This window comes from Amycolatopsis lexingtonensis, from assembly GCF_014873755.1.
GTDB classification, from domain to species: domain Bacteria; phylum Actinomycetota; class Actinomycetes; order Mycobacteriales; family Pseudonocardiaceae; genus Amycolatopsis; species Amycolatopsis lexingtonensis.
On sequence record NZ_JADBEG010000001.1, the window covers coordinates 6728290 to 6785960 of the forward strand.

The 57671-nt window shown below is 69.8% G+C and carries 52 protein-coding genes (2 of these 52 only partly in view); 25 read left to right on the top strand and 27 right to left on the bottom strand.

Features of this window, described 5'->3' with window-relative positions; all coding sequences use genetic code 11:
- Both H4696_RS30635 and rfbA read left to right on the top strand, forming a co-directional pair.
- Positions 1-616, top strand: partial view of a sialidase family protein gene (locus H4696_RS30635; protein ID WP_192782624.1) — the 3' portion only. It extends 521 nt beyond the left edge of the window; 616 of the gene's 1137 nt are visible here — the last part of the coding sequence; the start codon falls outside the window, past its left edge; its stop codon occupies positions 614-616.
- Positions 617-691: 75 nt separating this feature from the next.
- Positions 692-1573: a glucose-1-phosphate thymidylyltransferase RfbA gene (rfbA, locus tag H4696_RS30640; protein ID WP_086860736.1), complete on the top strand. Its 882-nt coding sequence runs from the start codon at positions 692-694 to the stop codon at positions 1571-1573.
- On the opposite strand, the gene htpX is transcribed toward rfbA, so the two are convergent.
- Positions 1570-2430 (bottom strand): zinc metalloprotease HtpX, encoded by an 861-nt coding sequence (gene htpX / locus H4696_RS30645; protein WP_086860738.1) that lies wholly within the window; start codon positions 2428-2430, stop codon positions 1570-1572. The genes rfbA and htpX overlap by 4 nt on opposite strands.
- Before the next feature lie 134 nt (positions 2431-2564).
- On the opposite strand from htpX, the gene H4696_RS30650 reads away from it, so the two are divergent.
- Both H4696_RS30650 and H4696_RS30655 read left to right on the top strand, forming a co-directional pair.
- Positions 2565-3533, top strand: a complete 969-nt coding sequence (locus H4696_RS30650) for a YncE family protein (protein ID WP_086860741.1) — start codon at positions 2565-2567, stop codon at positions 3531-3533.
- 41 nt (positions 3534-3574) lie between these two features.
- Positions 3575-4447, top strand: coding sequence for an LLM class F420-dependent oxidoreductase (locus H4696_RS30655; RefSeq protein ID WP_086860743.1), 873 nt, complete (start codon positions 3575-3577; stop codon positions 4445-4447).
- Positions 4448-4505: 58 nt separating this feature from the next.
- Here H4696_RS30655 and H4696_RS30660 read toward each other — a convergent pair whose 3' ends face one another.
- The 3 genes from H4696_RS30660 to H4696_RS30670 form a co-directional block, all read right to left on the bottom strand.
- A complete protein-coding gene (locus tag H4696_RS30660; protein ID WP_158104319.1) occupies positions 4506-4745 on the bottom strand; it encodes a colicin immunity domain-containing protein in 240 nt (79 codons plus the stop codon).
- Positions 4746-4753: 8 nt separating this feature from the next.
- The gene (locus H4696_RS30665) at positions 4754-4975 is read right to left on the bottom strand and encodes a hypothetical protein (protein WP_143265109.1); all 222 of its coding nucleotides are present in this window, start codon (positions 4973-4975) and stop codon (positions 4754-4756) included.
- A gap of 318 nt (positions 4976-5293) precedes the next feature.
- Entirely contained in the window at positions 5294-5662 is a 369-nt protein-coding gene (locus H4696_RS30670) for a YrdB family protein (protein ID WP_169734999.1), read from the bottom strand.
- 197 nt (positions 5663-5859) lie between these two features.
- On the opposite strand from H4696_RS30670, the gene H4696_RS30675 reads away from it, so the two are divergent.
- The 12 genes from H4696_RS30675 (at position 5860) to H4696_RS30730 (ending at position 18538) form a co-directional block, all read left to right on the top strand.
- The gene (locus tag H4696_RS30675) at positions 5860-7092 is read left to right on the top strand and encodes a class I SAM-dependent methyltransferase (RefSeq protein ID WP_086860747.1); all 1233 of its coding nucleotides are present in this window, start codon (positions 5860-5862) and stop codon (positions 7090-7092) included.
- 1 nt (position 7093) lies between these two features.
- Positions 7094-7885, top strand: a complete 792-nt coding sequence (locus tag H4696_RS30680; RefSeq protein WP_086860749.1) for a sugar phosphate nucleotidyltransferase — start codon at positions 7094-7096, stop codon at positions 7883-7885.
- The gene (locus H4696_RS30685; RefSeq protein ID WP_086860751.1) at positions 7882-8529 is read left to right on the top strand and encodes a PIG-L deacetylase family protein; all 648 of its coding nucleotides are present in this window, start codon (positions 7882-7884) and stop codon (positions 8527-8529) included. Before H4696_RS30680 ends, H4696_RS30685 begins: the two co-directional genes overlap by 4 nt.
- Before the next feature lie 5 nt (positions 8530-8534).
- The gene (locus H4696_RS30690; protein WP_086860753.1) at positions 8535-9554 is read left to right on the top strand and encodes an NAD-dependent epimerase/dehydratase family protein; all 1020 of its coding nucleotides are present in this window, start codon (positions 8535-8537) and stop codon (positions 9552-9554) included.
- A complete protein-coding gene (locus H4696_RS30695) occupies positions 9554-10834 on the top strand; it encodes a DUF4910 domain-containing protein (protein ID WP_086860754.1) in 1281 nt (426 codons plus the stop codon). Before H4696_RS30690 ends, H4696_RS30695 begins: the two co-directional genes overlap by 1 nt.
- Before the next feature lie 5 nt (positions 10835-10839).
- A complete protein-coding gene (locus H4696_RS30700; protein WP_086860756.1) occupies positions 10840-12165 on the top strand; it encodes an MATE family efflux transporter in 1326 nt (441 codons plus the stop codon).
- A 7-nt stretch (positions 12166-12172) separates the two neighbouring features.
- Complete coding sequence (locus H4696_RS30705; RefSeq protein ID WP_086860758.1) at positions 12173-13117, top strand: glycosyltransferase family 2 protein; 945 nt, start codon at positions 12173-12175, stop codon at positions 13115-13117.
- Complete coding sequence (locus tag H4696_RS30710) at positions 13114-14298, top strand: polysaccharide pyruvyl transferase family protein (RefSeq protein WP_086860760.1); 1185 nt, start codon at positions 13114-13116, stop codon at positions 14296-14298. Before H4696_RS30705 ends, H4696_RS30710 begins: the two co-directional genes overlap by 4 nt.
- Positions 14295-14843: a dTDP-4-dehydrorhamnose 3,5-epimerase family protein gene (locus H4696_RS30715; RefSeq protein ID WP_086860762.1), complete on the top strand. Its 549-nt coding sequence runs from the start codon at positions 14295-14297 to the stop codon at positions 14841-14843. The genes H4696_RS30710 and H4696_RS30715 overlap by 4 nt, the downstream gene beginning before the upstream one ends.
- A gap of 5 nt (positions 14844-14848) precedes the next feature.
- The gene (locus tag H4696_RS30720) at positions 14849-16165 is read left to right on the top strand and encodes a glutamate-1-semialdehyde 2,1-aminomutase (protein ID WP_086860764.1); all 1317 of its coding nucleotides are present in this window, start codon (positions 14849-14851) and stop codon (positions 16163-16165) included.
- A gap of 99 nt (positions 16166-16264) precedes the next feature.
- Positions 16265-17746 (top strand): right-handed parallel beta-helix repeat-containing protein, encoded by a 1482-nt coding sequence (locus H4696_RS30725; protein WP_192782625.1) that lies wholly within the window; start codon positions 16265-16267, stop codon positions 17744-17746.
- A 168-nt stretch (positions 17747-17914) separates the two neighbouring features.
- Entirely contained in the window at positions 17915-18538 is a 624-nt protein-coding gene (locus H4696_RS30730; RefSeq protein ID WP_143265110.1) for an HAD family hydrolase, read from the top strand.
- On the opposite strand, the gene H4696_RS30735 is transcribed toward H4696_RS30730, so the two are convergent.
- The 15 genes from H4696_RS30735 to ddaH form a co-directional block, all read right to left on the bottom strand.
- Positions 18525-19139, bottom strand: coding sequence for a maleylpyruvate isomerase family mycothiol-dependent enzyme (locus H4696_RS30735; RefSeq protein ID WP_086860791.1), 615 nt, complete (start codon positions 19137-19139; stop codon positions 18525-18527). The genes H4696_RS30730 and H4696_RS30735 overlap by 14 nt on opposite strands.
- A gap of 421 nt (positions 19140-19560) precedes the next feature.
- Positions 19561-20208, bottom strand: a complete 648-nt coding sequence (locus tag H4696_RS30740) for a phosphatase PAP2 family protein (protein WP_086860768.1) — start codon at positions 20206-20208, stop codon at positions 19561-19563.
- The gene (locus tag H4696_RS30745) at positions 20205-21374 is read right to left on the bottom strand and encodes a glycosyltransferase family 4 protein (protein ID WP_086860770.1); all 1170 of its coding nucleotides are present in this window, start codon (positions 21372-21374) and stop codon (positions 20205-20207) included. The genes H4696_RS30740 and H4696_RS30745 overlap by 4 nt, the downstream gene beginning before the upstream one ends.
- Positions 21371-22621 carry an O-antigen ligase domain-containing protein gene (locus H4696_RS30750; protein ID WP_225955848.1) on the bottom strand — a complete coding sequence of 417 codons (1251 nt, stop codon included), beginning with the start codon at positions 22619-22621 and terminating at the stop codon, positions 21371-21373. The genes H4696_RS30745 and H4696_RS30750 overlap by 4 nt, the downstream gene beginning before the upstream one ends.
- 1 nt (position 22622) lies before the next feature.
- Positions 22623-24149 carry a right-handed parallel beta-helix repeat-containing protein gene (locus H4696_RS30755; RefSeq protein ID WP_086860772.1) on the bottom strand — a complete coding sequence of 509 codons (1527 nt, stop codon included), beginning with the start codon at positions 24147-24149 and terminating at the stop codon, positions 22623-22625.
- Positions 24150-24158: 9 nt separating this feature from the next.
- On the bottom strand, positions 24159-26192 hold the full coding sequence (locus tag H4696_RS30760; protein ID WP_086860774.1) for a heparinase II/III family protein: 2034 nt from the start codon (positions 26190-26192) through the stop codon (positions 24159-24161).
- Positions 26193-26316: 124 nt separating this feature from the next.
- Positions 26317-28494, bottom strand: coding sequence for a bi-domain-containing oxidoreductase (locus H4696_RS30765; protein ID WP_086860776.1), 2178 nt, complete (start codon positions 28492-28494; stop codon positions 26317-26319).
- Positions 28491-30401 (bottom strand): asparagine synthase (glutamine-hydrolyzing), encoded by a 1911-nt coding sequence (gene asnB / locus H4696_RS30770; RefSeq protein ID WP_086860778.1) that lies wholly within the window; start codon positions 30399-30401, stop codon positions 28491-28493. The genes H4696_RS30765 and asnB overlap by 4 nt, the downstream gene beginning before the upstream one ends.
- Positions 30402-30432: 31 nt before the next feature.
- Positions 30433-32199, bottom strand: a complete 1767-nt coding sequence (locus tag H4696_RS30775) for a Wzz/FepE/Etk N-terminal domain-containing protein (protein WP_192782626.1) — start codon at positions 32197-32199, stop codon at positions 30433-30435.
- Positions 32196-33557 carry a GumC domain-containing protein gene (locus H4696_RS30780; protein ID WP_169735215.1) on the bottom strand — a complete coding sequence of 454 codons (1362 nt, stop codon included), beginning with the start codon at positions 33555-33557 and terminating at the stop codon, positions 32196-32198. The genes H4696_RS30775 and H4696_RS30780 overlap by 4 nt, the downstream gene beginning before the upstream one ends.
- Positions 33558-33666: 109 nt before the next feature.
- Positions 33667-34857, bottom strand: coding sequence for a glycosyltransferase family 4 protein (locus tag H4696_RS30785; protein ID WP_086865182.1), 1191 nt, complete (start codon positions 34855-34857; stop codon positions 33667-33669).
- Positions 34838-36154, bottom strand: coding sequence for a nucleotide sugar dehydrogenase (locus H4696_RS30790; protein WP_086865181.1), 1317 nt, complete (start codon positions 36152-36154; stop codon positions 34838-34840). Before H4696_RS30790 ends, H4696_RS30785 begins: the two co-directional genes overlap by 20 nt.
- Before the next feature lie 259 nt (positions 36155-36413).
- Positions 36414-37109 carry a glycoside hydrolase family 75 protein gene (locus H4696_RS30795; RefSeq protein ID WP_086865180.1) on the bottom strand — a complete coding sequence of 232 codons (696 nt, stop codon included), beginning with the start codon at positions 37107-37109 and terminating at the stop codon, positions 36414-36416.
- A 196-nt stretch (positions 37110-37305) separates the two neighbouring features.
- Entirely contained in the window at positions 37306-37947 is a 642-nt protein-coding gene (locus tag H4696_RS30800) for a polysaccharide deacetylase family protein (protein ID WP_169735214.1), read from the bottom strand.
- An 86-nt stretch (positions 37948-38033) separates the two neighbouring features.
- Positions 38034-38861: a dimethylargininase gene (ddaH, locus tag H4696_RS30805; RefSeq protein ID WP_338064966.1), complete on the bottom strand. Its 828-nt coding sequence runs from the start codon at positions 38859-38861 to the stop codon at positions 38034-38036.
- Between the two features lie 83 nt (positions 38862-38944).
- Between ddaH and H4696_RS30810 the strand changes: the two genes are divergently transcribed.
- Complete coding sequence (locus H4696_RS30810) at positions 38945-39391, top strand: Lrp/AsnC family transcriptional regulator (RefSeq protein WP_026468878.1); 447 nt, start codon at positions 38945-38947, stop codon at positions 39389-39391.
- A gap of 54 nt (positions 39392-39445) precedes the next feature.
- Here H4696_RS30810 and H4696_RS30815 read toward each other — a convergent pair whose 3' ends face one another.
- Positions 39446-39814: a hypothetical protein gene (locus H4696_RS30815; RefSeq protein ID WP_086865177.1), complete on the bottom strand. Its 369-nt coding sequence runs from the start codon at positions 39812-39814 to the stop codon at positions 39446-39448.
- 23 nt (positions 39815-39837) lie between these two features.
- On the opposite strand from H4696_RS30815, the gene H4696_RS30820 reads away from it, so the two are divergent.
- The 3 genes from H4696_RS30820 (at position 39838) to H4696_RS30830 (ending at position 43851) form a co-directional block, all read left to right on the top strand.
- On the top strand, positions 39838-40602 hold the full coding sequence (locus tag H4696_RS30820; RefSeq protein ID WP_086865176.1) for an enoyl-CoA hydratase: 765 nt from the start codon (positions 39838-39840) through the stop codon (positions 40600-40602).
- Positions 40603-40864: 262 nt separating this feature from the next.
- Positions 40865-42790, top strand: coding sequence for a 2-oxoacid:acceptor oxidoreductase subunit alpha (locus H4696_RS30825; RefSeq protein WP_086865175.1), 1926 nt, complete (start codon positions 40865-40867; stop codon positions 42788-42790).
- Positions 42787-43851 carry a 2-oxoacid:ferredoxin oxidoreductase subunit beta gene (locus tag H4696_RS30830; RefSeq protein ID WP_086865174.1) on the top strand — a complete coding sequence of 355 codons (1065 nt, stop codon included), beginning with the start codon at positions 42787-42789 and terminating at the stop codon, positions 43849-43851. Before H4696_RS30825 ends, H4696_RS30830 begins: the two co-directional genes overlap by 4 nt.
- Positions 43852-43918: 67 nt before the next feature.
- Here the strand turns inward: H4696_RS30830 and H4696_RS30835 are convergent, their stop codons facing one another.
- Both H4696_RS30835 and H4696_RS30840 read right to left on the bottom strand, forming a co-directional pair.
- On the bottom strand, positions 43919-45163 hold the full coding sequence (locus H4696_RS30835) for a sunset domain-containing protein (protein WP_086865173.1): 1245 nt from the start codon (positions 45161-45163) through the stop codon (positions 43919-43921).
- 18 nt (positions 45164-45181) lie between these two features.
- Entirely contained in the window at positions 45182-46234 is a 1053-nt protein-coding gene (locus H4696_RS30840; protein ID WP_086865172.1) for a polyprenyl synthetase family protein, read from the bottom strand.
- Between the two features lie 254 nt (positions 46235-46488).
- Here H4696_RS30840 and H4696_RS30845 point away from each other — a divergent pair, with 254 nt between their 5' ends.
- Positions 46489-47133 (top strand): hypothetical protein, encoded by a 645-nt coding sequence (locus H4696_RS30845; protein WP_169735213.1) that lies wholly within the window; start codon positions 46489-46491, stop codon positions 47131-47133.
- Between the two features lie 102 nt (positions 47134-47235).
- Here H4696_RS30845 and H4696_RS30850 read toward each other — a convergent pair whose 3' ends face one another.
- Complete coding sequence (locus tag H4696_RS30850) at positions 47236-48393, bottom strand: hypothetical protein (protein WP_192782627.1); 1158 nt, start codon at positions 48391-48393, stop codon at positions 47236-47238.
- 306 nt (positions 48394-48699) lie between these two features.
- Here H4696_RS30850 and H4696_RS30855 point away from each other — a divergent pair, with 306 nt between their 5' ends.
- From H4696_RS30855 to H4696_RS30870, 4 genes are all read left to right on the top strand, one after another.
- On the top strand, positions 48700-49125 hold the full coding sequence (locus H4696_RS30855; protein ID WP_086864515.1) for a hypothetical protein: 426 nt from the start codon (positions 48700-48702) through the stop codon (positions 49123-49125).
- Positions 49126-49133: 8 nt separating this feature from the next.
- Positions 49134-49751, top strand: a complete 618-nt coding sequence (locus H4696_RS30860; protein ID WP_158104416.1) for a DUF3558 domain-containing protein — start codon at positions 49134-49136, stop codon at positions 49749-49751.
- On the top strand, positions 49751-51028 hold the full coding sequence (locus tag H4696_RS30865; RefSeq protein WP_086864513.1) for a PPE domain-containing protein: 1278 nt from the start codon (positions 49751-49753) through the stop codon (positions 51026-51028). The genes H4696_RS30860 and H4696_RS30865 overlap by 1 nt, the downstream gene beginning before the upstream one ends.
- A 73-nt stretch (positions 51029-51101) precedes the next feature.
- Positions 51102-51809 (top strand): ESX secretion-associated protein EspG, encoded by a 708-nt coding sequence (locus H4696_RS30870; RefSeq protein WP_249027216.1) that lies wholly within the window; start codon positions 51102-51104, stop codon positions 51807-51809.
- Here H4696_RS30870 and H4696_RS30875 read toward each other — a convergent pair.
- The 4 genes from H4696_RS30875 to nuoL all read right to left on the bottom strand — a co-directional run.
- The gene (locus tag H4696_RS30875) at positions 51717-52607 is read right to left on the bottom strand and encodes a helix-turn-helix domain-containing protein (RefSeq protein ID WP_086864517.1); all 891 of its coding nucleotides are present in this window, start codon (positions 52605-52607) and stop codon (positions 51717-51719) included. The two genes, H4696_RS30870 and H4696_RS30875, sit on opposite strands and share 93 nt — an antisense overlap.
- 111 nt (positions 52608-52718) lie before the next feature.
- Complete coding sequence (gene nuoN, locus H4696_RS30880; RefSeq protein ID WP_086864511.1) at positions 52719-54287, bottom strand: NADH-quinone oxidoreductase subunit NuoN; 1569 nt, start codon at positions 54285-54287, stop codon at positions 52719-52721.
- A 3-nt stretch (positions 54288-54290) separates the two neighbouring features.
- On the bottom strand, positions 54291-55841 hold the full coding sequence (locus tag H4696_RS30885; protein WP_192782628.1) for an NADH-quinone oxidoreductase subunit M: 1551 nt from the start codon (positions 55839-55841) through the stop codon (positions 54291-54293).
- Positions 55841-57671, bottom strand: partial view of an NADH-quinone oxidoreductase subunit L gene (gene nuoL, locus H4696_RS30890; RefSeq protein WP_086863137.1) — the 3' portion only. 71 nt of this gene lie beyond the right edge of the window; 1831 of the gene's 1902 nt are visible here — the last part of the coding sequence; the start codon falls outside the window, past its right edge; it ends in the stop codon at positions 55841-55843. Before nuoL ends, H4696_RS30885 begins: the two co-directional genes overlap by 1 nt.

The following is a 57671-nucleotide window of genomic DNA, read 5'->3' on the forward strand; positions in this document are numbered from 1 at the left end:
CTACGCCGACGAGACGCAGGCGCCGAAGTACGCGCAGGTGCTCAACCGGGTCGCCTCGACCGACGGCGTGACCTGGGGCACCAAGCAGCTCACCATGGCGATCCCGCCCGACCGCGTCCGGCCCGGCATGCCGATCATCCGGCGGCTGCCCGACGGCCGGTACTACTTCGCCTACGAGATCTGCAACTACCGCGACCGCTACTGCGACCCGTACTTCAAGATCTCGGCCGACGGCGCCAACTGGGGCGACCCCGCCGACCCCGGCACCCGGGTGAACACCGCCAACGGCAACTACTTCCAGCACGCGCAGACGATCACGCTCTTCCCCGGCGGCCCGAACGGCGTGCGGATCGTCATGGTCGGGCAGATCTACACCAGCGCCAAGGGCAAGCCGCAGCCGAACAACGGCCAGGTCCTGCTGGCGAACGACGACTTCGGGGCCGGTCACTGGTACGAACTGCCCGCTCCCGTGCACATCACCGGCATCTACAACAACTTCTGCCCCAATTACTCCTCGACGCTCCTGCCGGTCGACGACGGCAGGAACGTGCTGGAAATCGCCACCGAGTACAACTCGGGCTGCAAGGCCTACTTCGGCAAAGGACCGGCCTTCTAGCGCTTCTCGATCGGCCGCGCCGGCCCAGCCCGTAGGGTGGGGACGCAGTCGTGGCCGAAGAGAGGGAGGCAGTTCATGAAGGGCATCGTGCTGGCCGGAGGCAGCGGGACCCGCCTGCACCCGATCACCCAGGCGGTGTCGAAGCAGCTGCTGCCGGTCTACGACAAGCCGATGGTCTACTACCCGATCTCGGTGCTGATGCTGGCCGGGATCCGCGAGATCCTCATCATCTCCACCCCCACCGACCTGCCGATGTTCCGGCGGCTGCTGGGCAGTGGCGACCAGTTCGGCGTCTCGTTCTCCTACGCCGAGCAGCCCAGCCCCAACGGGCTCGCCGAGGCGTTCGTGATCGGCGCGGACTTCATCGGCGACGACGACGTGGCGCTGGTGCTCGGCGACAACATCTTCTACGGCCAGGGCTTCTCCAGCCGCCTCCAGCAGGCCGTGCGCGAGCTCGACGGCTGCGTCCTGTTCGGCTACCCGGTGAAGGACCCCGAGCGCTACGGCGTCGGCGAGGTCGGCCCCGACGGCAAGCTGCGCACGATCGAAGAAAAGCCCGAGAAGCCGCGTTCGAACAAGGCGATCACCGGGCTGTACTTCTACGACAACGACGTCGTCGGCATCGCGCGCTCGCTGAAGCCGTCGCGGCGCGGCGAGCTGGAGATCACCGACGTCAACCTGACCTACCTGCGGCAGGACCGGGCCACACTGGTCGAGCTCAGCCGCGGGTTCGCATGGCTCGACACCGGCACGCACGACTCGCTGCTCGAAGCCGGCCAGTTCGTGCAGGTGCTGGAGCACCGCACCGGCGTGCGCATCGCCTGCCTGGAGGAGATCGCGCTGCGGATGGGCTTCATCGACGCCGACGAGTGCTACGCGCTGGGCGCGAAGCTGGCGAAGTCCGGCTACGGCGACTACGTCAAGGCGGTCGCCGTCGCGGCGGGGGCGTCGGCCTAGAAGCCGCCCGGCGCGCGGCGGGCCATTTCCTCGAGCCGCCGGATCCGGTCGGCGATCGGCGGGTGCGTCGAGAAGAGCTTGCTCAGGCCCTCGCCGGGCCGGAACGGGTTCGCGATCATCAGGTGCGACTGCGACACCAGCTGCGGCTCGGCGACCAGCGGGCGCGCCCGCGTGCCCGCGTCGAGCTTCCGCAACGCCGACGCCAGACCCAGCGGGTCGCCGGTGAGCTCCGCGCCGGACGCGTCGGCCTGGTACTCCCGCGACCGGCTCACGCCCATCCGGATCACCGCGGCCGCGATCGGCCCGACGAAGATCAGCATCAGGCTGACCAGGGGGCTGCCGTCGCGGTTGTTGCCGCCGAAGAACAGCGCGATGTTCGCGAGCACGCTGATCACGCTGGCCAGCGCACCGGCGACGCACGAGATCAGGATGTCGCGGTTGTAGACGTGGGACAGCTCGTGCCCGAGCACGGCCCGCAGCTCGCGCTCGTCGAGCAGGTCGAGGATGCCGGTGGTGCAGCAGACGGCGGCGTGCCGCGGGCTGCGGCCGGTCGCGAACGCGTTCGGCGCGACCGTCGGGCTCAGGTAGAGCTGCGGCATCGGCTGGCGGGCGACCTGCGCCAGCTCGCGCACGATCCGGTACATCGCGGGCTGCTCCACCTCGGAGACCGGCCGGGCCCGCATCGCGCGCAGCGCCAGTTTGTCCGAATTGAAGTAGGCGTACGCGTTCATCCCGAGCGCGATGAACAGGCCGATGACCAGGGCGCCGCGCCCGAAGAGCCCGCTGATCGCGACGATGATCGCCGACAGCAGGCCGAGCAGCAACGCCGTCTTGAGTCCGTTCTGGTGCCCGTGCACGCGCGCTCGCCTCCGTCCGCTCTGGAAGTGGGTTACCCATCGGAAACAACGCGATCGGGCGACGCGAAGTTCCTTCACGTGAGGATCGCGCGGGTTACGCTCGGGAAGCGAGTTGATCACGAGCGGAGGCGCCGATGCGAGGTCGCCCGATAGGCCGGAGGACCCTGTTCGCCCTGGTCACGGCCGGTGCCGGGGCCCTGGTCCTGCCTGGGGTGGCGCGCGCGGAGGAGGTCCGCTCGATCGACGTCGGCGGCACGCCGTCCGGCCTGGCGGTGAATCCGGTCACCGGGCTCGCCTACGTCGCCGATCCCGAGTCTGGCGCGGTGTCCGTGGTCGACCCGAGGAGCGCCTCGGTGGTCGCGCTGGTCCACGTCGGCGGCGAGCCGGGCGACGTCGCCGTCGACCCGAAGGCCGGCCGGATCTACGTCGCGAACCCGCCGTCGGGCACCGTGGTGGTGCTCGACGGCCGCACGCACGACCTGGTGAGCGTGATCGGCGCCGGCACGGGCGCGTCCGCGCTGGCGGTGGACGAGCAGGCCAACCGCGTCTACGCGGCGAGCGCCGCCACCGGCTCGCTCGCGGTGCTCGACGGCGTCAGCTGCACGCTGGCGACCCTCGTGCCGGGGCCGAAGCCGAGCCTCGCCGGGATCGCCGTCGACCCCGGCCGCAAGCTGGCCTACTGCGCCAGCACGGCGACGGATTCGGTCGAGGTGTTCTCGATCGACAGCGGCAAGTTCGTGGCCAGCGTGAAGGTCGGGGCGCGGCCGACGGCGGTCGCGGTGCACGCGGCGAGCGGCACGGTGTACGTCGCCAACTCCGGCATCCACCACATGTCCATTGTGGACGCGGCCACCCACACCGAGCGCAAGACCGTGTTGCTGCGCAGCGAATCCTCCGCGCTCGCCGTGCACCAGGGCACGAACACGGTGTACACCAACGGCGGCCAGAACGGCCTCAGCCGGGTCGACGGCGCGACCGGCACGCTGACCGGCGAGCTCTCGCTGGGCGTGAACCCCGGCGACGTCGCGGTCGACCAGCGCACGCGCGCGGTGTGGGTCACCGATCCCCTGAACGGGCGGGTTTCGGTCGTCGGCGATTTCTGAACCCCGCGGCTGGGGCAACTCCAGGTATACGGTCGGAAAGCATGAAACTCGGACTGCAGATCCCCGACTTCACCTGGCCGAACGGGGCGTCCGCGCGGGGCGCCGACCTGGCCGCCGTCGTCCGCACCGCCGACAGCGCGGGCTTCGACTCCATCGCCGTGATGGACCACTTCTTCCAGATCGGCGGGGTCGGCCCCGTCGAGAACGACATGCTCGAGGCGTACACGACCCTCGGCTTCATCGCGGCGCACACTTCGCGGGCGAAGCTCCTGACGGTCGTCACGGGTGTCCTCTACCGCCACCCTGGCCTGCTGGCCAAGGCGATCACGACCCTGGACGTCCTGTCGGGCGGCCGCGCGATCCTCGGCATCGGCGCGGGCTGGAACGAGGACGAATCCCGCGGCCTCGGCTTCCCGTTCCCGCCGGTCGCGGAGCGCTTCGAGCTGCTGGAGGAGAACCTCCAGTACGTGCTGCAGATGTGGGCGGACGGCGACGAGCCGTTCAAGAGCAAGCACTTCGACGCGACGAGGCTGCTGAACGTGCCGCAGGCGCTGTCGGACCCGCGCCCGCCGATCATGATCGGTGGCGGGGGCGAAAAGAAGACGCTGCGGCTGGTGGCCAAGTACGCCGACCAGTGCAATCTGTTCAACGGCCCGGAGCTGGAGCACAAGCTCGACGTCCTCAAGCAGCACTGCGAGAACGAGGGCCGCGACTACGACTCGATCACCAAGACCGTTTACCACATCCTCGACATCGGCGAGGACGGTTCGAAGTCCGGCGAGCTGCTGGCGGAGCTGGAGCGCCTGCACGGGCTGGGCATCGACGTGGCGCTGGGAATGGTCCCGCACGTCCACAACCCGGCGGTGCTGGAGAAGTTCGGCACCGACGTGATCCCGGCCGCGGAAAAGATCTGAGCCGAGGGGTTCGCTGAGGCCTCCGCGTTGCGGCGCGGGGACCTCGGCGCGTTCTGCTTCAGAACCGGATCAGTTCGGCGAGCGCGTCCTGCGCCTGTCCGCGGTCGAAGTATTCGTCGACGTCACCGAAAAGCCGCTGGAGGACGTCGTAGGCGGCTTGGTCCCGAATCGTTTCATCCGCTTTGGCGAGGGCCAGATAACGCGACTCGAACTCGGGAGCGCCGATGGCACCGGAAACGAAGAGGTCGATCACCTCGACGTACCGCCGCAGATCGGCCCGGACCTTCGCCGGATCCACGTGCTGCGTCATTCAGAGCGACCCCCGTTCCGGAAGCGGACCATGAACGGGTGGCTGCCGAACGGCATGTCGTCGTCATCGTCGTAGCCGTGCCCGGCGAACAGCTCCACGACGGTGTCGCCGCGAACACCCGCGTAGGCCACGTCGTCGTACCCGGTGACGAGCGTCAGCGGCACAGCGGTCGCAGCCGACACCTCGGCGACGACAGCGTCCGCGGTCTGGGCAGCCAACGGGCGCAGGAAGATTTGGAGGAACGGTGGACCCTCTTGAATTCGCGGGCATGCCGTCGACAGTTCCCGAGGAACTGCGGAAGCACCGCGTCCCAATGGTTTAGACCAGCCTGATCGATCCCGCAGCGACCTGACCTGCCGCGCCGGCGGTTGCGTCAGCACTGCGAACAGTTCCGGCCGGGCCCGGATTGGCCCACAACGCGGTGCCACTCACCGAGCGTGTCTCCCGCAGCGTGCCCACTCCACCCTCCCCGGTGACTGACCGCTCCCGCAATGTCACGCTAACGATCAGGGCACGAGTAATCGAGCGGTAAAGCCTCAGCCGTCCTTCGCGAAGACCCGGGTCAGCGCGGCGACGCCGATGCCCGCCACCGCCAGCGCGATCCCCGTGACCACCCACCCCACCAGTACGAGGACCACGCCCGTACCCGCGAACAGGGCGAACTCCACCAGGAAGCGGGCTGGTTCCGGGAGCCGGCGGCGGGCGCGCGGGGCGATGAACAGGCCCCACAGCGCGGCGGCGACCAGTGGAAGCAGGACCGCGTCGACGATCGCCAGCGCCACCCCGGTGCCGAGCTGGGTGCCGGCCAGGACGAGGCCGCCCAGCAGGGCGAGCTCGGTGAGGAAGCGGATCGTGAGCACCACGCCCGCGACCCCGTTCAGGCGGGGTGTCGGCTCCGAAGTCATCGGGCCAGCCTATGACCGGTCCACATTGGACGTTACGGGTACGAGTCGGCACGATGCGTGATGTTCACCACTATTAGGCCATTCAGGTTGCGGTTCCGAATCGGTCCACGAGCGGCTCCCGCGTCGCTGTAACGGCGATCCACCCCTGCTCGACGTGTTAAGCGCACATCGCGACCGCGAGCCAAGGAGCCTGGTAGATGACCACATGTCGACTCTGCGGTTCGACAAACACGGCCAGCGTCGTCGACCTCGGCGCGACTCCCCCGTGTGAGCGATTCCTGACCGCCGAACAGCTCGACGAGGCGGAAGCCACCTTCCCGCTCCACCTGAAGGTGTGCACCGACTGCTGGCTCGCCCAGATCCCCCCGCTGATCGACCCGGACGAAACTTTCACCGAGTACGCCTACTTCTCCTCCTTCTCGACGTCGTGGGTCGAGCACGCGAAGCGGTTCGTCGACGGCGCGGTCGAGCGGCTCGGGCTCGGCGAGAAGTCCTTCGTCGTCGAGGTCGCGAGCAACGACGGCTACCTGCTCAAGCACGTCGTCGGGCACGGCATCCGGTGTCTGGGCGTGGAACCCTCGGTGAACGTCGGGCAGGCCGCGCGCGACGCCGGCGTGCCCACCCTGACCGCGTTCCTCTCCGAAGAGACCGGCCTCCGGGTGCGCGAGGAGCACGGCCCGGCCGACCTCGTCGCCGCGAACAACGTCTACGCGCACATCCCCGACGTCCGCGGCTTCACCAAGGGCCTCCGCGCCCTGGTCGCCGACGACGGGTGGGTCTCCATCGAGGTCCAGCACCTGCTCACGCTGATCGAAAAGAACCAGTACGACACGATCTACCACGAGCACTTCCAGTACTACACGGTCGAATCCGCGCGCCGGGCCCTCGCGACCGGCGGGCTGACCGTGGTCGACGTCGAACTCGTGCCGACGCACGGCGGGTCGATCCGGCTCTGGGCGCGCCCGGCCGAGGTGGCGGGCGAGCCCAGCGAGCGGATGACCGACGTGCTGGAGCGCGAGAAGGCGGCCGGGCTGCACGAGCTGTCCGGATACACCGAGTTCGCCGAGCGCGTCACCCGCGTGCGGCTGGACCTGCTGAAGTTCCTCATCGAGGCGCGCAACGACGGGAAGACCGTCGTCGGCTACGGCGCCCCGGGCAAGGGCAACACCCTGCTCAACCACTGCGGCATCCGGACGGACCTGCTGCAGTACACGGTCGATCGCAACCCGTACAAGCACGGCCGGTTCACGCCGGGCACGCGGATCCCGGTGCTGCCCCCGGAGCGCATCGAAGCCGACCGGCCCGACTACGTGCTCGTCCTCCCCTGGAACCTCCGGGAGGAACTGACCGGGCAACTCTCCTACATCGGGGAATGGGGCGGAAAGCTCGTGTTCCCGATCCCCCACCTGGAAATCGTCGAGGTGCAGTGACGTGAAGGTCGTTCTCTTCTGTGGTGGCTACGGGATGCGGATGCGCAACGGCGCGGCCGACGACGTCCCGAAGCCGATGGCGATGGTCGGTCCGAGACCGCTCATCTGGCACGTGATGCGCTACTACGCGCATTTCGGCCACACCGAATTCATCCTGTGCCTCGGCTACGGCGCGGCGCACATCAAGAACTTCTTCCTGAACTACCAGGAAACCATTTCCAACGACTTCATCCTGCGCAACGGGCAGGCGGAACTGCTGTCGACCGACATCGCCGACTGGACGATCACCTTCGTGCAGACCGGCATCGAGTCGCCGATCGGCGAACGCCTGCGCCGCGTGCGCGACTACCTCGACGGCGACGAAATGTTCCTCGCGAACTACGCCGACGTCCTTTCCGACGTCCCGCTGCCCGACATGATCGAGCGGTTCTCCAAGACCGACGCGGGCGCGTCGATGATGGTCGTGCCGCCGCAGTCGTCGTTCCACTGCGTCGAAATGGACGAGGGCGGCATGGTCGGCTCGATCACCGCGGTCAGCGAAATGCCGCTGTGGGAGAACGGCGGGTACTTCGTGCTCCGGCAGGAAGTGTTCGACCACATCCCGGAGAACGGCGACCTGGTCGCCGACGGCTGCGGTGAGCTGGCCAAGCGCGGCCGTCTCCTGGCCTACCCGTACCGCGGGTTCTGGAAGCCGACCGACACGGTCAAGGAGCGCGCGGCGCTCGACGACGCGTACACGCGCGGCCAGAAGCCCTGGGCGCTCTGGGAGCGGCCCGTCGCGAGCTCCGCGTGATCGGCCTGCGGCCGGGACGGCTCGGCAGTGTGGTCGCGCTCGGCGCGCACTGCGACGACATCGCGATCGGCGCCGGCGGCACGCTGCTGACGCTGTGCGCGTCCCGGCCGGGCCTGCGCGTCGACGCGCTCGTCCTCTCCGGCGGCGGCACGCCCCGCGAGGACGAGGAGCGGGCGGCGCTGGCCGCGTTCTGCCCGGGCGCCGACGTCGACGTCACGGTGCTCAAACTGCCCGACGGCCGGTTCCCGGCGCACTGGGAAGAGGCCAAGAACGCGCTCGAAGAGCTGCGGCGGCGGACCGACCCGGACGTCATCCTGGCGCCGCGGACCGACGACGCGCACCAGGACCACCGCAGCCTCGCCAAGCTGGTGCCGACGGCGTTCCGCGACCACCTGGCGCTGGGGTACGAGATCGTCAAGTGGGACGGCGACCTCGGGGCCCCCTCGGTCTACCAGCCGCTCGACGACGACGTCGCCGAATCGAAGGTCCGGCTGCTGCAGGAGCACTACGCGTCGCAGCGGCACCGCGGCTGGTACGACCGCGAAGCGTTCCTCGGGCTGGCCCGGATCCGCGGCATCGAAGCCGCCGCGAAGTACGCCGAAGCGTTCTTCGTCAAGAAACTCACTCTCGACCTGAAGGGCTGAATCCGATGCGGGTGTTGCTGACGGGGCACAAGGGCTACCTGGGGACGGTGATGGCCCCGGTGCTCGCCGCCGCCGGCCACGAGGTCGTCGGCCTCGACTCCGGGCTCTTCGAGTCCTGCCTGCTCGGTCCGGTCCCGGCCGACCCGGCCGGCCACGTCGTCGACCTGCGCGACGTCGAGGCGAAGCACGTCTCCGGGGTGGACGCGGTGATCCACCTGGCCGCGCTGTCGAACGACCCGCTCGGCTCGCTCGCGCCGGAGCTGACCTACGACATCAACCACCACGCGTCGGTGAAGCTCGCGAAGCTGGCGAAGGACGCCGGGGTCCAGCGGTACATCTACGCGTCGACCTGCTCGGTGTACGGCGCCGGCGGCGACAACCTCGTCGACGAGGACGCGCCGCTGAAGCCGGTGACGCCGTACGCCGAGTCGAAGGTGCGCGTCGAGGCCGACGTCCACGAGCTCGCCGACGACGACTTCACCCCGGTCTACATGCGCAACGCGACCGCGTTCGGCTACTCGCCCCGGCTGCGCGGCGACATCGTGCTCAACAACCTGACCGCGCACGCGCACCTGTCCGGCGAGGTGCTGGTGCTCTCCGACGGCACGCCGTGGCGGCCGCTGGTGCACGCCCAGGACATCGCGCGCGCCTTCACCGCCGCGCTGACGGCGCCCAAGGAGGCCGTCCACAACAAGGCGTTCAACATCGGCACCGAGGACAACAACGTCACCGTCGCCGAGATCGCCCAGGAGGTCGTCGAGGCCGTGCCCGGCTCGACGCTGAACATCACCGGCGAGGCCGGCTCCGACCCGCGCTCCTACCGCGTCGACTTCTCGCGCTTCCGCGCCGCCATCCCCGGCTTCACCTGCGAGTGGTCGGTCAAGGACGGCGCCGTCGAGCTGATCGAGGCCTACCGGAAGTTCGGGCTCACCCGGGAGTCGTTCCAGCAGCTGTTCACCCGGCTCGCCTGGCTGAAGAGCGAGGGCGAAGCCGGCCGCGTCGACGACACCATGCGGCGACGCTGATGCCGGGGCCGCAGCTGCGGACGGGCGCGGAGCTGCACGCCCTGGTCGAACGGCTCTACCCGATCTGCCGCAGCATCACCGGCGACGGCGTGCGGCAGACCCTGGACATCATCGGCGAGCACATCGCGCTGGAACGGCACGAGGTCCCGACCGGGACGGCGGTGCTGGACTGGACGATCCCGCAGGAGTGGAACATCCGGGACGCGTACGTCGCCGCGCCGTCGGGTGAACGCGTCATCGACTTCCAGGAGCTGAACCTGCACGTCGTCGGATACAGCGTCCCGGTGCGGCGGCGGATGCCGCTGAGCGAGCTGCGGGAGCACCTGCACACGTTGCCGGACCAGCCTTCGTGGGTGCCCTACCGGACCAGCTACTACGCCCCGGCCTGGGGTTTCTGCCTCGCACAGGAGAAGCTCGACGCGCTGCCCGACGGCGAGTACGACGTCGTCATCGACTCGACCCTGGAAGACGGCTCGCTGACCTACGGTGAGCACGTCGTGCCGGGGTGGGTCACCGACGAGGTCATCGTGTCGTGCCACGTCTGCCACCCGTCGCTGGCCAACGACAACCTCGCCGGCATCGCGGTGGCGATCTCGCTGGCCCAGCAGCTGGCCCAGTCGCAGCCGCACTACACCTACCGGTTCCTGTTCATGCCCGGCACGATCGGCTCGATCACCTGGCTGGCCCGCAATTCCGACCGCATCGACAAGGTCAAGCACGGCCTGGTGCTGGCCTGCGCGGGCGACCCGGGACCGCTGACGTACAAGAAGTCCCGCCGCGACGACGCCGAGATCGACCGCGTCCTGCAGCACGTGCTGCGCTCGCGCGAACACCGCGTCGTCGACTTCTCGCCGTACGGCTACGACGAGCGCCAGTTCTGCTCGCCGGGCTTCAACCTCGGCGTCGGCTCCCTGACGCGGACGCCGTACGCGGGCTACCCCGAGTACCACACCTCCGCCGACAACCCGGGTTTCGTCTCGCCCGCGGCCATGGAGGACACGCTCGGCGCGCTGCGGGACGCCGTCGGCGTCCTGGACCGCAACCGCCGGTACGTCAACCTCAGCCCGTACGGCGAGCCGCAGCTCGGCAAGCGCGGGCTGTACGAGTCGCTCGGCGGCCGCAGCGACGCCAAGCAGGCGCAGATGGCGATGCTGTGGGTGCTCAACCTCTCCGACGGCGAGCACAGCCTCCTCGACATCGCCGAGCGTGCCGGGCTGCCCTTCGACATCGTCGACGTCGCCGCCCGCGCCCTGCACGACGCCGGTCTGGTCAAGGAGTGAGCGACGTGGCCAACCACCGCCGTGCACCGCGCTCGATCCTCCGATCGGGCGCGGTGCGCGCGATGGCCGGACGGTTGAGCTGGGGCCTGGGCGACCAGGCCGTGTCCAGTCTGACCAACTTCGCCGTCGGGCTGTACGTGGCCCGCTCGCTCGGCACGTTCGCGTTCGGTGTCTTCAGCCTCGCCTGGGTGACCTACGGCGTGGTGCTGAACGTGTCGCGCGGCCTGGCCACCGACCCGCTGATGGTGCGGTTCAGCGCGGTGCCCGAGGACCGCTGGCGCCTGGGGGTCGCCAGCGCTTCGGGCACCGCCATCGGCGTCGGCTGCGCGACCGGGGTGGTCAGCCTGGTCGCCGGGCTGGCCGCGGGCGGCCCGCTCGGCAACGCGTTCGTCGCGCTCGCCGTCGTCCTGCCGGGCCTGCTGCTGCAGGACGCCTGGCGGTTCGCGTTCTTCGCCCGCGGGGCGGGCAAGAAGGCGTTCGTCAACGACTGCGTGTGGGGCGTGGCGCTCCTCCCGGCGCTGTACATCGCCGCCCAGGTCCACACGGTGGTCGCGTTCGTGCTCGCCTGGGGTCTCTCGGGCGCGGTCGCGGCCGGCTACGGCTGGTTCCAGACCGGGATCCTGCCCCACCCCCGCGAGGCACTGGGCTGGTTCCGGCGGCAACGCGACCTGAGCGTCCGCTACCTGGTCGAGAACGTCAGCAACAGCGGCGCGTCCCAGCTGCGCGCGTACGGCCTCGGCGCCATCGCCGGCATCACCGCCGTCGGCGCGGTCCGCGGTGCCGAACAGCTCCTCGGCCCGTTCCTGGCCCTGCTCATGGGGCTTTCCCTGGTCACCGTCGCCGAGGGCGCGCGGGTGCTTCAGCGGGCGCCGCACCGGCTGAAGCACTTCTGCGTGATCCTCGGCGGCGGGCAGGCCGCCGCCGCCCTGTGCTGGGGCCTCGGCCTGCTGCTCCTGGTGCCCGACAGCGCCGGTCGCTGGGTGATGGGCTCGGTGTGGGACTCCTCGTCCCCGCTGATCCTCCCGGTCACCCTGGCCGTGGTCGGCGCGAGCTTCGCCACCGGCGCGGCCGCCGGGCTCCGCGCGCTGGGCGCGGCCAAGCGGAGCCTGCGTTCCCAACTGATCGCCTCCCTGTTCTACGTCACGTTCGGCATCGCCGGCGCCTTCCTCGGTGGTGCGGCCGGGTCCGCGTGGGGCGTCGCGACCGCGACGCTCAGCGGCTCCGTCGTCTGGTGGCTGCAGTTGCGCCTCGGGCTGCGCGACTACGTCCCGCCGTCGGCCGACGAGCCCACCGTCGTCTTCGAGCCGATCAAAGAGCCCATCAAGGAATGAGGACTCCATGACCACCGTCCCGCGGCTGAGCCTCGGCCTCCCGGTGTACAACGGCGAGGAGTACCTCGCCGAGTCACTGGAAGCCCTGCTCGGCCAGACCTACGAAGACTTCGAGCTGGTCATCTCGGACAACGCCTCCACGGACGGCACGGACGAGATCTGCCGCCGCTACGCCGAGAAGGACTCGCGGATCCGCTACGTCCGCCAGCCGAAGAACATCGGCGCGACGCCGAACCACAACTTCGTGTTCGACGTCTCCCGCACCGAGCTCTTCAAGTGGGTCTCGCACGACGACCTCTACGCCCGCGACCTGCTCAAGCGGTGCGTCGACGCCCTGGACGAGCGCCCGGACGTCATCCTCGCCCACTGCGACCAGGCCATCATCGACGGCGACGGCCGCATCGTCCAGCCGCTGCAGTACACGTTGGACACCGGCTCCCGGCACGCGCCGGACCGGTTCCGCAGCATCCTGTTCGAGCCCGGCGGCGACGACTTCTACGGCGTCATCCGCGCCGACGTCCTCCGCCGCGTCAAGCCGCTCGACAGCTACCACCACGCCGACCGGACCTACTCGGCCGAGATGGCCCTGCACGGCCCCTTCTACCAGGTACCCGAGCTGCTCTACTTCCGCCGCGACCACCCGGGCCGCGCGGAACGGGCCAACCCGACCATCCGGAGCCGGTGCGCGAATCTGGACCCGCGGCGCGCGAACCGGCTCCGGAATCCCACCGTCCGCCTGCTCGGCGAGTACGTCTACGGGTTCGCGGACCTCATCCGGCGCGCGCCGATCTCGGCCGCCGACAAGCGCGAGTGCTTCGGGCACCTCGGCGCCTGGCTGACGAACCGGGCGCGCTCCGGCCACGGCGAACGCGTCGAGGACCGCGCACCGACCGCCTCCGACGTCACCACGGTCAACGAGATCGTGGCCGGCCGGGAAGGCAGGCTCGCGTGAAGCGTGCCACGCGCGTCGGCGTCTTCGGCCTGCTCGGCTCGGGGAACCTCGGCAACGACGGTTCCCTCGAAGCCGTGCTCGGCTACCTGCGCGCCGAACACCCGGACGCCGTCCTGACCGGCCTGGTGGGCGGCCCGGACATCGTCCGCGAGCGGTACGGCGTCGACACCACGCCCCTGCACTGGAACCAGGCCGAGTACGAGACGGCGTCCGGCCTCCGGTCGATCGTCCTCAAGGGACTCGGCAAGCTGGTCGACATCGGCCGCACGGCCGCCTGGGTCCGCGAGCAGGACGTCGTCATCGTGCCCGGCATGGGCGTCCTCGAAGCGACACTTCCGCTGCGTCCGTGGGGTTTTCCGTATTCGCTCTTCCTCCTTTCCGCCACCGGGCGGCTCTTCGGCACCAAGGTCGCGCTGGTCAGCGTCGGCGCGAACCACATCAGCGCGCGGGCGACCCGGACGCTCGTCCGCTGGGCCGGCCGCCTGGCCGCCTACCGCTCCTACCGGGACGACATCTCCCGTGACGCCATGCGCGCCATGGGTGTCGACACCAGCCGCGACGAGGTCTACCCCGACCTCGCGTTCTCCCTCCCCACCCCGGCCGCCGACGGCCCGCCGGGCACCGTCGGGGTCGGCGTGATGGCCTACTACGGCGGCAACGACGACCGCGCCGACAGCGACCGCATCTACCGCCACTACGTGGACACGATGAACCGTTTCGTCGCCGGGCTCGTTGACCAGGGCAGACCGGTCCGGTTGTTCATCGGCGACCAGATCGACCGGCAGGTCGTCGACGAGATCCTCGAAAAGACCGCTTCGCCGCTGGTCACGGCGGCCTCGGCGGAGACCTTGGACGAGCTGATGCACGAGATGGCGGCGGTGGACAGCGTGGTGGCCACGCGCTACCACAACGTGCTCTGCGCCCTGAAGGTCGCGAAACCGACCGTCGCGATCGGGTACGCGCCGAAGAACGACGTGCTCATGGCGGAGATGGGCCTCGAGGGCTTCACCCAGCGGGCGAAGACCGTCGACTTCGACCGGCTCGTCGAGCAGTTCACCGAACTCGAAAACCGTTCGCCGGAACTGCGCCAGATCCTGGCGGAACGGAACGAGAACAACGTTCAACGACTCAAGGACCAGTTCGCCGCCCTTTCGGCGGCCCTCTTCGGGGGTGCGAGATGAAGGCCATTCCGGTGCCCGAGATCGAGGGCGTGTACCTGTTCGAGCCGACTCCGCACGCCGACGAGCGCGGCTTCTTCAGCCGGACGTTCGACCGCGAAGTCGTCGCGTCCGTGGGAATCGACCCGGACGGCTTCGCCCAGGACAGTCTTTCCCGCTCCCGCAAGGGAGTCGTCCGCGGGATGCACCTGCGCGGCGGGGCCGGCGAGGCGAAGCTGGTGCGGTGTTCGTCAGGCGCGATCTTCGACGTCGTGGTGGATCTCCGACCGGATTCGCCCACGTTCCGCAATGTCAAAACGTTCGAACTTTCCGGTGAGACGCAGGTTTCCGTGTACATCCCGGCAGGGTGCGCGCACGGATTCCAGTCACTCACCGAAGTCTCGGACGTGTCGTATCGTATCGATCGACCCCACGACCCGTCCGAAGACATCACAATTTCGTACAAAGACCCAGAATTGGACATTTCGTGGCCACTGTCGGTCACAATGGTCAGTGACCGGGATGAGCGCGCGCCGTCTCTCGGAGAGGCGTTGAAACCAACGAGGTGACCCCCATGGGAACGAACTTGCCCCGCTCCACGGAGGCGAACGCGCGGCTGCACCGGGTCATCCCGGGAGGTGCACACACCTACGCCAAGGGCTCGGACCAGTATCCCGAAGGGATGGCTCCGGTCATCTCCCACGGCCGCGGCGGCCACGTCTGGGACGTCGACGGCAACGAGTACGTCGAGTACGGCTCCGGCCTGCGGGCGGTCATCCTCGGCCACGCCCACCCGCGGGTCCTCGAAGCGGTCCGCGGCGAGCTCGACAAGGGCAGCAACTTCATCCGCCCGTCGATCATCGAGGCCGAAGCGGCCGAGCGGTTCCTCGAGAACGTCCCGACCGCCGACATGGTGAAGTTCACCAAGAACGGCTCCGACGCCACGACCGCCGCCGTCCGGCTGGCCCGCGCCGCCACCGGCCGCAAGCTCGTCGCCAAGTGCGCCGACCACGCCTTCTTCTCCACCGACGACTGGTTCATCGGCACCACGCCGATGAACGCCGGCATCCCGGACGAGACGACCGAGTCGACGGTGTCCTTCCCGTACGGCGACCTGCAGGCCACGGAGGAGCTGCTGCAGCGCCACGACGGCGAGATCGCGTGCCTGATCCTGGAGGCGGCCGCGGCGGTGGAGCCGCCGCCGGGGTACCTGCAAGGCCTGCGCGACCTGACCACCCGGTACGGCGTCGTGCTGATCTTCGACGAGATGATCACCGGCTTCCGCTGGTCCGCCCACGGCGCGCAGGGCCTCTACGGCGTCACGCCCGACCTCTCGACGTTCGGCAAGGCCCTCGGCAACGGCTTCGCCGTCTCGGCGCTGGCCGGTAAGCGGGAGCTGATGGAGATCGGCGGCCTGCGCAGCGACCGCGAACGGGTGTTCCTGCTGTCCACCACCCACGGCGCCGAGACCCACTCCCTCGCCGCCGCGATGGCGGTGATGGACGTCTACCGCGACGAGGACGTCGTCGGCAGGCTCCACACCCTCGGCGACCGGCTCGCCGCCGGTGTCCGCGAGGTCGCGGCCGGGATGGGCGTCGAGGACCACGTCGTCGTCCGCGGCCGCGCCAGCAACCTCGTCTTCGGCACGCTCGACGAGCAGGGCAAGCCGTCGCAGCCCTACCGGACGCTGTTCCTGCGCGAGCTGATCTCGGGCGGCGTGCTCGGACCGTCCTTCGTGGTCAGTGCCGCGCTCACCGAAGCCGACATCGACAAGACGATCGACGTGGTCTCCCAGGCCTGCACGGTGTACCGGAAGGCGCTCGACGCCCAGGACCCGACGCCGTGGATGGGCGGGCGCCCGGTGCAGCCCGTGTTCCGCAAGTACGCCTGACCCGCGGCCCCGCGCGGACGGGCCGGATTCACCCCCTGGGTCCGATGAGGACACCGGAGGGGGACTGCTTTCCCGGCCGTTCGTGCGTAGCTTCCTGCCATGGGCAGATCTCGTGCGCTTCTCGTCGCCGCTTGCTCGCTCGTGATCGCCGCGGCCTGCCCGGCGATCGCGCGGGCCGCCGACGGAGTCGGGCCGGTGTGCGACCACCAGCCCGCGGAGCACGAGGAAGCGCCTTCCGGGGCCGTCTCCGTCGATCCGGGCGTCGACGGAGACCTCTCCGCCCAGACGGCGGCGCACCCACCCGGCACGACGTTCTGGCTCCGCCCCGGCACCCACACCCTCGGCACGGACGAGTTCGGCCAGGTCGCCCCGAAGGACGGCGACGTCTACCTCGGCGCACCGGGCGCGGTCGTCGATGGTCGCGGCGTCAACCGCGCGGCCTTCACCCAGCGGGCGCGTGACGTCGAGATCCGCGGGCTCACCGTCCGCGGGTTCGCCGCCCTCCAAGACCAGGGCGTCGTCAACCACGACTCCGGCGACGGCTGGCTCATCGAGAACACCACCATCGAGGGCAACGCCGGCGCCGGGCTGATGGCCGGGGCGCACCAGGTCGTCCGGCACACCTGCCTGCGCGACAACGGCCAGTACGGGCTCAACGCCTACCAGGCCGGCGACGGCATCACCGGGCTCGTGCTGGAGGACAACGAGATCACCGGCAACAACACCGGCGACTGGGAGACCAAGGTGCCGGGCTGCGGGTGCAGCGGCGGCGCCAAGTTCTGGGCCGTGAACGGGGCCGACGTCCGCGGCAACTGGGTCCACGGCAACCACGGCGCCGGTCTGTGGGCCGACACGAACAACAACGACTTCCTCGTCGAGGACAACCTGTTCGAGGCGAACGCGGCCGAGGCACTGTTCTACGAGACCAGCTACAACCTCGTGCTGCGCGGCAACACGTTCCGCGGCAACACCCTGGTGCAGGGCCGCGCGTTCGCCGCCCGCGGCGACAACTTCCCGGTGGCGACGGTGTACCTGTCGGAATCCGGCGGTGAACCACGCGTGCCGGCGCGGACCTCGGCCATCGACATCAGCGGGAACACCTTCGAGGACAACTGGGCCGGGATCACGGTGTGGGAGAACGCCGACCGCTTCTGCAACAGCCCGGCGAACACGTCTTCGGGCTACTGCACCGAGGTCGCGCAGAAGTCTTCGTGCGCCGCGGGCACGATCGAGAAGCCCCCGGCGTACGACGACTGCCGCTGGAAGTCGCAGCTGGTCGAAATCCACGGGAACACCTTCCGGTTCGATCCCGGCCGGGTCGGCTGCACGAGCCTGTGCGGGCGGATGGCGCTGCTTTCGAACTACGGGACCTTCCCGGATTGGTCCCCCTACAAGGGAACCGTGGTCGAGGAGGCCATCACGTTCCACCAGGGCAACCGGTGGCACGCCAACTCCTACACCGGGCCGTGGGCCTTCGTCGTGCATGACACCTCCAGGACGGTCGACGCTGCGGGCTGGCGGGCGGAGCCCTACTCGCAGGACGAATGCTCTTCGTTCGGCGGTGGGTCCGCCGGCTGCTGATCACGAGCTTGCCGACCAGGTCCGACAATTTCCACTGACCCCCTGCTCCGATCACCGTGATTTCTCTTGTGACACAAGGGAAAAGTCGCGAACGGAGAATTTCGGACAGCGATTGCTTCACCCGTTCAAGCGATGGCGGTCGCACGTGTGTTCGGTACCGTCGAAGACATGGCCCCTTCGACCTCCGCCCACCCGGCCCGCGACCGCGACGCGATCGACGTCGTGGTGCTCGACGCCATGGGCGTGCTCTACTCGTGCGCCGACGACGTCGCGGACCTGCTCGTGCCTTACCTCCGCAGCCACGGCTGCGTGCTGGACGGCGCGGACATCGCCCAGCTGTACCGGGAATGCAGCCTCGGCAAGATGTCCTCCGCGGACTTCTGGGCGACAGCAGGCGTACCCGGCGCGTCGGACGAGGAGTACTGCCTGAACCACCGTCTCACCGAAGGCGTGGTCGCCCTGCTCGCCGAGCTCGAACCCACCGGCGTGCGGCTCGCCTGCCTGAGCAACGACGTCAGCGAATGGTCGAAACTGCTGCGCGAACAGTTCGGGCTCGGCGAGTACGTCACCGACTGGTTCATCAGCGGGGACATCGGCGTGCGCAAGCCCGATCCGGAAGCTTTCGCCACGCTGTGCCGCCGGCTCGACGTGGTGCCCGACCGCGTGCTGCTCATCGACGACCGCGAAGAAAACGTCACCGCCGCCCGCGACGCCGGATTCCAGGCGCTGCACTTCGGCGCACCTCATTTGTCCACAATGGACCAGTTGCGAAAGGAACTCAGACCGTGGTGAAGCGCGCGCTCGACTCCCCTCGAAGACGCCCGGCGGGCAACCGCCGATTGCACAACACGAGCAACAGGTCCTGGGCCGCCCCGGCGAGCGGGGTGCCGGAGCCGTACGACCAGTCGAGGTCGTCGGCGCGCAAGGCGACGCCGTCCAGGTCGGCTCCGAAGTACTTGACCTGCTTGGGTTTCATCGCCGCGAAGATCACCTCGAGGCGTTCCACCGGAACCCGGCGCTCGAGGCCGAGGGCGGTCGTGACGTCCAGCCCGTGGATCACGTCGTGGCTCAAGGCGCCTTCCGCCCCGCCGCCCGGCGGCCGCCACGGGTGGTCGGCGTTTTCACGGAGAGACGCGACCAGCGCTTCGCGGGACAGCTCGGCCGCGTCCCGGCGGCCCACGCGGTCGGCCATGGCGTTGAACCGCCCGCCGGACTTCAGCAGCTCACGCACGAACCGCCCGGTCGAGTACCGGAACGGCATGGTCACGTGCGCGACGACCTCGGGCACCCGCCAGCCGGCGCACAAGGTCGGCGCCTCCCAGTCAGCCGGCGAAAGCCCGTCCAGCACGTCGGCCAGCTCCCGCCGCTCGGCGGCGATCAGGTCTTGGATCACGAGGGTCTCCTTCACTAGTCGGACACCCCACCGACGAACGCCCCCCACGCGGACCGACACCACCGGCGAACCAATCGGCAACGCGGTCCACGAACCCGTTCCCTCCGGCCGGCTGGCCGAGCCGATCGGTCACTCGCTGCCGCAGCCGAGGCCAGCCCGCCGACCGACCGGCAAGCGGATCGGCGACGCCCGGTCACAACCGCGACCAGCCCGCCGAGCTGCCGATCGACCGACCGGCAGCCCGTCCTCGGAACCGATCAGCCACTCGCTCCCACAGCCGAGGCCAGCCCACCAGCCGACCGGCAAGCGGATCGGCGATGCCCACCCGCGACCGCGACCAACTCGTCAAGTCAGCCCGGCCCAGGCCACCGCCCACGCCGTCCTCGGGCCGATACCGACCCGTCGAGCCGACAGCCCGCCGTCAGAGCCGGTCGGCGGCGCGGTCCACCACCCACCCGGTCGCCGGGACCGCGGCCAGCGCGGCGCAGAACCCCCCGACCGCATCCGTCGGGTAGTGCGCCCCCAAGGCCACCTCGGCCCAGCCCATCGCGATCCCGGCGATCAGCGCCAAGCCGAGGACCAGCGGCACCGCGATCGCACGCCCGAGACCCAGCCGATCGACCAGGAGCAGGCCGATGACCAGCGCGAGCGCCGTGGCCAAGGCCGTGTGCCCGCTCGGGTACGACAGGAACTCGCCGTGGATGGTGCGCCCGACGATCGGCTTCAGGACCGTCGTCACCGCCACGGTGACCAGGACGCCCAGCACGGTCAGCACGGCCGTTCGCGCCCGGCGGGCCAGGAAGCACACGCCCGCGAGCAGGGCGACCAGCACGACCGATCCCACCGGTTCGCCGCCGAAGTCGATGACCAGCGCGACGTACCGCCACGGTGGCTCGACCCCGTCGAGCGACGGCAAAACGGCGGCGTCGATCCCCGTCAACCCGGAGTCGTGGAAGTGGAGGATGCCGAGCGCGACGAGTACCGCGGTCGCCAGCGCTCCCGACATCGCGAGCGGGGTGCGCAGCGCGGCCGGCAGGACCGCGGGTGCCGTCCGGACCAGCTGCTTCACGCCTCGATCGCCGCCTTGTACCCGGCGATCAGCCGGTCGAGGCCGACGGCCGGGGTGAAGTCCTTCTCGTACCGGACGCGGGCCGCGTCGCCCATCTCGCGATTGCGGTCACCGACGATCTCGCGCAGTCGCTCCGCGAGCGACACCTCGTCGTTCGGCTGGTGCAGGAGGCCGGTGACGCCGTCCTCGACGAGCTCGGGGAATGCCCCGTGGGCGGCCGCGACCGTGGGCACGCCCGCCGCCATCGCCTCGACCACCACGAGGCCGAACGCCTCCAGCCACGTCGACGGGGCCACCACCGCCACCGCGTCGGCCGTGAGCGCGCGGCACTCGGCCTTGGTGCGGAGACCCACGTACGAGACGTCGGAACGTCCGGCCGCCCAGGCCGTGACCTCGTCCTGCATCGGGCCCGTGCCGGCGATGACCAGCGGAACGCCCAGGGCGCCGCCGAGGCGGTCCCAGGCCCGCATCAGCAGGCCGACGCCCTTCTCCTCGGTGATCCGGCCGAGGAACAGGACGTGCGTCCCGTCGCCGGTGCGGCGGACGCCGGGGTCGGTGACGAAGTTGTGCTTCACCACCATCCGCTCGCCGGGCATCCCGGCCGACACCAGGAGGTCGCGTTGCGCCGCCGAAATGCAGAAGAACCGCGAAACGCCCGTCCACCACCGGCGGCGGTTCGCGACCATGCTCGCCGCCATCGGGAGCGTGGCCGCGCTCGAACCGCGGTAGCAGCCGTGCTTCACCGCCGGCAACGGCGAGCCGCCGACGCACTCGGTGCAGATGCGGCCGTCGCGGTGGAGTGTGCCGGGCGGGCAGACCATCGTGTAGTTGTGCAGCGTCGCGACCGCGGGCACCCCCGCGTCCGCGCAGGCGGCGACCACCGACGGCGACAGCAGCGGGAACGTGTTGTGGATGTGCACGACGTCCGGGCGCTTCGCGCGCAGCCGGGCGGAGAGTTCCTTCCGCACCGCCGGGTTCCACGGAACCATCAGCGGCACCGCCGCCTTGCGGGCCAGCGGCATGGCCGCGATGTCGTCGCTGCGGCGTTCGAAGAGCGACACCTCGTGACCGCCCTCGGCCAGCAGCGAGACTTCGGCGTCGACGACGTTGTTCTCGCCGCTCGGCTGCTCGGACCGGTACCGGTTGTGCACCACGAGCACCCTCACGCGCTTGCCCCCTTCGCCGGGATGAATGCTTGTTCGTCGGACTGTGGCACCCCGCGAACCAGCAGTGACGCGGCCACGGCCAGGTGCAGCAGATACGGCGACGCGTCGCCGAGACCAGCTTCGGTGTAGGAGGCCGAGACGCAATAGGTGATCAGGAAGATCGCGCACGCCCTCGCCAGCGAAGGGGGCCGCAGCACCGCGACGACGCTCAGCGTGAGCAGGAAGGCGGCGACCAGGGCGATCCCGACGAAGCCCTGCTCGTGGTAGACCGCGAGCCAGCTGTTGTCGATCGGGAGGCCGTCGTAGGACTTGTCGGTCAGCCCCACGCCGAAGATGTACTCGGCCGTCGACCGCGGGGCCTCCAGCAGGGCGTCCCACACCTTCGCCCGGCCGGTGAGGCTGGAGAAGTTGTCCGCGCTCTGCCCACGGAGGAACCACGTCTGGAGCGCGCCCGCGAGCACGACGCCGGCGACCCCGCCGACGCCGACCGTCCAGGCGAACACCTTCCGCGCGCGGGCGCTGGTCAGCAGCATCGACAGAAAGGCCACGGAGAGCCCGGCGACGAGGCCGAGCGTCGCCGTGCGGGTGTGCGTGAGCATCAGCAGGCCCACCACCGGCACCACGATGAACACCGCGCTGCGCCACGTCGTGCGGCGCCCGAACCAGAGGAGGAGCGTGAGCCCGGCGATGACCGCCGCGTACTGGCCGATCTGCGGCGGGGTGAGCGGCCAGATCGCACCCGAAAGCCGGCCGCCGTAGATGTCCGGCATCGCGTTGCCCGGGGAGATCACCAGGCCGATCGCCACGGACGCGAGCACGATGGCGTAGGTGCGGATGTGGTAGCGGACGAAGGCGAAGCCACCGTCCCACCAGCGGGTCAGCAGCCAGAGCGTGGTCACGAACACCGTCAGCCGGAAGCACCGGAACAGCGCGCCGGCGCCTTCCTTCAGATCGGCGCTGGCGAGGATGCTGGACACCAGCAGCAGGGTCAGCAGCAGCAGGTAGGCGCTCGGGCGGATCCGCAGGTGCTTGTTCAGCACCAGCGCGATCACGAAGGCCGTCATCAGCGCGCCCATCGTGACCAGCTGGCTGACCGAGCGCGGCAGCGGGATGACCGTCTTCGCGCCGGTCGAGCCGAGCGTGTTGAGGATCAGCAGCGCCCAGGCCAGCCCCGCCCACTTCGGCGTCGCGGACGTCGGTTCGGCCGCGCCGCGGATGCCCGCAACCGATGCGGTGTGCGCCGTCATGTCAGCCCCCACCCTGTGCGGTGTACGTGCTCCCGGTGTCCTGCGAGTACGGCGAGCCTTCCCACTCGCCGACCTCGAGGATGCGGTCGGTCGTGTACGCGATGAACGTCCACGGGCCCGTGTAGCTGTTGTCGTGCCAGCGGTTGTCCTGCTTGAACGTGATCGCTTCCTGGACCGCCTCGCCCTTGTACGGCGACCACTCCGGGTAGGTGCCGAAGTTCGACAGCAGGCCCATCCGGCCGCACGCGGCCTGGCAGCCGACGATCGCCGGGTCCAGGACGAACTTGTTGTCGTGGATGTCGACGTGCTGGGTCTTCCAGCGGCAGTCGGCCAGCAACGGACCGGTCGTGATGGCCGGGGCCGCGCACTGCTTCACGTTCGGCACCAGCCGGGTGCAGTCGCCGGAAGAGGTGTTGGCCGGGCTGTTGCAGAAGCGGTCGGCGTTCTCCCACAACGTGATCCCGGACCAGTTGTTCTCCAGGTAGTTGCGGGAGATTTCGATCTTCGCGGTGCGCGCCTTGATCCGCGGCTCGCCGCCGGACTCGGAGATGTAGATCGTCGGCGTCGGGAAGTTGTCGCCGCGGTCGGCGTACCGGCGGCCGTCGACCCAGTTGTTCTTGCGGATCGTGTTGTCCCGGATGACGGCGTTGTAGCTGATCTCGTAGATCAGCGCGGCGCCGTCGTTGTTCTCGATGAGGTTGCCCTCGATGAGGAAGTCGTTGTTGTTCGTGTCGGCCCAGAGCCCGGTGCCGTGGTTGTCGTGCACCCAGTTGCCGCGCACGTCGGCGCCGTTCACGTCCCAGAACTTGATCCCGCCGCTGCAGCCGCAGCCGTCGATCTTCGTCTCCCAGTCGCCGGTGTTGTTGCCGGCGATCTCGTTGCCCTCCACGACGAGCGCGGTGAGCGGGGTGGCGCCGGAGTAGGCGTTGATCCCGTACTGGCCGTTGCGGCGCAGGCAGTTGCCGCGCACCTGCTGGCGCGCGCCCGCCATCAGGCCGGCGCCGTCGTTGTCCTGGATGGTCGAGTGCTCGATCAGCCAGCCGTCACCGGAGTCGTGATTGACGACGCCTTCGTCGTGCGGTGCGGCGAAGCCCTGCACGGTCACGTAGGTGATCTTGACGTTCACCGCGTGACCGGTGAAGGCGTACTGGTTGATCTTGCGGCCGTCGACGATCGCGCCTGGTGCGCCGATGTAGACGTCGCCGTCCTTGGGGGATACCTGGTCGTACTTGTCGTCGCCGAGGATGTGCTTGCCCGGCTTGAGCCAGAACGTCGTGCCCGGCCCGGCCGAGCGCGTCTTCGCCGCGAGGTCACCCGGCACCGCCGGGTCGACGACGACCGCTCCCGCCGGCGCGGCCGCCGGACCGGCGGGCTCCTTGTCGCACACGGCCGCGACCGAACCGCTGGGCGCCGCGGTGGCCTGGGCCGGCCCCCCGTCGGTATCCGGCGCGCCCGAGCACGCCGCGACCGTGAGCAGGACACCGAGCAGCGGAGCGGCACGGCGGAGTCGGAGGCGGCGGGCTGTCACGGGCGGGTCCTAACTGAAGCTGAGCAGGGTGGTGAGCTGTCCGGGAGTCCCGGAGCCGACGAGGGTGGTCGAGGGTTCCTTCCGGCCGAAGCCCGCGGAGTACCAGCCGAGCGGCGGGTCGACCTCACCGCGGTGCACGCTCCACGACAGCTCGGGCGGCAACTCGAGCACAGCGGTCCGCACTCCCCCACCGGCACCGGCGAGCGAACCGGACACCCGGCCGACGAGCGGATCGGCCGCGGAACCGGGCTGGCCTTGGCCGGCCGTGGCGGGCACTTCGGCCCCTCCGCCGGGCGCGGGCCAGCGGAGGTGGGCCGTGGTTCCGTCGAGCATGACCGTCACCTCCGGGCCCAGGTGGAACGCCAACCGTCCCGGCGCACCCGGTTCGCCCAGCACCTCGTCGAGGATCGTGAGCACCTCGCCGTCCAGCTCGACCGTGCGGCGGTGGACCGCCGGGGCGTAGCCGTCGTGGGCGGCGGACCAGTGGCTGGGGCCGTCGGGTGGGGTGCGGACGTCCAGGACCTTCGTCACCGCGTGCCGGGTCCACAGGAACGGGCCGCCCGAGACGGACTGGTCGCGGGCGTTCAGTTCGAGGGTGTTGTGGCCGAGCGTCGAGCGGAAGTACGACCGCCACTGGGGCTCGCCGTGGTAGCAGAACGTGCCCGGGTCGGCCAAGATCTCCACGCCGTCGTGGCGGACCTCCACCGACAGGGCGTCCGCGTGGGCGTGGGCCGCGATCGACAGGAACCCGTGGGGGCCGCCGTCGCAGCGGGCCCACACGCGGCCCGAGCGCAAGATCGTCATGCCCGCGTCGCGCAGGTGGGCCAGGCGGCGGCCGGGGCGAGTGCCGGAGGCCCGTGGGGTGCGCGCGGCCAGCGACGCCAGGAGTGGCGTGCGGACGTCGTCGCCCGGGACCGCCGGCCACCAGTCCAGGCGGCCGAACAGGACCTCGCCGGACGCCAGGAGCGAGGCCCAGCGGTTCGTTTCCGCGCCGTCGACGATCAGGCCGAAGCCGTCGTCGGCGTCGCCTTGGCGAGGGGGGTGCACCTTGTTGTCCACAATGGACGCGAGGGCGTCGGTCATCCGGAGCAGGACGTCCCACGTCGAGTCCGGCACCGGCGCACCCGCAGCGTCGGCCTCGAGCGCGGCCGCGAGGCCCAGCTCCAGGACCAGGCCGTGGTACTCCGACGCCAGTTCGGCATTCAACCCGGAGGGGAACGTGTTGCGGCCGAGCTGGACGTCGAGCGAACGCGTCGCCGAAGCCCGCCAAGCCGCCGACTCCGGGAACCAGCCGAACGCGCACGCCGCCGCCAGCAGGCCCGCGTCCTCGGCGATCACGTGGTTGTTGGCCGACGAGCCGTGGCTGCGCAGCGTCGCGAGCCAGTTCTGGTGGTGCCACAGCTGGAGCTGGAAGTCCGGGTTGTCCTCGAACAGCTCCGGCGCACCCGCCCAGCCGTCGAGGAGGCGGCGCGTCCAGACCCACGACAGCAGCCGGATGCCCAGCTCGATGCCGCTCACCCAGTGCGGGCCCTGCAGCGGCGGGTTCTCCGCCCACCACGAACGCAGGTGGGCGGCCACGCGCGTGGCGTACGCCGGGGTGCCGGTCAGGGCGTACGCCGCGGCCAGCACGGTCAGGTGCTGGTGGCGCGACGGCTCCCAGATCTGCTTGATGTCGCCGACCTCGTCCTCCGACCGGTACGGGACGTCGAACGCGTACCGGTCCGAAGGCGCGCGGCGACCGGTCTTCGGGTCGAGGAACCAGTCTGGCGACACCATGTCCGTGCGCACCACGCCGAAGTACTCGGCGCGGCCCGCCATCAGCTCGTCGGCGGTGGCCAGGAGCCGCGACACCGCCTCGGTGGACACCTTGCCCAGCACGCCCGGCGGCAGCGCCGCGGTGAACCGCGGGTGCGACGGCCAGTCCGGCGCCGCCGGCAAGGCCGACCGCCACTGCCGCTGGACGACGGCATGCCGCGCGCGGCCGACGACCTCCGCCGGCCCCATGCGGGACAGCCGGCGCAGGTACCAGCCGGGACCCATCATCGCAGCGCACCCGCCTTCCGAGACTGCTCCAGCCGGACCCGTGCCACGCCCGCCAGCTTGCGAGCGCTTACCGCCCGCAGCCGCGGCATGCCTGTCGGGTCAGGGCGCCAGCCCGCCGCGTGCGTCATGCCGGGGCACCCGCCTTCTGCGGCAGCTCGATCCGCACCGGTGCGGCGTTCGCGACGCTCGACTGCGCGGCCAGTGTCGCCAGCGTCGTCGCGGCCAAGGACGCCACCGAAATCGGCATCGGCGCGCCCGTGCGCACGGCCGTCAGGAAGGCGTCGACCTCGGCGGCCTGGCCCTTGTCGCGGCCCTTCGGGATGCGCGAGCTCGCCCACTTCTTGCGCGAGTACACCGAGGCGCGGACGAAGTCGTCGAACTTCAGGACCTTGCCGTCGGCCGTCAGGTCCAGGGTTTCCTTCGGGAAGCCCGATGAGCCCGTCTCGGCGTAGGTGATCACCGCCGTCGAACCGTCCGCGTAGCCCAGGGTCACCTGGAGGTCTCCGGTCGCGTACACCGAGACCGGGTCGGCGTCGAGCAGCCAGCTCACCGTGTCGATGAAGTGGCCACCCTCGCCCGCGAAGCGGGAGCCCTCCGTGTCGGTCTGGTTGTACCAGCTGCCGTGGTCGAGGCGGCCCGCGTTGACCAGGTAGCGGACCGTCGCCGGGCCGACTCGGGGGCCGAACTGGTCCATTGCCTCGCGCAGCAGTGGGGCGAAGCGGCGGTTGAAGCCGACCTGGAGGCGGTCGTTGCCGGACTCCTCGATCGCGTCGAGGACCTTCTGCAACTCCGGCTCCGACAACGCCAGCGGCTTCTCGACGAACACCGTCTTCCCCGCCAGCAGCGCCTGGCGCGTCAGCTCGGCGTGCGAACTGTGCCGCGTCACGACGAAGACCGCGTCGATCGAGGAGTCGCCCAGGACGTTGTCGATGTCGGTGGACGCCTCCGCGAAGCCGAACTTGCGGCGGGCGTTGGCGCCGGACAGCGCCGAGGTCGTCGCGACGTGCTTGAGCTGGACGTCGGTGCGCTCGACCAGGTGCGGCAGCAGCATCGACGACGCGTAGTTGCCCGCGCCGATGAAGCCCAGGCGCACCGGCTGCCCCGCCGGGAGGGCGGCGGCCGACGACGACGTCACCGCTACCCGCGCGGACGTGACCACGGGCTCCGTCCGGGCGACCGCGTCCTGGTAGCGGAACAGCACCGCGACCGCCTTGAGCGAGCCGTCGTTCAGCGACTGGTACGTCTCGACGGCGGACGAGAAGTCCGAGACGTGCGTGATCAGCGGCTCGACGTCGAGGCGATCACGCGCGATCAGGTCAAGAACGCACTCCAGGTTGCGGCGCTCGGTCCAGCGGACCTGGCCGATGGGGTAGTCGCGGCCTTCGAGCTCGTACGACGGGTCGTAGCGGCCCGGCCCGTACGAACGCGAGAACCGGACGTCCAGTTCCTTCTCGTAGTAGGCGTTCCACGGCAGGTCGAGCTTGCACTTGCCGATGTCGATCACGCGGCCGCGGTCGCGGGACAGCTTCGCGGCCAGCTCCACCGGGTCGTTGGTGTTGCCGCCGGCCGCCAGGTACGTCTGGTCGACGCCCGCGCCGTGGGTCAGCTCGGCCACGGCGTTGTCGACGATGCCGGACGCCGGGTGCGCGCAGGTCAGCGCGCCGAGGCTCTCGGCGAGCTTGCAGCGCTCCGGGTCGGGGTCCACACCCACGACCCGCACGCCGGACGACGTCAGCAGCTGGACGACGAGCTGGCCGATCAGGCCGAGCCCGATGACCAGGGCCACGTCGCCGATCTGCGGTTCGCCACGGCGGACGCCCTGCATGGCGATGGACCCGACGGTGCCGAACGCCGCGTGCCGCGGGTCGACGCCGGTGGGCACCGGCGAGTAGAGGTTCTTGGGCACCCAGTTCAGCTCGGCGTGCAGGGCGTGCTCGTTGCCCGCGCAGGCCACCAGGTCACCGACCTTGACGTCGGTGATGCCGTCGCCGACCTGCTCGACGACGCCGCACAGCGAGTAGCCGAGCGGGGTGTAGGAGTCCAGTTTGGACGTCACCTTGCGGTAGGTCGCCGAAAGGCCGTTGGTGGCGACGCTCTGCATCACCTTCGCGACCTGGTCGGGCCGGGCCTTCGCCTTGCCCATCAGCGACATGCTCGCCTCGGACACCTTCATCATCTCGGTGCCGGTCGAGATCAGCGAGTACACCGTCCGCACCAGCACGCCACCCGGCTTGCAGGCGGGCTCGGGGACCTCGAGGAGCGCCAGTTCCCCGCTCTTGTAGTTCTGGACTACCTGCTTCACTTCGCTCCCGCTCCAGACATCGCGTTCCGGTACCAGTACTCAAGGGTCAAGACGTGCCAGAGGTGCTTGCCGCGGTCTTCCTGACCGGCGGCGTCCTCGGCGACCATGCGCTGCAAGGCCTCGCGCTGCAGGAAGCCCGACGAAACGAGCACCCCTTCGTTGACGACTTCGCGCACCAGCGGCGCCAGGTCGCGGCTCATCCAGGCCCGCAGCGGCGCGCTGAACAGGCCCTTCGGCCGGTGCACGATCTCGCTGGGCAGGATGTTCAGCGCCGCGTTCTTCAGCGCGACCTTGCCGGCGCGGCCGACGATCTTCTTGTTCCCCGGGATCTTGAAGGCAGCGCGAACCACCTCGACGTCGACGAACGGCGTCCGCACCTCGGTGGACGCCGCCATCGTCGAACGGTCGGTATAGGTCAGGTTCAGCCCGGGCAGGAACATCCGCGAGTCGGCCAGGCACATCCGGTTGACGAAGTCGTCGAGCGCCTGGTCGTTGTACGTGTCCGCGTGCTCGGTCAGGACGTCGTCGACGACCGGCGCGAGGTCCGGGTTGACCAAGGAGAGCAGCTCCGCGCGGTCGTACATCGTGTAGCTGCGCCGGAACGCCGTCTCCTCCGGCAGGCCCGCGAAGGACAGGAACCGCTTCGCGAACCGCACCGACCGGTACCCGCGCTTGGCCGACGCGACCGGCAGCCGGTCCACGATGGACTCGACCGGACGCCGGACCGCGCCCGGCACCTTGTGGTAGCGCAACGCGATCAGGTTCGCGAGGTGCTTGCGGTAGCCGGCGAACAGCTCGTCGGCGCCCATGCCGGACAGCATCACCTTGACGCCGGCCTCGCGCGCGGCCGAGCAGATCAGGAACGAGTTGATCGCCGCCGGGTCGCCGATCGGCTCGTCGAGGTGGTAGGTCATCTTCGGCAGCAGGTCGAGCACCTGCGGCGCGATCTCGATCTCGTGCAGGTCGACGCCGAACTTCTCGGCCACGATGCGGGCGTACTTGAGGTCGTCCGGCATGGCCTCGAACTTGGCGTCCTCGGCGCGGAACCCGATGGTGTAGGCCGAAATGCCCGGCTGCGAACGCGCGGCCAGCGCGGTCAGGTAGCTGGAGTCCAGCCCGCCCGAAAGGAACGTCGCGACCGGGACGTCGGAGAGCAGGTGCTTGGCGGTCGATTCCGCGATGACGGAATGCAGGTCGACCTCGCCGTCGAAGGCGGCGCCCTCCTCGGCGACCTCCCGCAGCGACCAGAACCGGCCGCGGTCGACCCGGCCGTCCGGGCGGCAGCGCAGCCACGTGCCAGGCTGCAGCTTCTCCGCGCCCTGGTAGGCGCACCGGCTGTCCGGCACCCAGTAGTAGAGCAGCGACGCGATCAGCGCCCCGCTGTCGACCTGCAGCGACCCGCCGAGCTCCCCGGCCAGTGCCTTGAGCTCCGAGGCGAACGCAACCCCGCCGGCGCGCTGCACGAAGAACAGCGGCTTGATGCCCAGCTGGTCACGGACCAGGAACAGCTCACCGGTGCCCTCTTCGAACATCGCGAAGGCGAACATCCCGCGCAGCTTGGGCAGGCAGTCGGTGCCCCAGCGCCGCCACGCCTGCAGCAGCACCTCGGTGTCGGACGTGCCGCGGAACCGCACGCCGGCGGCTTCCAGCTCGGCCCGCAGCTCCGGCGCGTTGTACAGCTCGCCGTTGTAGCTCAGCGCCAGGCCGTCGAGGACCATCGGCTGGGCGCCGGTTTCCGACAGGTCGATGATCGACAGCCGTCGGTGTCCCAAGTGGACGGAGCCGGCGCCGGCCGCGTGGTCGTACCGGCCGGAGCCGTCCGGCCCGCGGTGGGCCAGCGTCTTGGTCAGCCGGTCGGTCAGCGGCCCGCCGTCCGGCCAGAGGTAGGTGCCTGCGATGCCGCACATCTCGAGTGGGACCCCTTCATTTGCGGCGCGGTCAGGAGACCTCCGCGCTCTTTTCTGGCTCGAGTCCGGCGTTCAGTTCGCCCGTGTGGGTGGGCTCGCCGTGGTCGCGCTTGAACGGCGTCGGCCGCTTCGGGGGCTTGACCGGGGCGAACTTCTTGGTCGGGGCGTCCAAGTGGTCCGGGACGCTGACGGAGCCGGGGGCCGGCAACGGCGCGGCCGGCGGTCGGGGGGTGGCGAGCGCGGGCGGGAGCACCGGCCGGACCGGGGTGAACCGGCGGGTCGGCGGCTCGGTCTTGGCGACCCGCTCGGCGATCCGGGCGGCGAGCTCGTCCAGGCGGTCTTCCGGCTCGACCGGGACGGCGCTCGGGGCGGGCGCGTGGCCGGCGCGGCCGCGCAACGCCGTGTGCAGGCCGTCCCACAGCGTGCCGTCGGACTTGTCCCGCGGGTCCGGGTCGACCAGCACCACGCCGATGATCGGGATGCGCTGGTCGGCGAGCTGCCGCGCGACGGTGTGCAGCCAGAGCGTGTTGGCGTGCCCGGCCTTGACGACGAGCACGGTCTCCTTGCCGAGGTGTTCCAGGTCGGTCCACGCCGTGCCGGGGGCGACCGTGCCGACGCCGATGCGGCGCTCGCCCGGCTCGCCGGCCGCGTCACCGGCGCCGAGCACCGGGACGTCGCTCTTGGCCTCGGCCGCCAGCTTGCGGACGTCCTCGCCGGGCAGGTCGTCGACGACGCTCGCGCCGTCCGCCAGCTGTCCGGCGATGTCGAGGGCGAGCGCGGCGGCGACCTTCGGCGCACCGAGCTCGAGCACCGACACCCCGCGCGGGTCCTTCTTGACCACGCGGGCCAGCGTCGTGGCGACGCGCTCGCGGTCGGACACCACCCGCGAGCGCTGCCACACCCGGGCCAGGCCGCGCCGCTTCGACGGCAGCTGGGCGAGCACGGACGCGCCGAGGTGCGCGGAGATCTCGCGGCGCAGCACCGGCCGGTCGCGCGACACCGCGCCGACCGCGACGAGCGCGAGCCCGAGGGCCAGGCCGAGCGCGAACCCGATGCCGGCGTTGGTCGCGGTGGTCTTGAGGAACGCCTTCGGCAGCGCGCGGGGCGCGTCGACGATCTGTGTGCCCGCGGCGACCTGCGGGCTGCCGATGCCGGCCTGCTGGGCGCGGGAGTCGAAGTCGGACACCTGCGAGGCGAGCGCGGCCCGGCGGCCGTAGAGGCCTTCGAGGGTGCTGGCGTTCGCGTTGCGGCCCTTGCCGGTCTCGTCGGCGATCTGCTGGTCGACCTTGGCCAGCTCGTCCTGGGCGTTCTTGCGCTGGTCGAGGATGGCCTTGGACTGCGCGGCCGCCGCGGCCTGGCTGCGCTGGACGTGGTCGGCGATGAACGTGTCGGCCAGCGCCCCCGCCTGCGCCACGGCCTCTTCGTTGCTCTTGGCCTTGACGGTGATCTGCAGGACGTTGTTCGTCAGGCCCAGGCCCGCGTAGTTCTTCATGAACTCTTCGGGCGCTTCGGTGCTGCCCAGCTTCTTCAGCGCGCCTTCGGCGATCTGCGTCGTCGACAGCACGGCGACGTCGGTGCGCATGAGCGTGCCGCTGTCGGTCGGCGAGTCGTCCTGGTGGACGACGATCACCTTGGCGACCGCGGTCGGCGGCGCCGGCAGCACGATCGCGACCGCCGCGCCGGCGATCAGCCCGAGCAGTGCTGTGGCGAGCCAGAAGCGCTTGCGGCGGCGGATCGCGACGAAGAGGCGCTGGAGGTCGACCAGCGGAGCGGCCGGGGTTTCGGGAGCAGTCGTCACGCCGAACCTGCCAGGGCTTTCTCGGGGGCTTCCGCCGCGGGTTCGGGCTTCTTCTCCGGCTCGGCCGGTCGGACGGGGTGGGTCAGGACGGCTCCGACGATCTCCTGGCCGGCGTCGGCGCAGGCCTCGGCGAGCCGGACGAGTTCCCACGCGGTGCGGGTGCCCGCCCCGATGACCACCAGCACGCCGGAGTCGGGACCGGCGTCCGGCACGGTCGGCCGCCCGGCCGAGTACTCGAAGACGCGCAGCGGCACGGACAGCCGGTCGGCCAGCCCGGCGAGCTGCGCCGCAGCCAGGCGGCCGGTCTCGTCGTCGTCGCCGACCAGGAGCAGGACGTCGGCCGGGCCGGTGGACAGCCGGGCCAGCACCCGCCGGTAGCGGATGTTCCGGTTGACCTCGTCGGCCGAGGTCGCCACCGGGGGAAGCACCCACGGCCGGTCGCCGCCGAGCAGCCGCCGGACCTTGCCGGCGAACCCGGTCGCCGGGAGCTGGTCGCCCTGCGGCGTCGTGACGTCGACGCCGGCGAGGATCGGCGCGCCCAGCGCGGACGCGATCTGCGGTTCGCCGCGCAGCCGCCGGTCGGCGCGTGCGGTGAACAGGTGGCCGAACACGCCGGCGAGGAAGAACAGCACCGCGCCGCCGACGGCGAGCTGCGTCAGCGTCGGCGCGGCCGCCGCGTCCGGGCGCTCGGCGCTGCCCATCACGACGGTGTTGCCGACGCCGGTGGCGAGGTCGGCCTGGTTCAGGTCGTTGATGGCCTGCTCCAGCGACGTCCGCAGCCCTTCGAGCTGGGTGCGGACCTGGACGCTTTCGACGGTGAGGTCCCCGCCGACGTTCTTGGCGATGTCGCTGATCTTCTCGGTGGTCAGCTTGACCTGGTTGCGCAGCGACTCGCGCTGCTCCTGGGCCAGCTGCACCGACGCGTCCGCGGAGTTGCTGGCCAGCTGCGTGGAGTACTTGACGAACTGCTGCGCGACCTGGTCGGCGAGCTGCTGGGCGTGCTCGGCGGTGTCGGCCGAGACGGTGATCGTCACGACGTTGCCGTTCGCCACCGACGTCTTGACCTGCTTCTTCAGCTCGGCGCCCGTGGGGTGCCAGGCCAGCTGCGCGGCGGCGCGGTCGAGGACGACCGAGCTGGTCGCGACCTCGGCCTGGGTCAGCAGCTCGTCGGCCTGCCGCGGTCCTTGCAGCAGCACGCTCGACGACGTCTGGTAGCCCGGCGAAAGCAGGAACGACGCAGCGGCGCCGACTGCCGCGCCCAAGAGGGCGAGGGCGGCCAGCAGCCGCCATCGTCGCCGGACGACCTGCCCGATCAGGGCCAGGCGCACCGTGTCTTCAGTCAACGGCGGTATCTCCATTCCTGAGACGGGTACGCCGAACGGGGTCGTCGGATCGGCCGGTTACCCGAACCGTCGTCGGACCGGGAATTTTGGTTACACGTTCGGTGAGTTCTTGACCGAACGGCGATCAGGACTTCACGGCGTGCTCATACGCGGCGAGCAGGTTCTTCGCCGAGTTCTCCCACGAGAGCGCGCCGGCGACCCTGGCCTGCCCGAGCTTGCCCATCCGGACCCGCTCTTCGGGGTCGTCGAGCAGCTGGGAGACGAGTTTCGCGAACGCCGATTCGTCGTTGGCCGGGGCGTAGACCGCCGCGTCGCCGGCCGAGACGCGCGCCTCGCGCAGCTCGAACGAGACGATCGGCTTGCTCATCGCCATGTACTCCATGACCTTGTTCATCGTGGAGACGTCGTTGAGCGGGTTCAGCGGGTCCGGCGACAGGCAGACGTCGGCGGTCGAGAGGTAGCGGACGAGGTCCTCGTCGGAGATCCGGCCGGTGAACTCGACCTGGTTGGCCAGCCCGAGCTTCGCCGAGAGCGCGACCATGTCGTCGAAGGCGTCGCCGGAGCCGACGAACACCGCGTGCCAGTCGGTGCGCCCGACCTCGTCACGCAGCTTCGCGAGCGCGCGCAGGGCGTAGTCGACGCCGTCCTGCGGGCCCATCACGCCGAGGTAGGCCAGCAGGTGCGGCTTGCCCTTCTTCAGTTCGGGCTCGGCCGGGACCTCGTGGAACCGCTCGACGACCGGGGCGCTGCGCACCACGAAGACGTCTTCGGGCTTCTTGCCGCCGCGGATCCGGGCGACCTGCTTGTAGCTCTCGTTCGTCGAGATGACGACGTCGGCGGCGCGGTAGGTGGCGCGTTCGAGCGCGCACACCCCGCGGTAGAGCAGGTCCTGCCCGCGGTCGAAGCGCGAAAGGTACAGCTCGGGGCAGAGGTCGTGCTGGTCGAAGATGAACTTCGCGCCTTGGCGCTTCAGCACCTTCGCGACCAGGTACAGCAGGTCCGGCGGGTTGCAGGCGTGCACCACGTCGACCGGGCCGACCTTGCGGGCCAGCCGCAGCGTGTGCCACAGCGCGCTGCCGTACTCCTGCAGGTAGCCGGCCGGGCCGCCGGTCGCCGCCTTCAGTGGGTAGCGGTGGATGTGGACGTCGTCGACGACGGCTTCGGCCTCGGTGTCGCGTTTCGTGCCCTGCGGGCAGATCACGTGGACTTCCCACCCGGCGTCGCGCAGGGTCGTGGACTCCTGCCAGACGCGCCGGTCGAAGGGAACGGAGAGGTTTTCGACGAGGATGAGCGCTTTACCAGGCAAGGCCGGCATATCCCTCTTCAAGGCGACGCGTCGCCGCGTCGGGCAGGCGGACGAGGTCGACGAGCACCCGGTCGCCGCCGTGCGGCAGGGCCGCCAGCACGTCCGGGTCCTTGCAGCCGACGACGAGGACGTCGGCGTGGTCCATGACTTCTTCGACGGACCCGGCGAGCAGCTGGCCGAGGTGCGGCAACCGGCCCTCGATGTATTCGCGGTTCGCGCCCATCAGCCGCGAGAGGCTGACGTTCGCGTCGTAGATCTTGAGGTCGTAGCCCTTGCCGAGCAGCTTCTCGGCCAGCTCGACCAGCGGGGACTCGCGCAGGTCGTCGGTGCCCGGCTTGAACGACAGCCCGAACAGCCCGACCTTGCGCTTGCCGGTGCGCGCGACCAGGTCGAACGCGCGCTGCAGGTGCTCGTCGTTGGACGCGAGCACGTGCGACAGGATCGGCACGTTGACGTCGGCGCGGTGCGCGGCGTAGACCAGCCCGCGCAGGTCCTTCGGCAGGCACGAGCCGCCGAAGGCGAACCCGGGCTTGAGGTAGGCCGGGCTGACGTTGAGCTTGGTGTCGGCGAGGAAGACGTCGATCACCTGGTGCGAGTCGAGGCCCAGCGCCCGGCAGATCGAGCCGAGCTCGTTCGCGAAGCCGATCTTCAGGCCGTGGAAGGAGTTGTCGGCGTACTTCGTCATTTCCGCGACCGGGATCGGCACGCGGAAGACCGGCCCGGGCAGGCCCTCGTACAGCGCCGCGACGGCGCCGCCGCTGGCTTCGTCGATCTCGCCGATCACCGTCTTCGGCGGGTCGAAGAAGTCGCGGACGCTGGTGCCCTCGCGCAGGAACTCGGGGTTCACCGCGACGCCGAAGTCGACGCCCGCCGTGCGCCCCGACGCCTTTTCCAGGATCGGGATCAGCAGGTCCAGGCAGGTGCCGGGCAGCATCGTGCTGCGGAAGACGACCGTGTGCCGCTCGGTCTTGGCCGCGATCGCCTCGCCGATTTCCTCGGCGACGCGCTCGAGGTAGACCGTCGAGAGGCTGCCGTTCGGCGCCGACGGCGTGCCGACGCAGACCAGCGAAATCTCGCTGTCGGCGACAGCTTCCGCGACGTCGGTCGTGGCTCTCAGCGCGCCGCTCGCGACGACTTCGGCGGTCAGCTCGCCGATCCGCTCCTCGACCACCGGCGCCTTGCCGGCGGCGATGAGATCGATCTTGACCGGGTTGACGTCCACGCCGACCACCCGGTGCCCTTGCCCCGCCAGGCACGCGGCGGAGACACAACCCACGTAACCGAGCCCGAAGACACTGATCTTCACGCCAAAACCTCCGCTTTTCCCGCGCGACCCATCCCTTGGTCGGCGGGCACCCCTGGATCGTTACCGCGAGGGCGGCGAACGGGGTAATGCGTGAGACGGCGGTGAGGCGCAACGGTTTACCCGCGGGAAAGTGTCTCGATTCAGCCCGGAATGCACCTTTCCGTGGGTGATCAACACGGTCGGGGCCGCGGCGGTCAGCGGTTACCGCGCGACGGGGCCGATCCGCTCGAGCGCGGACCGGCCCCGGGAATGCGCGGGTTCAGTTGTTGTTCACGAAGGTGCTGGCGAGGCTCTCGCCCTTGCTCACCGCGTTGGCGTGGTTCTCGATCGGCGAGACTTTCGAGTTCTTGAAGCAGATGTACGTCACGCCGGAGTCGGTGCCGCCGTTGGACGGGTCGGGGTTGATGCCGAGGTCCTTCGCCGTCGCGTAGGACGCTTCGCCGATGATCTGCGACGGGCCAGTGTCGCCGATGACGGCGTACTCGACCTTGCCGTTGTAGATCACCGCGCAGGAACCGCCGCCCTTCAGCTGCGACGACGTATACTTCCAGATGCTGCTGGAGCTCGGCACGACGATGTAGGGCAGCTTCGCGGCGTTGAGCGCCTTGCCGTCGGACTGGTGGAACGCGGTGTCGTCCTGGAAGCAGCAGTCGGTGTTCTCGTTGCACTGCGTGGTGCGCTGGCCGTCGCAGTCGATGTCCATGTCGGCTTTCCAGAACACGGCGCCGTTGGCGTCGCAGACGGCGACCGTCTTGCCCGAAACGTCTTCGTCGGTCTTGTACTTGCCGTTCGAAATCTGGTGGCAGCTGGTCGTCTTGGCCAGCAGCTGGGCCGCGGTGGGCCCGGCTTCGACGGTGGCCGGGGCCGCCGGTGCGGCCGGCGCGGCGGTGGCGAGCGTGGCGGGCATCATGGCCGACGCCAGCGCCAGGGTCGCGAGCAGGATCAGTTTCCGCATTTCCTGGTGCTCCCTTTAGTTAGGAAACTTTCCTTACGGCGGCGGGGCACCAGGATGCACCGCGGGCGGCACCGGGTTCAAGACCTCCGGGTGCGGGAATTTCCCATCATGCGGCCGGATTTGACGAAAAAGGCTGCTCACCGGGTGCGGTCACCCAAAATTGGTCTGGACCGTGTTCCGGTCAGCGGCAACGCGGCTAGCCACGACGGAACAGCCGCGTCACCCAGTGCGGCCGCCGATACCCGCCTTCGAGCACGCCCTCGAGCCAAGCGACGTCGAGCTCGTGGTGGAGCTCCGTGCGCGCCTGCAGCCAGCCGTCGCGGCGGACCGCGCCGCCGTCGCTCGTGTAGACCCGCGTCGCGCCGGCCTGGCGCAGCCGCTCCAGCACGCGCTTGTCGTAGGCGCCGAACGGCAGCGAGTACCGCCGCACCGGCTTCCCGCACAGGTCACCGAGGAGCTTCGGCGCGTCGGTCAGCTCGCGGCGGGCGTGGCGGTCGTCGAGCCGCCGCCAGTCGCGCGGCTCCCAGCCGTGCGAGCCGATCTCCATCCCGGCGCGCACGAGCTCGCGCAGGCCGTCGCGGTCGAGGTAGCCGCGCTGCCCGAGGCGGCCGGCCAGCGGGAAGAACTCCGCCGTGAGCCCGCGGTCGACCAGCCTCGGCAGCGCGATCTCGACGTCGGACTCGTTGCCGTCGTCGAAGGTCAGGTGGACGTCGTCCCGCTCGGCGACGTCGAGCACGTCGTCGAACTGGTCGACGGTCAGCCAGCGCTCGTCTTCGCCCGGGTCGAGCTGGCGAGCCGGCCTGCCGATCCCGTGCACGGCGAGGACTACCGCCACCATTCCCACCGCCTGCCACCGCGAGTAGTCGATTTGTTACTTCGATTAATCGCCGTGGCAAACGGGTGAGTTACAGGTTCCGGACGGATTCACCCCTTGCGAATCTCCAAGGTGCAGCACTTCGGGCCGCCACCGGCTTTCCGCAGCTCGGAGATGTCGACGTAAACCGGCTCATAACCACGCTCCGCAAGCAGACCACCCAATCGAGTGGCCTCCACGGGGAGGACGACATTGCGGCCATCGGACACGCCGTTGAGGCCGAAACATTCGGCGTCTTCCTTCGTCGCGTGCACGGCGTCCGGGAACAGCCGCTCGAGCACGCGGCGTGAGCCGGCCGAGAAGGCCTCCGGGTAGTAGACGATCTGCGCGCGCGTCGTGTCGGTGGCTTCCGCGAGCACGAACAGCGCCGTGTCGAGGTGGTAGTAGCGCGGGTCGACCAGGTGCAGCGAGACGACCGGGACGCCGAGGACCTCCTGCGCCTCGGCGTGCGCGGCCGGGTCGGTGCGGAAGCCGGTGCCGGCGAGCAGCAGCGTGCCCGTCCAGGCGAAGTCGCCCTCGGCCTCGTTGATCTTCTCGGGCATGGTGATGTCGCGGTAGCCGTGTTCGACGAACCAGCGGCGGAAGTGCTCGGCCTCGGCGGCCCGCTGCGGCGCGCGGAACCGCGAGCCGAGCACCCGGCCGTCGACGACGGTGCCGGAGTTGGCGGCGAAGACCATGTCGGGCAGCCCGGGCTGGGCGTCGATCTCCTCGACGGTGTGGCCGAGGCGGCGGTAGGTGTCGCGCAGCTCGGTCCACTGCGCGACGGCGACGTCGGCGCTGACCGGCTGGGTCGGGTCCATCCAGGGGTTGATGACGTAGTCCACCGCGAAGAAGCGCGGCGGGCACATCAGGTATCGACGGGTGGTCGGTACGCGCATCGCCTGCATGGTTGCAGGGTAAGGGGCGCCTAATATCGCAATCAATCGCTGTTCGCTGCGCACATCTGTGCTAAATGTTGCGTGTGAACACCATCGACCAGCGAATCGTTTCGTGTCTCGTGGCGAACGCACGAAGCAGCTACGCGGAGATCGGCAAGGTGGTCGGCTTGTCCGCCCCGGCGGTCAAGCGGCGCGTCGACCGGTTGCTGGAGACGGGCATCCTGCGCGGCTTCACGGCGGTCGTCGACCCGGAGGCGCTGGGCTGGGGCACGGAGGCGTTCGTCGAGGTCACGTGCCAGGGCAACATCACGCCGGCGCGGATCCGGGCGAGGTTGGAGCCCTTGCCGGAGGTGGTGGCGGCGTACACGGTGTCAGGCGCGGCGGACGCGATCGTTCATCTGCGGGCGGCGGACATCCATCATTTGGAGACCGCTTTGGAGCGGCTGCGGGGGTTGGAGATCGTGGATCGGACGGTGTCGACCGTGGTGCTTTCGCGGTTGTTGGAGCGGCCGCCGACGCCGGAGGAGTGAGGCCTCCGGCCCCCGTCTTCCAGCTTATCGGCGGGGACCGACAGTTCCGGTCGCTCAGCCCGCCAGCGCCCGCAGCACCAGCGAGGCCTCATCCGGGTGCAGCCGCAGCTCCGTGCGGCCGCCCGCCGCGTGAAAAGTCACCGACTGCTGGTCGACCGCCTGCATCGTCAGCTCGCCCGGATCGAACGGCACCGGCTCCGCGCCCGGCGTCCGCCACGTCGCCGGGCCCTCGCCGACCGCCACCCAGCCGCGGCGCTCCCGGCCCTCCGTCAGCTCCTCGGACCGCAGTACGCCCGGCACCGACACCCGCTCTCCACGCGCGAAGGCCGCGGCCCGGGCCCGGCGGCGGCGGGCGCCGAACAGCTCGGACATGTCGATCATCGTCAGCAGGTTGCCCACCAGCACCACCAGCAGTTCCCCCATGCCTCCACTAATACCCTGGCCAGATGACCGACAGCATCGTCAGCGAGCACACCGGCGGCGTCGCCCTCCTCACCGTCGACGCGCCCGGCAGCCGCAACGCGCTGACCCTGGAGCTCTCCGCGCAGCTCGCGGCCGCCGTCGAGGCCGCCGAGCGGGACGAATCCGTGCACGCCGTCGTCGTCACCGGGACGCCGCCGGCCTTCTGCGCCGGCGCCGACCTCTCCGCGCTCAGCCACGCCGACGAAGCCGGGCTGCGGGCCATCTACGAAGGTTTCCTCGCCGTCGCGCGGTGTGCGCTGCCGACCATCGCCGCCGTCGGTGGGGCGGCCGTCGGGGCCGGGCTGAACCTCGCGCTGGCCGCCGATGTGCGGCTCGCCGGGCCGCAGGCGAAGTTCGTCGCCCGGTTCCTCGAGCTCGGGCTGCACCCGGGTGGCGGGATGACGTGGATGACCCAGCGCCTCGCCGGGCCGCAGCAGGCCGCCGCGATGACCTTGTTCGGGCAGCCGCTCGACGCCGAAGGCGCGGTCCGCGCCGGGCTGGCGCTGCGCGTGGTCGACGGCGAGCACGACGACCTCCTCGCCGCCGCCCGCGAGCTCGCCGCCCCGGCGGTCGCCGCCCCGCGCGAAGCGCTCCTGGCCACCAAGCGCAGCCTCCGGACGACCTCCTCGCTGGCCGCCCACGCGGACGCCGTCGACGTCGAGATCGAGCCGCAGCTGGCGTCGCTGGCCTCCCCGGAGTTCGCCGAGCGGGTCGAAGCGATGCGGGCGCGGATCCGGTCCCGCTCCTGAATCCCACTACGTGGACGCCACCCCGCGAGACGCGCATCACAGCAGGGCCCCTAAGTTAACCGTTACCATCGGTTACAGGTATTTGTCGGACCAGCACAGAGGACCGACAGCGCATGACAGAGGTCGCCAGCGACCCCGGACGCACGGAAACATGGGCGCCGGGCGCGAGCTAACCTCGTGGTAGTGCCTGGTGATCCGCCTGCCGCGACACCAGGCGGGCGATCGACGGCCGCAACGTCGGGAGAGAGGGATTCCCTGACTCATGAGCACGAGTGCGAACGGCAACGGCGCTGGTCACGGCTCGCTCGCCGCGACCAGGACGACCGAGGTCAGCAAGCTCGACCGGGTGGTCATCCGGTTCGCGGGCGACTCCGGTGACGGTATGCAGCTGACCGGTGACCGCTTCACCTCCGAAGCCGCCGCCTTCGGCAACGACCTGTCGACGATGCCGAACTTCCCCGCCGAGATCCGCGCCCCGCAGGGCACCATCCCCGGCGTCTCCTCGTTCCAGGTGCACTTCGCCGACTACGACATCCTCACGCCCGGCGACCGGCCGGACGTCCTGGTGGCGATGAACCCGGCCGCGCTGAAGGCGAATCTCGGCGACGTCCCGCAGGGCGGGACGATCATCTTGAACACCGACGACTTCATCAAGCGCAACCTCGTCAAGGTCGGCTACGCGACCGACCCGCTCGACGACGACACGCTCGAGGGCTACCAGGTGCACCGGGTCGCCATGTCGACCCTGACCCAGGGCGCGCTCGCGGACACCGGCCTCGGCAAGAAGGACGCCGAGCGCTGCAAGAACATGTTCGCGCTCGGCCTGCTGTCCTGGATGTACCACCGGCCCACCGAGGGCACCGAGCGGTTCCTGCGCGAGAAGTTCGCGAAGAAGCCGGACATCGCCGAGGCGAACATCCTGGCGTTCCGCGCGGGCTGGAACTACGGCGAGACGACCGAGTCGTTCGCGACGACGTTCGAGGTCGCCCCGGCCAAGCTGGCGCGGGGTACCTACCGGCAGATCACCGGCAACACCGCGCTCGCCTACGGGATCGTGGCCGCCGGGCAGCAGGCCGGGCTGCAGATCCTGCTCGGCACCTACCCGATCACGCCGGCGTCGGACATCCTCCACGAGCTGTCCAAGCACAAGAACTTCGGCATCATCACCTTCCAGGCCGAGGACGAGATCGCCGGTATCGGCGCCGCCCTCGGGGCGTCCTACGGAGGCGCGCTCGGCGTCACCTCGACGTCGGGCCCTGGCGTCGCGCTGAAGTCCGAAGCCGTCGGCCTCGGCGTGATGGTCGAGCTGCCGCTGGTCGTCATCGACGTCCAGCGCGGCGGCCCGTCGACCGGCCTGCCGACCAAGACCGAGCAGGCCGACCTGCTGCAGGCGATGTTCGGCCGCAACGGCGAGTCGCCGGTCCCGATCGTCGCGCCGCTGTCCCCCGCGGACTGCTTCGACGCGGCCGTCGAGGCCACCCGCATCGCGCTGAAGTACCGCACGCCGGTGCTGCTGCTCTCCGACGGCGCGATCGCGAACGGCTCCGAGCCGTGGCTGATCCCGGACGTCGAGTCGCTGCCCGACCTGCGCGTCGAGTTCGCGTCCGAACCCAACGCGGACAACGACTCCGGCGAGTTCTGGCCGTACGTCCGCGACCCCGAGACGCTCGCCCGCGCGTGGGCGATCCCGGGCACGCCGGGCCTGCAGCACCGCATCGGCGGACTGGAGAAGGCCGACCGGACCGGCCACATCTCCTACGACCCGGACAACCACGACAAGATGGTCCGGCTGCGGCAGGCGAAGATCGACGGCATCGACGTCCCCGACCTCGTCGTCGACGACCCGAGCGGCGGCAAGGCCCGCGTGCTCGCGCTCGGCTGGGGCAGCTCGTTCGGCCCGATCGGCGCGGCTTGCCGGCGCGTGCGCAAGCTCGGCATGCCGATCGCGCAGGCGCACCTGCGGCACCTCAACCCGCTTCCCGCCAACCTCGGCGACATCCTGCGCAGCTACGACAAGGTCGTGGTGCCGGAGATGAACCTGGGGCAGCTGTCCCTGCTGCTGCGCGCGAAGTACCTGGTGGACGTCCACTCGCACACCAAGGTCGCCGGGATGGCGTTCAAGGCCGAAGAGCTGCAGAACCTGTTCTCGGAGATCATCACCGGCGTTACTACGGAGGCGGCGAAATGACCGCGATCGACATCGGGCTCCCGACCGTCGGCGGCCTCGACCTTGTGCCGACGACCGACGAGCCGCAGAAGGCCAAGGACTACAAGTCGGACCAGGAAGTCCGCTGGTGCCCGGGGTGCGGCGACTACGTCGTGCTCAACGCGGTCCAGTCGTTCCTGCCGACGCTGGGGCTCAAGCGCGAGAACATCGTGTTCATCTCGGGCATCGGCTGCTCGTCGCGCTTCCCGTACTACCTCAACACCTACGGCATGCACTCGATCCACGGCCGCGCGCCGTCGATCGCGACCGGGCTGGCCACCACGCGGCCGGACCTGTCGGTGTGGGTCGTCACCGGCGACGGCGACGCGCTGTCCATCGGCGGCAACCACCTGATCCACGCGCTGCGCCGCAACGTGAACATCAAGATCCTGCTGTTCAACAACCGGATCTACGGCCTGACCAAGGGCCAGTACTCGCCGACGTCGGGCCAGGGCATGGTCACCAAGTCGACGCCGATGGGTTCGGTGGACACGCCGTTCAACCCGCTCTCGCTGGCGATCGGCGCGGAAGCGTCGTTCGTGGGCCGGGCGATGGACTCCGACCGCAAGGGCCTCACCGAGGTCCTGCAGGCCGCGGCGGAGCACCGCGGGTCGGCGCTGGTCGAGATCTACCAGAACTGCCCGATCTTCAACGACGGCGCGTTCGACGTCCTCAAGGACGCCGACGAGGCCGCGACGCGGCTGATCCCGCTGCGCGCGGGCGAGCCGATCCGCTTCGGGCCGAACCAGGAGTTCGGCGTCAAGCGCGGCGACTGGGGCGGGCTGGACGTCGCGAAGGTCGCGGACATCGGCGAGGACAACCTCGTCGTGCACGACCCGTCGATCGCCGACACGTCGTACGCGTTCGCGCTGTCCCGGCTCGGCGACCAGAGCCTCAACCACGTCCCGACGGGCATCCTCCGCCAGGTCCAGCGCCCGACCTACGACGACGGCGCGCGCGCCCAGGTCGAGCAGGCCCGCTCGGCCCGCACGCCCGACCTGCAGGGCCTCCTGCGCGGCAAGGACACCTGGACCGTCGCTTAGCCAAAAGCCGTGAAGGCCTCCTTACCGGCTTTTTTGCCCGGTAAGGAGGCCTTCACGGCTTTCAAGCTCAGGTGAGCGGGCGGAACCCGACGCGCTCGGCGTCCTCGGCGGTCCGGAACCAGACCTCGGCGACCATCTTCGGGAACTGCGCGGATTCCTCGGTGCAGTACCGCAAGGCCGTGACGCTCGCCTTCACCGCGAAGCTGTCGCTGGGCGCCCCACCGCCGGGCCGGGGCATCGCCGAACCGGGACCGAACGGGCCGGGCGGGACCGCGTCTCCGGCCGCCTGCCGCGCGGGCGGCGGCTCGGGCGCGGAAACCGCCGCCTGGTTCGGCTGCACCGACGGCTCGAACAGCGAGCCGCTGTGCCCGCCGGACAGGTCGGGTTCGCGCCGCTCGACCGTGCGCATCGACGGCTGGATCGGCTGGGGCGCGTCGAAGCCGCCCCGGACCGTCGCCTCACGCGGCTGCCGCTTCGGCAGCACCTGCGTCGCCTCGGCCGGAGTCTCCGGCGGCACGTCCAGCTCGCCGCCGGTCGCCTCGTCGCCGCCGAAGGCGTACTGCGGCGGCTCGGCCTCCTCCGGCTCTTCCTCCGGCGCGGCAGCGGCGGCCGGGCTGAGGTACCGGGTGCGCTCCATCGGTTCCTCGAACGCCGAGCGCTCGGCGGGCGGCTCGTGGTCGAACCAGTCCGGGTCCGGCGCGTGGTGCTCCCCCGACGGCGACTGGAACAGCGAGCCCGCCGTCGAGTCCGGGTCGAGCTGCTGCTCCAGCCGCGAGGTGGCGGGCTCGGGCTCGTCGTCCTGGACCAGGTACTCCGTCGCGGCGGAACGGTAGGGGTCCGGCTCCGGCTCCGCCTCGGGGACCGGCGTCAGGAACTGCGTCGCCGCGGTCCGGTACGGGTCGTCGTCGTCCGCGGGCTCCGGTTCCGGCTCCGGCTCGTAAGCCGCCTCGCGCTCGGGCTCCGGCGGCGTCCGCGACGGCACCTGCGAGTCGAGCTCGGCGAAGTCCTGGTCGATGTCGTCGTGGACGTCGTCGCGGTGGATCGGCGGCGTCGCGAGCAGCGTGCCCGGGTAGGAGGTCTCCTGGCGGGACGGCTCCGGCTCGGGCCGCGGCTCCGGCCGCGAGAACACCTGGGTGCCCGCCGCGCCGGCGTTCGCGGGCGTGCGCGCGGCGTCGGCGTGGGCCTGGGCCAGGGCGCTCTCGAGCTTGCGGACGCTCTTGCGGAGCGGCAGCACGAGCACCAGCCAGGTCAGGAACACCCCGACGAAGAACGCCGCCAGGCTCCACAGCCAAACCTGTCCGAAAATGGACATCTTTCTCTGCCCCTACGTTCAGTGCGTGCGCGCGACCAGGTAGTCGGCGACCGACTCGCAAGCGTCCCGGGCGGGTGACGCGGGCAACGCGGTGAGCTCGGCTCGCGCGCGCTGAGCGTAGTCGGAAAGGGTGACGCGTGCGCGTTCGAGTCCGCTACTGGCCCGCAGCAGCTCCAGCGCCTCCTGGACGAGGGCGTCGTCGCCGATCGGGCCGGACAGCAGCTCGACCAGCCGCGGGTCGGTTTCCGGGTCGGCCAGCGCGTACAGCATGGGCAGCGTCCGGACGCCTTCGCGCAGGTCGGTGCCCTGCGCCTTGCCGAGCTCGGCGGACGGCGACGCGATGTCGATGATGTCGTCGGAGATCTGGAACGCGGTGCCGATGATGTCGCCGAACCGGCGCAGCGCCTCGATGTGCTCCTCGGCGGCGCCGGACATCATCCCGCCGAACCGGCCGGACGTGGCGATCAGCGAGCCGGTCTTCTGCGCGATCACGGAGAGGTAGTGCGCGACGGCGTCGTCACCCGGTCCGGGGCCGACGGTCTCGCGCATCTGGCCGGTGACCAGCTCACCGAAGGTCTCGGCGATGATCCGCGCGGCGTCCGTACCGAGGTCGGCGACCAGGCGCGAGGCGTGCGCGAAGAGGAAGTCGCCGGTGAGGATGGCGATGGTGTTGTCCCAGCGGGCGTTGACGCTCTCGGCGCCGCGCCGCATGTCGGCCTCGTCCATGACGTCGTCGTGGTAGAGCGTGGCCAGGTGCACCAGCTCGACCGCGGCGGCGGCGATCACGACGTGGTCGTCCTGCTTGGGGCCGAACTGCGCGGACAGCAGCGTGAACAGCGGACGGAAGCGTTTGCCCCCCGCCTCGACCAGGTGCGACGCGGCGTCGTTGACGGCCTGGACGTCGCTGCGGACGACGTCGCGCAGCAGCTTCTCGACGTCGGCCAGCCCGCCGGCGATGGCGCGGAGCAGGGCTTCGTCGGCGATGCGCAAGCCGACCGACGCCCGCAGGTCCTCGAGGGCGCCACCCGGCGCAGCGGGGAGGGATCCCGCCCCGGGGGCTGGGGAAGGCACAGACACGTCGGCTCCGCTTCTACTCGTGCACCGGTCGGGTTGTCCCTTGAGCGTAGTGGCTACCCCGCGCGGTCGTTTACCCGCTGTCCAGCGGAAACGGTGACGAACATGACACCGGCCCGGGTCACCGGAGGGGGTGGTTCATGATCCACGAACGGGTGGTTGGCGATTTCGGGCGCAACGGACGTCTCCGGCGGGCGGATATTCAGCCTTGAGGACCGGCGGCTCTCCCGGTCGGCAAGGAGGACAGCGACATGCGCACCACCACCGCTCTCGCCGGAGCGCTGCTGCTGGCCGGGCTCGCGGCGACCGCGACACCGGCCCAGGCCAGCCCCCAACCCGGCGTGGCCAACATCGGCTCCGCGGAGTTCACGAAAGCGGGCTCGACCATCAAGGTCCCGACCCAGGGCCACTGCTCGATCGACGGCCCGACCAGCGCCACGGCCTCAGTGGTCACCAAAACGGGCATCACCTTCGGCGGCGGCACGTCGTCCTGCACGACCACGGTGACGGACCCGGACACGGACGCGACGTCCACCCTGTCGACGGCAACGGGCAAGAACTTCGAGCTTTCGGCCCTGGTGAGCGTGGGCGGCCCGCGCGTCAAGTTCTCGACGTTCACGGTGAAGTGCGCGGCCACCCAGACGCAGACGAGCGCGAACTGGTCGTTCGGCGGGATGTCGGGCATCGCGAACCCGCCGAGCCCGGTACCGGTCGGGTACGTGTCGCCGATCAAGAAGTCGAACGGAACGGTTTTGGCGAACGCGGTGTTCAACATCCAGAACCTGCCCGGCGACGGAAGCATCGGGTTGACGATGCTGCGCATCGATTTCCTGCCGGCTTCGGGAATCAGCGGCCAGGTGGTGCTGGGACACACTTCCTGTTCTCCGACGCCTTAGCGGCGCGGTGCCACGGCCGGGGACCAGCCGAGAGGACGGCCGTGGCACCTCACTGAACATCGGACGTCGGCAACTTCGATGCGGTATTCGCCCTCGGCCGAGTCAGCGCCCTGGTCCGAAATAGTGCTCCAGAACTGACGCGACAACGGCCTTTGCCTTCAGCGCGACCTCGGCCGGCAGAGCCGGCTGACCATCCGTGTCGATGCCGCGCTCCCGCTCGGCGCTGATCTGAAGCCGCACCTGCCCCCTACGCCCGAGGTCGCCGTAGGGGGACGCGTAAACGGAGTACTCATTCCCGGCCAGATTGCGGAAGACCACCGCCGGCTTCTTGCCAAGGGTGACGATCTGCCGGTCGGTCCAGAGGTTCGGATCAGAACCGAAAATGCCCGGCTGGTCACCCGACGCCGTCGCACCGGCTTCGATCTGGAGACGGTGCTGCGGTTCGACGAACCAGCAGGCGCCGGGCGTCGCCAAGGGTTCGAACGCGCTCCCGAAGGCCGTCGCGACGGCTGCCCGGAACACCGCGCATTCGACGTTCGGATCGCGCGCTCCCGCATCGAGCAGGGCGTCCACCCCGCCGACCGGCACCTCGACGTCGACGGCGGGGTCGCAATCGCGTCCGTCGGTGTTGACGACCATGTTCGCGCAAGCCCCGATCCGGCCGGAGTCCTGACCACCTGGCGGGTAAACGAGGTCTTTCGGGAGTGAGCGGGCACCCGCGGTGGCGAATTCCCGCACGATTTCACAGTGAGCGTCGTCTTCGCGCGCACCGTAGGCGATTTCGAACCGCACCGCGCGGACGAAGCTGACCGGAACGAGCACGCTGCAACCGACGACCTGACCATTCACGCGGCGCTCCGTCTGGTAGCCCTTCACACTGGCCAGATCGACGATCGCACCATCGTTCCGCAGCGAGGCAGTCTCCGGAGGCTCGTCACGAACAGTGATCAAAGCGAAGCCGTCTCGCAGGAGTTCACACTGGCGCCGACCGTCGAAGACCCTGGCTTGCCGCGCGACCGGCGCACTACCCGGCGCCTTCCGGCGGTCGTAGACGCCGAGGTCGATCAGCGTGCACAGGTCCAGGGCCGCGAGTGCGGCATCGACCACCTTTTCGTCCCGATCCGCCGGCCGAGATCGCTTCGGGTGCCACGGCACTGAGGACGGCGCGTGACGCGTCGCCTCCGAGGTCTCGCCGGCACAGCCCGACGAGACCAGCAGGCATGCCAAAAGGGCACCGGCGAGTTGACGAAGAGAACTCATTACACAGAGTGTGCACATCGATTTAACCGTCGGCCAGCAGACAGCGTCCCTTACGAGGGAATTCAACCGAACTGATTATCACGTAATGTCACTACGTTCCCGCTCGGCATTCCGGAAGGAACGGATCTTCTTGCAAGGGGGAACCGACGGGCGGGAACCCTGGTAATCTCCGACGCGTCGAACTACGCAGGGTGCCCGGGGTGGAGCACCCTGCAGCCAAGGGGAGAGCAACAGTGACGACGACGGCTTCGGGGTGCCTCAGCCCTGCCACACCCGGTCGGTTCGAGCCGACAGGGGTGCAAGACGATGCCTGACGGCCAGCCACCGGTCTATGACCCGAACACGCGGCGGGCACCGCTGACGCCGACAACCCCACATGCGGGCAGGTATGGGGCGCCCGCGGGGGTGGGTGCGGGCGGCCCTGGCTTCACGTACGACAGGGCGACGCTGGAGCAGCTCGCGAACGACTGGAACAGTCTCGCCGACGAGTTCCGCGACGACCTTGCAAAGGCGAACGTCATAGCTGGCACCCGTGGCCCGGGAAGGGAGTACGCCAGCGACGGTAACGCGGAGATGATCCGCGCATCGGGGTCAGCTTTGGTCACAACTCTGTTCGAACGACAGCGATTTTGTCGAGAGATGGCGAACAAGTTCAATGCAGCATTGGGAAAATACGCCACGGCCGAAGACGCCCACAGTACTGAAGTCAAGCAGACCGGAGGCAGCCTCTAATGCGCCGCATGCTCATACTGCTCAGCGCATCCTTGCTGATACTCACTGCTTGCACGACCAAGAACGACGGCACTCCGTCGCCTTCTGTCAACACTCCTAGCCAACCCACTTCGACCGACTCCCCCGAAAACGTGCCTGGTCCAGGAGTTCCCAAGGTCGAAAAGCCGATCGACATCGCACATTTCAAGCTGACGCCCTGCGATGCTCTAACTGCCCCCGAAGTCACCGAACTGCTCGGCGATGGAGTCACACCCAAACCCGAAGTGAAGGGCGCCGCAGGCCCTCAATGCAGATGGGATTCACCAAGGGTTTCACAAGCTGGGGTCGGTGTAATATTCACCAGCGTCGACAAACGGGGCATCACTCGTGTTTACGAAGCCCAGGGTAAAGAGTATCCATTCTTTAAACCTTTGCCAGCAGTAGATGGTTATCCCGTCGTTGCATATGACGCTTCAGGGGATCAAACAAGTCATGGCAACTGCACTGTTGCACTCGGAACAAGCAATGAACAGACTGTCGATATCGACGTCACTTTATCAGAGGAGAACGTCGGCAAGAAGGATCCCTGCGCCGCCGCACACGACGTGGCAGCACAAATTCTGAACAACCTGCGAAAGGCGAAGTGATGGCCGCCGAAGGACCGCTGACCGCTGCACAAATCTTTGAGCAGATCACCGGTGGCGTCGGGCCTCAATCTCTCGCCGATGCTCAGGACAGCTCCAACTACCTGACCCGGCGGATGGTCGAACGGGCCGAGCGGATCAACGCTCTCCGGGCGAAGACCATGAGCGGCTGGCAAGGCGGCGCCGGAAACTCCGCCGCGGACGCGACGGCGCCGCTCATGCAGGCCGCGATGGACGACGCCATTCACCTCCGGAACGCGCAAACCGCGGTCGAAGCCCAGATCGGCGCTTTCGGGACCGCGAAGAATTCAGTGAAGCCGGTCGCAGCTCAGCCTCCCGAAATCACCGCAAAAGACGTTCTCGACACGTTCACGGGCGACGGCAAGTCGTACCAGACCAAGGTTGCGGGCTGGCAGGCTGACAGCCAGGCCAACATCGACGTCTTCCGCGTCTACCACTCCGCCAGCACCGCCAACGGCACACAGATGCCCGCCCAGTACGCCCAGCTGACCGACGCCGGTGCGCCGATCACGATGGATACCGGGACGCCGCCGCCCACGGGCAAGACCACCGGTACCGATACCGGGTGGCGAACGCGAGACGGACAGCAGACACGTCAGCCAGTCGTCCCGGACCAGACTCAGTTCCGGCCCGGCACGCAGACCGGGCAGAACCAGACCGGGCAGGACCGAACCGGGGGCAACCAGACCGGGCAGGACCCGGCTGGGCAGAACCAGGACCAGGTCGGCGCCCGCCCTCCGGGAACCGTCGCTCCGGCCGCTTCGGACGGCACGCACGCGAACAGCTACGTCCCCAAGCCCGTCATGCCGCCCGCAGCCGGCAGTGGGTACCAGTTCGGGCCGACCGGGCAGCCGATCAACTCGCTCGGACCGGGTGGGTCCGGTTCGTTCGGGCCAGGAAGTGAGTTCGGGCCGGGAAGTGGGTTCGGTCCCGGCCCGGGCGGTGGTGGCTACCGCGGCACCGGCAGCGGCGTTGTGAACGAACCGGGCGCACGCGGGGTGGGAGCGGGCTCCGGCTCGGGGCGGGGCGTGCCCGGCGAGCGCATTGCCGGTGGGCGGCCCGGTGCGGCCGGCACCGCCGGGGGACGGGGTGCCAATGGGATGCCCATGGGCGCCGTCGGCGGGCAGGGCAAAAAAGAGGAGGACAAGGAGAAGAAGGCCGCGGCCTATCTCCGCAACCCCGATCCGGAGGGCATCTTCGGCGGCGACATCGAAAAGCCGATGCCACCCGTGATCGGCGAAAAGCGCTCGCAGCGCTAGCACCACACCAAAGGGGAGGAAACGCGTGGTGCGCGACCAAGCTGAAATTTCGCTGGACACGTTGCTGACCGCGATGCGACAAGCAGGATGCGGTGAGCCGCATCAGGTTTTCGCCGGTGGACTGCGGTACATTCCGCCGTCTTCGGTGAGCCGGGTGAACCGTACGGCGTTCGAGGAACTGAGCGAGTACGGATTCACCCAGGGGGACGGGTTCACGGCCGGATTCGAGGAGATCCTGCACCTGCTCGACCGTCCGGCGACCGAGTACTTCGCCTACGCGCGCGACATGGACGAGCAGCGCGGTGTCCTGGTCGCCGTCCAGGGGCGGTCCGCGGTCGCCGCACGGTGCCAGGGCGAACGTGTCTGGCTCAAGACCGTTTCGCCGGACAACAGCCCAATTGACGCGCTGATCGCGAACCTGCCGCAGTACACCCCGGCGCGCTTCACGCCGTTCTCGTTGCCCCAGGAAGAATTCCGGCGGGAAGAAGAAGTCGACGACATTTACGACAACGGTCCGACACGAAGCCGCGACGTCCGGCAGCTCGACAAGATCTTCGGTCAGCCCCACTACGGTGTCGGCCAGTTCTACGTGGCGAAGCGCAGCCCCGGCGGACCACGGACGATGACCCGGGATTCGGTCAGCTACCTCGACGTCGACTCCGGGCGCATCGCCATGACGCTCACGGGCTCACCGGACAACCGGTACATCACCGTGCTGCCCGGCGAGCCGGGCTTGCTGGCCCGGAAAGTCGCCGACCTGCGGGCGAGCCTCGACCACTGACTCGTACCGGGCAGCGAGCTGCTCGATCAGCCGCCTCGACCGCGTCGGGTCGAGCGCGACCGAGTCCAGCGTGGCCACAGCACGAACGTAGGGCTCGACATGGGCAGCCTGGTCGAGGAGCAGTCCGGAACCGGGCTGCTCGACGTACACCAGCGGGCCGGCGTCGGCGAAGTCGAGCAGCTCGAAGCCCGCGGGGTGGCGCCCGGCGCCGAACGGTACGACGCGCGCCTCGACCTGTGCGCGCTCCGTCATCGCGGCCAGCTGCCTCAGTTGGTGCGCCATCAGCCGAGGGCCGCCGACCACGCGGTGGAGCGCTGCCTCGTCGACGTAGGCCAGCAGCATCGGCACGGACCTGCGGTCGAGCACCGACTGGCGCTCCGGCCTGAGGTTCGGAACGCCCGGCAACGAGCCGGCGTATCCCGATGTCTGCAGGAGCACGGGGATCGAGTTGACCGCGGACTCGACGATCCGGACCGCTTCGGCTTCGTACCGCGCAAGAACCTTGGCCTGCTCAGGTACGTCCGCGGAGTGCATCTCCAGCCAGGCCGGGCGATCGGCCTCGCGTGACATCTCGAGCAGTTTGGTCCGCCGGGCACCAGTCACCTGGTAGACAGCCAGCAGTGCGGCGACTTCTTCGCTCGAAGCGTTGCGCAGGCCGGTTTCCATGCGGCTCAGCGTTGCCTCGGACCACCCCAGTTTGGCCGCCACCTCGACCATGGCGAGCTTGCACGCCCGGCGTTCGGCTCGCAATCCCTCGGCAAGACCGCGAGCCCGCGGCTTGGGTTTCGATCTCGGCACGCCGAAGAGCTTGGCACACCGAAAGGGAAAGCCGAGCAAAGACAACCCGTCCAGGGCGCAGAACGAAGGCCACCATCAGGGGTTCTGATGGTGGCCTTCGGAGGGTGAAACTCAGAGCGCGAAACCGCCCGAACCGGCCCAGCCCAGTGCGAACGCGGGCACCAGGCCCAGCACCAGGGTCACCGCCGTGCCGAGGAAGATCGCCGTGCCCGTGCCGAAGCCCGGGACCGTTACCGAGGGGCCGTCGGCGGCCGGCTCGGAGAAGTACATCAGGACGATCACGCGGAGGTAGAAGAACGCCGCCACCGCGCTGAACACCAGCGCCACCACCACCAGCGGGGCCATTCCGTCCGACAGCGCCGCCGAGAACACCACGAACTTCCCGACGAAACCGGAAGTAAGAGGGATCCCGGCCAACGCCAAGAGCAGGAAGGTGAACACGCCCGCCACCAATGGCGAACGCTTCGCCAGGCCCGCCCACGCCGAGAGATGCGTTGCCTCGCCCGAAGAATCGCGGACCAGGCTGATCACGCCGAACGCCGCCAGGGTAGTGAACCCGTACGCCAGCAGGTAGAACAGCGTGCTCGACAACCCGTCGCGGGTCATCGCGATCGCGCCGATCAGCAGGAAGCCCGCGTGGGCGATGGACGAGTACGCGATCATGCGCTTGACGTCCGTCTGCGTCAGGCCCAGCACCGCGCCGATCACCATCGAGATGATCGCCACGCCCCACAGGACCCCGCGCCACTCCCACGAGGTCGACGAGAACGCCACCGACAGGACCCGCAGGATGCCGCCGAAGGCCGCGACCTTCGTGCACGCCGCCATGAACGCCGTCACCGGGGTCGGGGCGCCCTGGTAGACGTCCGGGGTCCACGTGTGGAACGGGCCCACCGAGCCCTTGAACAGCAGGCCGACGACCAGCAGCCCGAGGCCGGCGAAGAGGAGCGTGTCCGAGCGGTCCGAACCGGCCGCCGCGGCGGCGATGTCGCCCAGCTTCACCGAGTTCGCGTAGCCGTACAGCAGCGCCAGGCCGTAGAGGAAGAACGCCGAGGAGAACGCGCCCAGCAGGAAGTACTTGACCGCCGACTCCTGCGAGAGCAGCCGGCGACGGCGGGCGAGGCCGCACATCAGGTACAGCGGGAGCGACAGCACTTCCAGCGCGATGAACATCGTCAGCAGGTCGTTCGCCGCGCAGAACGCCATCATGCCGCCGAGGGCGAACAGCGTCAGCGGGAACACCTCGGTCTGCATGACCGTCGCCGTCTGGGCACGGTCCTGGACCGTGCCCGGGCGGATGCCGGCCTGCGCGACCAGCGCGCCGCCCGGCTCGACCACGCGGTCCGAAACCAGCAGCACCGCGCCGAGGGCCAGTGCGAGCAGCGTGCCCCAGAGGAACAGCGCCGGGCGGTCGATCGAGATCGCGCGGCTGAACGTCGTGACGCCGCCCGCCGGGGCGGACCCGGTCGCGTAGACGACCAGTGCGACGCCCGCGCCGACGATCGCCAGCAGGCTCAGGATCACCTGCGAGCGGAACCGCGAGCCCTTCGGGAAGAACGCCTCGACCAGCACGCTCAGGCACGCCGCGCCGAAGACGATCAGCACCGGCAGCACGGCCGGGTAGTCGACCGACGGCACCTGCACCGGCTGCGGTGCCTGGGTCAGGAGGATGTCGAGCACGGTTTACTTGCCTCCCTGGACCGCGGACAGCGTCTGCTGCACCGTCGGGGTGACTGTGTCGAGCACCGGCTTCGGGTAGAAGCCGAGGACGAGGATCAGCACGACCAGCGGGGCGAGGATCGCGATCTCCCGGCCGTTCAGGTCGGTGATCGCCTTCTTCGCACCCAGTTCCGGCGCCATCGCGGTGCCCGGTCCCCCGCCGACGCCGATCAGGGCGTCACCGCGGACCGGGCCCTGCATGACCCGCTGGTAGAGCCACAGCACGTACGCCGCGGCGAGGACCATGCCGACCGTCGCGAGGATCGTGTAGACCGGCTGGTCCACATAGGACCCGATGAGCACCAGGAACTCCGAGACGAAGGAGTTGGTGCCCGGCAGCGACAACGTGGAGAGACCGGCCAGGAGGAACAGCCCCGCCAGCAGCGGCGTCACCTTCGCCATGCCGCCGTAGTCCGAGATCTTCGACGACCCGCCGCGCGCGATGACCAGGCCGATCACCACGATCAGCATGCCGGTCGCGAGGCTGTGGTTGAGCATGTACGTCGCCGAGCCGACCATCGCCTGCTCGTTGAACGCGAAGATGCCCAGCGAGATGAAGCCGAAGTGCGCGATGGACACGTAGGCGATGAACCGCTTCATGTCCCGCTGGCCCGCGGCGAGGATCGATCCATAAAGGACGCCGACCACCGAGAGCACCAGCACCAGCGGTGCCAGCGTCTTGCTCGCGTCCGGGAACATCGGCAGGCAGTAGCGCAGGAACCCGAACGTGCCGACCTTGTCCAGCACGCCGACCAGCAGGACGGCGACGCCGATCGGTGCCTCCCCCGCCGCGTCCGGCAGCCAGGTGTGGAACGGCACCAGCGGCGCCTTGATCGCGAAGGCCAGGAAGAACCCGAGGAACAGCCAGATCTGCGTGGACAGCGGCGCGTCGCGCACCACCGTCACCAGCGTGGCCCAGTCGAACGTGCCCTTGCCGAGCTTGTCCGCCGCCAGCGAGTACGCCCCGATCGCCGACGCCAGCATGATCAGGCCGCCGAGGAACGAGTAGAGGAAGAACTTCACCGCCGCGTACTGCCGGTTAGCGCCGCCGTAGCCGCCGATGAGGAAGTACATCGGGATCAGCATGATCTCGAACAGCACGTAGAACAGGAAGACGTCGGTCGCGGCGAAGACGCCGATCGTGAGCGCTTCCTGCAGCAGGATCAGCGAGAGGAACCCGCCCGCGCTGCGGCCCGCCGGCAGCTTGTCCAGCGTGCCGAGCCCGCCGACGACGATCGGCACCAGCAGCGCGATCACCGCGATCATGATCAGCGAGATGCCGTCGGTGCCGAACGCGATGTGCACGCCGAAACTGGGGATCCAGTCGAAGCTCGACGTCATCTGCAGCCGCGCGCCCGAAGGCGAGTAGCTGAGCCAGAACGGGATGATCAGCAGGAACTCGAGGATCGAGAACGCCAGCGCGGCCAGCACCGCGGCGCGGTCGTTCCCCTTGAGGAACGCCAGCACCAGGGAGCCGGCGAGCGGCACCAGGATGAGGATGAGCAACCAGGTCATCAGGAGAACCTCACCAGCAGGAGAGCCGCCAGAAGCAGGAACGTGCCGCCCAGCATCGACAGCGCGTAGGACCGGACGAACCCGGTCTGGAGCCGCCTCAGCCGGCCGGAGCCGCCGCCGAGGGAGGCGGCGAGGCCGTTGACCGCGCCGTCGACGCCGCGGTTGTCGACGAACACCAGCGCCCGCGAGAGCCAGGTGCCCGGGCGGGCGACCAGCGTCTCGTTGAGGGCGTTGCCGTACAGGTCCTTGCGCGCGGCGCGGGTGACGAACGAGACCCGCTGCGGCTGCTCGACCGGCACGTCGCGCCGGAAGATCAGGTACGCGATCAGCACGCCCAGCACGGAGAACACGATCGCGGCGACGGAGATCACCCAGGCGTCGAACGGCGCGTGGTGCGCTTCCTCCAGCTCGCCGACCGAGGGGGTCAGCCACTCGGCGAAGCGGTCACCGAGGGCGAAGAACGCGCCGGCGCCGACCGAACCGACCGCCAGGACGGCCATCGGGACCCACATGACTGCCTTGGACTCGTGCGGGTGGAAGTCGCGGCCGTCGGTGCTCTTGAGGTCCTTCCAGCGCTCCTTGCCGAAGAACGTCATCATCATCAGGCGGGTCATGTAGAAGGCGGTGAGCCCGGCGCCGAGCAGGGCCGCGCCGCCCATCACCCAGCCGCGCCAGCCGCCCTGGCCGAACGCCGCTTCGATGATCGCGTCCTTGGTGAAGAAGCCCGACAGCGGCGGGATGCCGATCAGGGCCAGGTACCCGAGGCCGAAGGTGATGAAGGTGATCGGCATGTGCTTGCGCAGGCCGCCGAACTTCCGCATGTCGACCTCGTCGTTCATGCCGTGCATGACCGACCCGGCCCCGAGGAACAGCCCGGCCTTGAAGAAGCCGTGCGCCACCAGGTGCATGATGCCCAGCGCGTACGCGATCGGCCCGAGGCCGACGGCGAGCATCATGTAGCCGATCTGGCTGACCGTCGAGTACGCGAGGACCTTCTTGATGTCGTCGTACGCGCAGCCGATGACGCACCCGAGCAGCAGGGTCACCGTGCCGACCAGCGTCACGATCAAGCGGCCGTCTTCGGTGGCGTTGAAGATGTCCTTCGAGCGGGCCACCAGGTAGACGCCCGCGGTCACCATCGTTGCGGCGTGGATCAGGGCCGACACCGGGGTCGGGCCCTCCATCGCGTCCGGGAGCCACGCCTGCAGCGGGAACTGGCCGGACTTACCGCAGGCGCCGAGCAGGAGCAGGATCGCCATCGCGGTGATCGCCGCCGGCGAGAACTTGCCGTCGCCGACCGCCTGGAAAACCTGCGCGTAGCCGGTCGAGCCCGCGTACTTGAACATGATGAAGATCGCCAGCGCGAGCCCGACGTCCCCGACGCGGTTCATCAGGAACGCCTTCTTCGCCGCGGTCGCGGCGGACGGGCGGCCCTGGTACCAGCCGATGAGCAGGTAGGACGCGAGACCCACGCCCTCCCAGCCGAGGTAGAGCGTCACGAAGCTGTTGCCCAGCACCAGGACCAGCATCGAGGCGACGAAGAGGTTGAGGTACGCGAAGAAGCGGTACCGGCCCTCGTCGTCGGCCATGTAGCCGATCGAGTAGTAGTGGATCAGCATGCCGACGCCGGTGATGAGCAGTACGAACGTCAGCGACAGCGCGTCGATCCGCAGCCCGAAGTCCACCTGCAGCTGGCCGACCGGGATCCACGAGTACACCTTGGTGTCGGTCGTGGTGCCGGTGTCGGCCGTGAAGAACAGGATCAGCCCGTAGACGAAGGCGAGGGTGACGGTGGCACAGCCGAGCAGATGCCCCCAGGCCTTCGCACGC

What these genes read in the sequence shown, in the direction of transcription:
- H4696_RS30750 (WP_225955848.1), bottom strand. Translation starts at nt 22,621, where the DNA reads ATGACGGCGCACACCGCATCGGTTGCGGGCATCCGCGGCGCGGCCGAA.
- H4696_RS30860 (WP_158104416.1), top strand. Translation starts at nt 49,134, where the DNA reads ATGCTCATACTGCTCAGCGCATCCTTGCTGATACTCACTGCTTGCACG.
- H4696_RS30835 (WP_086865173.1), bottom strand. Translation starts at nt 45,163, where the DNA reads ATGTCCATTTTCGGACAGGTTTGGCTGTGGAGCCTGGCGGCGTTCTTC.
- H4696_RS30760 (WP_086860774.1), bottom strand. Translation starts at nt 26,192, where the DNA reads ATGATGGGTCCCGGCTGGTACCTGCGCCGGCTGTCCCGCATGGGGCCG.
- H4696_RS30785 (WP_086865182.1), bottom strand. Translation starts at nt 34,857, where the DNA reads ATGCCGGCCTTGCCTGGTAAAGCGCTCATCCTCGTCGAAAACCTCTCC.
- H4696_RS30845 (WP_169735213.1), top strand. Translation starts at nt 46,489, where the DNA reads ATGCGCACCACCACCGCTCTCGCCGGAGCGCTGCTGCTGGCCGGGCTC.
- H4696_RS30865 (WP_086864513.1), top strand. Translation starts at nt 49,751, where the DNA reads ATGGCCGCCGAAGGACCGCTGACCGCTGCACAAATCTTTGAGCAGATC.
- ddaH (WP_338064966.1), bottom strand. Translation starts at nt 38,861, where the DNA reads ATGCGCGTACCGACCACCCGTCGATACCTGATGTGCCCGCCGCGCTTC.
- asnB (WP_086860778.1), bottom strand. Translation starts at nt 30,401, where the DNA reads ATGTGCGGCATCGCAGGCACCTACCTCTGGCCGGACGGCGGGCCGCTG.
- H4696_RS30670 (WP_169734999.1), bottom strand. Translation starts at nt 5,662, where the DNA reads ATGACTTCGGAGCCGACACCCCGCCTGAACGGGGTCGCGGGCGTGGTG.
- H4696_RS30650 (WP_086860741.1), top strand. Translation starts at nt 2,565, where the DNA reads ATGCGAGGTCGCCCGATAGGCCGGAGGACCCTGTTCGCCCTGGTCACG.
- H4696_RS30695 (WP_086860754.1), top strand. Translation starts at nt 9,554, where the DNA reads ATGCCGGGGCCGCAGCTGCGGACGGGCGCGGAGCTGCACGCCCTGGTC.
- H4696_RS30820 (WP_086865176.1), top strand. Translation starts at nt 39,838, where the DNA reads ATGACCGACAGCATCGTCAGCGAGCACACCGGCGGCGTCGCCCTCCTC.
- H4696_RS30850 (WP_192782627.1), bottom strand. Translation starts at nt 48,393, where the DNA reads ATGAGTTCTCTTCGTCAACTCGCCGGTGCCCTTTTGGCATGCCTGCTG.
- rfbA (WP_086860736.1), top strand. Translation starts at nt 692, where the DNA reads ATGAAGGGCATCGTGCTGGCCGGAGGCAGCGGGACCCGCCTGCACCCG.
- H4696_RS30870 (WP_249027216.1), top strand. Translation starts at nt 51,102, where the DNA reads ATGCGACAAGCAGGATGCGGTGAGCCGCATCAGGTTTTCGCCGGTGGA.
- H4696_RS30730 (WP_143265110.1), top strand. Translation starts at nt 17,915, where the DNA reads ATGGCCCCTTCGACCTCCGCCCACCCGGCCCGCGACCGCGACGCGATC.
- H4696_RS30705 (WP_086860758.1), top strand. Translation starts at nt 12,173, where the DNA reads ATGACCACCGTCCCGCGGCTGAGCCTCGGCCTCCCGGTGTACAACGGC.
- H4696_RS30675 (WP_086860747.1), top strand. Translation starts at nt 5,860, where the DNA reads ATGACCACATGTCGACTCTGCGGTTCGACAAACACGGCCAGCGTCGTC.
- H4696_RS30885 (WP_192782628.1), bottom strand. Translation starts at nt 55,841, where the DNA reads ATGACCTGGTTGCTCATCCTCATCCTGGTGCCGCTCGCCGGCTCCCTG.
- H4696_RS30855 (WP_086864515.1), top strand. Translation starts at nt 48,700, where the DNA reads ATGCCTGACGGCCAGCCACCGGTCTATGACCCGAACACGCGGCGGGCA.
- H4696_RS30825 (WP_086865175.1), top strand. Translation starts at nt 40,865, where the DNA reads ATGAGCACGAGTGCGAACGGCAACGGCGCTGGTCACGGCTCGCTCGCC.
- H4696_RS30655 (WP_086860743.1), top strand. Translation starts at nt 3,575, where the DNA reads ATGAAACTCGGACTGCAGATCCCCGACTTCACCTGGCCGAACGGGGCG.
- H4696_RS30815 (WP_086865177.1), bottom strand. Translation starts at nt 39,814, where the DNA reads ATGGGGGAACTGCTGGTGGTGCTGGTGGGCAACCTGCTGACGATGATC.
- H4696_RS30800 (WP_169735214.1), bottom strand. Translation starts at nt 37,947, where the DNA reads ATGGTGGCGGTAGTCCTCGCCGTGCACGGGATCGGCAGGCCGGCTCGC.
- H4696_RS30830 (WP_086865174.1), top strand. Translation starts at nt 42,787, where the DNA reads ATGACCGCGATCGACATCGGGCTCCCGACCGTCGGCGGCCTCGACCTT.
- H4696_RS30715 (WP_086860762.1), top strand. Translation starts at nt 14,295, where the DNA reads ATGAAGGCCATTCCGGTGCCCGAGATCGAGGGCGTGTACCTGTTCGAG.
- H4696_RS30720 (WP_086860764.1), top strand. Translation starts at nt 14,849, where the DNA reads ATGGGAACGAACTTGCCCCGCTCCACGGAGGCGAACGCGCGGCTGCAC.
- H4696_RS30725 (WP_192782625.1), top strand. Translation starts at nt 16,265, where the DNA reads ATGGGCAGATCTCGTGCGCTTCTCGTCGCCGCTTGCTCGCTCGTGATC.
- H4696_RS30780 (WP_169735215.1), bottom strand. Translation starts at nt 33,557, where the DNA reads ATGGAGATACCGCCGTTGACTGAAGACACGGTGCGCCTGGCCCTGATC.
- H4696_RS30795 (WP_086865180.1), bottom strand. Translation starts at nt 37,109, where the DNA reads ATGCGGAAACTGATCCTGCTCGCGACCCTGGCGCTGGCGTCGGCCATG.
- H4696_RS30690 (WP_086860753.1), top strand. Translation starts at nt 8,535, where the DNA reads ATGCGGGTGTTGCTGACGGGGCACAAGGGCTACCTGGGGACGGTGATG.